The sequence below is a fragment of the Brevundimonas phoenicis genome, from assembly GCF_047237745.1.
Classification (GTDB): Bacteria; Pseudomonadota; Alphaproteobacteria; order Caulobacterales; family Caulobacteraceae; genus Brevundimonas.
Genome location: NZ_JBDFLN010000001.1, coordinates 2876382 through 2932274 on the forward strand (window position 1 = coordinate 2876382; position 55893 = coordinate 2932274).

56 protein-coding genes and 1 tRNA gene (2 of these 57 running past the window's edge) are annotated in these 55893 nt (G+C 66.2%); 33 read left to right on the forward strand and 24 right to left on the reverse strand.

What is annotated here, in order from left to right:
• The 6 genes from ABC419_RS14430 to ABC419_RS14455 form a co-directional block, all read right to left on the reverse strand.
• On the reverse strand, nucleotides 1-1016 hold the 5' portion of the coding sequence (locus ABC419_RS14430; RefSeq protein ID WP_412878003.1) for a M20/M25/M40 family metallo-hydrolase. The gene continues 391 nt to the left of window position 1, outside the view; only the first 1016 of its 1407 coding nucleotides appear in the window; it begins with the start codon at nucleotides 1014-1016; its stop codon lies off the left edge, out of view.
• A gap of 122 nt (nucleotides 1017-1138) precedes the next feature.
• Nucleotides 1139-1378, reverse strand: coding sequence for a DUF3297 family protein (locus tag ABC419_RS14435; protein ID WP_125901558.1), 240 nt, complete (start codon nucleotides 1376-1378; stop codon nucleotides 1139-1141).
• 66 nt (nucleotides 1379-1444) lie between these two features.
• Nucleotides 1445-2356: a MotE family protein gene (locus tag ABC419_RS14440; RefSeq protein ID WP_412877005.1), complete on the reverse strand. Its 912-nt coding sequence runs from the start codon at nucleotides 2354-2356 to the stop codon at nucleotides 1445-1447.
• A gap of 97 nt (nucleotides 2357-2453) precedes the next feature.
• On the reverse strand, nucleotides 2454-3062 hold the full coding sequence (locus tag ABC419_RS14445; protein ID WP_412877004.1) for a DUF6468 domain-containing protein: 609 nt from the start codon (nucleotides 3060-3062) through the stop codon (nucleotides 2454-2456).
• Nucleotide 3063: 1 nt separating this feature from the next.
• Complete coding sequence (fliM, locus tag ABC419_RS14450) at nucleotides 3064-4134, reverse strand: flagellar motor switch protein FliM (protein ID WP_200216252.1); 1071 nt, start codon at nucleotides 4132-4134, stop codon at nucleotides 3064-3066.
• 2 nt (nucleotides 4135-4136) lie between these two features.
• Nucleotides 4137-4796 (reverse strand): flagellar basal body-associated FliL family protein, encoded by a 660-nt coding sequence (locus ABC419_RS14455; protein WP_200216251.1) that lies wholly within the window; start codon nucleotides 4794-4796, stop codon nucleotides 4137-4139.
• Between the two features lie 179 nt (nucleotides 4797-4975).
• On the opposite strand from ABC419_RS14455, the gene flgF reads away from it, so the two are divergent.
• The 9 genes from flgF (at nucleotide 4976) to ABC419_RS14500 (ending at nucleotide 11957) form a co-directional block, all read left to right on the forward strand.
• Complete coding sequence (gene flgF, locus ABC419_RS14460; protein ID WP_125902242.1) at nucleotides 4976-5713, forward strand: flagellar basal-body rod protein FlgF; 738 nt, start codon at nucleotides 4976-4978, stop codon at nucleotides 5711-5713.
• 14 nt (nucleotides 5714-5727) lie between these two features.
• Nucleotides 5728-6516, forward strand: coding sequence for a flagellar basal-body rod protein FlgG (gene flgG, locus ABC419_RS14465; protein ID WP_046651706.1), 789 nt, complete (start codon nucleotides 5728-5730; stop codon nucleotides 6514-6516).
• Nucleotides 6517-6532: 16 nt separating this feature from the next.
• Nucleotides 6533-7327: a flagellar basal body P-ring formation chaperone FlgA gene (gene flgA, locus ABC419_RS14470; protein WP_412877003.1), complete on the forward strand. Its 795-nt coding sequence runs from the start codon at nucleotides 6533-6535 to the stop codon at nucleotides 7325-7327.
• An 11-nt stretch (nucleotides 7328-7338) separates the two neighbouring features.
• Nucleotides 7339-8064: a flagellar basal body L-ring protein FlgH gene (gene flgH, locus ABC419_RS14475; protein WP_368924580.1), complete on the forward strand. Its 726-nt coding sequence runs from the start codon at nucleotides 7339-7341 to the stop codon at nucleotides 8062-8064.
• Nucleotides 8065-8188: 124 nt separating this feature from the next.
• The gene (locus ABC419_RS14480) at nucleotides 8189-8665 is read left to right on the forward strand and encodes a hypothetical protein (RefSeq protein ID WP_125902245.1); all 477 of its coding nucleotides are present in this window, start codon (nucleotides 8189-8191) and stop codon (nucleotides 8663-8665) included.
• Nucleotides 8666-8701: 36 nt separating this feature from the next.
• Nucleotides 8702-9205: a hypothetical protein gene (locus ABC419_RS14485; protein ID WP_412877002.1), complete on the forward strand. Its 504-nt coding sequence runs from the start codon at nucleotides 8702-8704 to the stop codon at nucleotides 9203-9205.
• A gap of 8 nt (nucleotides 9206-9213) precedes the next feature.
• A complete protein-coding gene (locus ABC419_RS14490; RefSeq protein WP_412877001.1) occupies nucleotides 9214-9714 on the forward strand; it encodes a hypothetical protein in 501 nt (166 codons plus the stop codon).
• A gap of 63 nt (nucleotides 9715-9777) precedes the next feature.
• Nucleotides 9778-11571, forward strand: coding sequence for a DUF885 domain-containing protein (locus ABC419_RS14495; RefSeq protein ID WP_412877000.1), 1794 nt, complete (start codon nucleotides 9778-9780; stop codon nucleotides 11569-11571).
• A gap of 17 nt (nucleotides 11572-11588) precedes the next feature.
• Nucleotides 11589-11957 carry a hypothetical protein gene (locus ABC419_RS14500; RefSeq protein WP_412876999.1) on the forward strand — a complete coding sequence of 123 codons (369 nt, stop codon included), beginning with the start codon at nucleotides 11589-11591 and terminating at the stop codon, nucleotides 11955-11957.
• On the opposite strand, the gene ABC419_RS14505 is transcribed toward ABC419_RS14500, so the two are convergent.
• A complete protein-coding gene (locus tag ABC419_RS14505) occupies nucleotides 11954-12295 on the reverse strand; it encodes an MmcQ/YjbR family DNA-binding protein (protein ID WP_412876998.1) in 342 nt (113 codons plus the stop codon). The genes ABC419_RS14500 and ABC419_RS14505 overlap by 4 nt on opposite strands.
• Nucleotide 12296: 1 nt before the next feature.
• Entirely contained in the window at nucleotides 12297-12947 is a 651-nt protein-coding gene (gene msrA, locus ABC419_RS14510) for a peptide-methionine (S)-S-oxide reductase MsrA (protein ID WP_200165997.1), read from the reverse strand.
• A gap of 146 nt (nucleotides 12948-13093) precedes the next feature.
• Between msrA and ABC419_RS14515 the strand changes: the two genes are divergently transcribed.
• The 4 genes from ABC419_RS14515 to ABC419_RS14530 all read left to right on the forward strand — a co-directional run bounded on the left by ABC419_RS14515 (nucleotide 13094) and on the right by ABC419_RS14530 (nucleotide 15485).
• Nucleotides 13094-13183: transfer RNA gene (locus tag ABC419_RS14515), tRNA-Ser, on the forward strand.
• A gap of 349 nt (nucleotides 13184-13532) precedes the next feature.
• Nucleotides 13533-13982, forward strand: a complete 450-nt coding sequence (locus ABC419_RS14520; protein WP_412876997.1) for an NINE protein — start codon at nucleotides 13533-13535, stop codon at nucleotides 13980-13982.
• Nucleotides 13983-14228: 246 nt separating this feature from the next.
• On the forward strand, nucleotides 14229-14663 hold the full coding sequence (locus ABC419_RS14525) for a hypothetical protein (RefSeq protein WP_368924484.1): 435 nt from the start codon (nucleotides 14229-14231) through the stop codon (nucleotides 14661-14663).
• Nucleotides 14664-14978: 315 nt separating this feature from the next.
• A complete protein-coding gene (locus tag ABC419_RS14530; RefSeq protein WP_125901705.1) occupies nucleotides 14979-15485 on the forward strand; it encodes a helix-turn-helix transcriptional regulator in 507 nt (168 codons plus the stop codon).
• A 14-nt stretch (nucleotides 15486-15499) separates the two neighbouring features.
• Here ABC419_RS14530 and ABC419_RS14535 read toward each other — a convergent pair whose 3' ends face one another.
• Nucleotides 15500-16348 carry a hypothetical protein gene (locus ABC419_RS14535; RefSeq protein WP_412876996.1) on the reverse strand — a complete coding sequence of 283 codons (849 nt, stop codon included), beginning with the start codon at nucleotides 16346-16348 and terminating at the stop codon, nucleotides 15500-15502.
• Nucleotides 16349-16570: 222 nt separating this feature from the next.
• Here ABC419_RS14535 and ABC419_RS14540 point away from each other — a divergent pair, with 222 nt between their 5' ends.
• The 13 genes from ABC419_RS14540 (at nucleotide 16571) to chrA (ending at nucleotide 29481) form a co-directional block, all read left to right on the forward strand.
• Nucleotides 16571-17086 (forward strand): hypothetical protein, encoded by a 516-nt coding sequence (locus ABC419_RS14540; RefSeq protein ID WP_412876995.1) that lies wholly within the window; start codon nucleotides 16571-16573, stop codon nucleotides 17084-17086.
• Nucleotides 17087-17242: 156 nt separating this feature from the next.
• Nucleotides 17243-18004, forward strand: coding sequence for a spore coat protein U domain-containing protein (locus ABC419_RS14545; protein WP_200165859.1), 762 nt, complete (start codon nucleotides 17243-17245; stop codon nucleotides 18002-18004).
• 281 nt (nucleotides 18005-18285) lie between these two features.
• A complete protein-coding gene (locus tag ABC419_RS14550) occupies nucleotides 18286-19032 on the forward strand; it encodes a fimbrial biogenesis chaperone (RefSeq protein WP_200165857.1) in 747 nt (248 codons plus the stop codon).
• Between the two features lie 113 nt (nucleotides 19033-19145).
• The gene (locus ABC419_RS14555) at nucleotides 19146-21683 is read left to right on the forward strand and encodes a fimbria/pilus outer membrane usher protein (RefSeq protein WP_412876994.1); all 2538 of its coding nucleotides are present in this window, start codon (nucleotides 19146-19148) and stop codon (nucleotides 21681-21683) included.
• A gap of 2 nt (nucleotides 21684-21685) precedes the next feature.
• Nucleotides 21686-22636, forward strand: coding sequence for a hypothetical protein (locus tag ABC419_RS14560; protein ID WP_412876993.1), 951 nt, complete (start codon nucleotides 21686-21688; stop codon nucleotides 22634-22636).
• 42 nt (nucleotides 22637-22678) lie between these two features.
• The gene (locus ABC419_RS14565; RefSeq protein WP_289648532.1) at nucleotides 22679-23224 is read left to right on the forward strand and encodes a hypothetical protein; all 546 of its coding nucleotides are present in this window, start codon (nucleotides 22679-22681) and stop codon (nucleotides 23222-23224) included.
• Between the two features lie 438 nt (nucleotides 23225-23662).
• Nucleotides 23663-24991, forward strand: a complete 1329-nt coding sequence (locus tag ABC419_RS14570) for a tyrosine-type recombinase/integrase (RefSeq protein WP_303682714.1) — start codon at nucleotides 23663-23665, stop codon at nucleotides 24989-24991.
• A 120-nt stretch (nucleotides 24992-25111) separates the two neighbouring features.
• The gene (locus tag ABC419_RS14575; protein WP_303682713.1) at nucleotides 25112-25447 is read left to right on the forward strand and encodes an ArsR/SmtB family transcription factor; all 336 of its coding nucleotides are present in this window, start codon (nucleotides 25112-25114) and stop codon (nucleotides 25445-25447) included.
• Between the two features lie 7 nt (nucleotides 25448-25454).
• A complete protein-coding gene (gene arsC, locus ABC419_RS14580; protein WP_303682712.1) occupies nucleotides 25455-25877 on the forward strand; it encodes an arsenate reductase (glutaredoxin) in 423 nt (140 codons plus the stop codon).
• Nucleotides 25877-26962, forward strand: coding sequence for an ACR3 family arsenite efflux transporter (gene arsB / locus ABC419_RS14585; protein WP_412876992.1), 1086 nt, complete (start codon nucleotides 25877-25879; stop codon nucleotides 26960-26962). The genes arsC and arsB overlap by 1 nt, the downstream gene beginning before the upstream one ends.
• Nucleotides 26962-27402 (forward strand): arsenic resistance N-acetyltransferase ArsN2, encoded by a 441-nt coding sequence (arsN2, locus tag ABC419_RS14590; RefSeq protein ID WP_303682710.1) that lies wholly within the window; start codon nucleotides 26962-26964, stop codon nucleotides 27400-27402. Before arsB ends, arsN2 begins: the two co-directional genes overlap by 1 nt.
• Entirely contained in the window at nucleotides 27399-28145 is a 747-nt protein-coding gene (gene arsH / locus ABC419_RS14595; RefSeq protein WP_303682709.1) for an arsenical resistance protein ArsH, read from the forward strand. Before arsN2 ends, arsH begins: the two co-directional genes overlap by 4 nt.
• A gap of 184 nt (nucleotides 28146-28329) precedes the next feature.
• Entirely contained in the window at nucleotides 28330-29481 is a 1152-nt protein-coding gene (gene chrA, locus ABC419_RS14600) for a chromate efflux transporter (protein ID WP_303682708.1), read from the forward strand.
• A gap of 36 nt (nucleotides 29482-29517) precedes the next feature.
• Here the strand turns inward: chrA and ABC419_RS14605 are convergent, their stop codons facing one another.
• The gene (locus tag ABC419_RS14605; RefSeq protein ID WP_303682707.1) at nucleotides 29518-29736 is read right to left on the reverse strand and encodes a GDCCVxC domain-containing (seleno)protein; all 219 of its coding nucleotides are present in this window, start codon (nucleotides 29734-29736) and stop codon (nucleotides 29518-29520) included.
• Nucleotides 29733-30119, reverse strand: coding sequence for an MFS transporter permease (locus ABC419_RS14610; protein WP_303682706.1), 387 nt, complete (start codon nucleotides 30117-30119; stop codon nucleotides 29733-29735). Before ABC419_RS14610 ends, ABC419_RS14605 begins: the two co-directional genes overlap by 4 nt.
• A gap of 124 nt (nucleotides 30120-30243) precedes the next feature.
• Between ABC419_RS14610 and ABC419_RS14615 the strand changes: the two genes are divergently transcribed.
• Complete coding sequence (locus tag ABC419_RS14615) at nucleotides 30244-30594, forward strand: MerR family DNA-binding protein (RefSeq protein WP_303682724.1); 351 nt, start codon at nucleotides 30244-30246, stop codon at nucleotides 30592-30594.
• Here ABC419_RS14615 and ABC419_RS14620 read toward each other — a convergent pair.
• The 6 genes from ABC419_RS14620 to ABC419_RS14645 form a co-directional block, all read right to left on the reverse strand.
• Complete coding sequence (locus ABC419_RS14620) at nucleotides 30591-30992, reverse strand: MerR family transcriptional regulator (RefSeq protein WP_303682705.1); 402 nt, start codon at nucleotides 30990-30992, stop codon at nucleotides 30591-30593. The genes ABC419_RS14615 and ABC419_RS14620 overlap by 4 nt on opposite strands.
• Before the next feature lie 22 nt (nucleotides 30993-31014).
• Complete coding sequence (locus tag ABC419_RS14625; protein WP_312161283.1) at nucleotides 31015-33027, reverse strand: TonB-dependent receptor plug domain-containing protein; 2013 nt, start codon at nucleotides 33025-33027, stop codon at nucleotides 31015-31017.
• A gap of 43 nt (nucleotides 33028-33070) precedes the next feature.
• Nucleotides 33071-33682, reverse strand: a complete 612-nt coding sequence (locus ABC419_RS14630; protein WP_303682703.1) for a cation efflux transmembrane domain-containing protein — start codon at nucleotides 33680-33682, stop codon at nucleotides 33071-33073.
• A 162-nt stretch (nucleotides 33683-33844) separates the two neighbouring features.
• Complete coding sequence (locus ABC419_RS14635) at nucleotides 33845-35215, reverse strand: hypothetical protein (protein WP_303682702.1); 1371 nt, start codon at nucleotides 35213-35215, stop codon at nucleotides 33845-33847.
• Nucleotides 35208-36218 (reverse strand): nucleoid-associated protein, encoded by a 1011-nt coding sequence (locus tag ABC419_RS14640; RefSeq protein ID WP_303682701.1) that lies wholly within the window; start codon nucleotides 36216-36218, stop codon nucleotides 35208-35210. Before ABC419_RS14640 ends, ABC419_RS14635 begins: the two co-directional genes overlap by 8 nt.
• 174 nt (nucleotides 36219-36392) lie before the next feature.
• On the reverse strand, nucleotides 36393-36677 hold the full coding sequence (locus tag ABC419_RS14645) for a helix-turn-helix domain-containing protein (RefSeq protein WP_313635171.1): 285 nt from the start codon (nucleotides 36675-36677) through the stop codon (nucleotides 36393-36395).
• An 83-nt stretch (nucleotides 36678-36760) separates the two neighbouring features.
• Between ABC419_RS14645 and ABC419_RS14650 the strand changes: the two genes are divergently transcribed.
• From ABC419_RS14650 to ABC419_RS14670, 5 genes are all read left to right on the forward strand, one after another.
• Nucleotides 36761-37342, forward strand: a complete 582-nt coding sequence (locus tag ABC419_RS14650; protein WP_412876991.1) for a hypothetical protein — start codon at nucleotides 36761-36763, stop codon at nucleotides 37340-37342.
• A gap of 161 nt (nucleotides 37343-37503) precedes the next feature.
• Nucleotides 37504-37812, forward strand: coding sequence for a helix-turn-helix domain-containing protein (locus ABC419_RS14655; protein WP_303682699.1), 309 nt, complete (start codon nucleotides 37504-37506; stop codon nucleotides 37810-37812).
• A 627-nt stretch (nucleotides 37813-38439) separates the two neighbouring features.
• A complete protein-coding gene (locus ABC419_RS14660) occupies nucleotides 38440-40812 on the forward strand; it encodes a heavy metal translocating P-type ATPase (RefSeq protein WP_412876990.1) in 2373 nt (790 codons plus the stop codon).
• 229 nt (nucleotides 40813-41041) lie between these two features.
• Nucleotides 41042-41236: a hypothetical protein gene (locus tag ABC419_RS14665; RefSeq protein WP_296563227.1), complete on the forward strand. Its 195-nt coding sequence runs from the start codon at nucleotides 41042-41044 to the stop codon at nucleotides 41234-41236.
• 96 nt (nucleotides 41237-41332) lie between these two features.
• Nucleotides 41333-42278, forward strand: a protein-coding gene (locus tag ABC419_RS14670) for an IS630 family transposase (RefSeq protein ID WP_376745491.1) whose coding sequence is annotated in 2 segments (ribosomal slippage) — nucleotides 41333-41670 and nucleotides 41669-42278 — 948 coding nt in all. Because the reading frame shifts where the segments join, the coding sequence is not laid out codon by codon here.
• A gap of 516 nt (nucleotides 42279-42794) precedes the next feature.
• Here the strand turns inward: ABC419_RS14670 and glyS are convergent.
• On the reverse strand, nucleotides 42795-44897 hold the full coding sequence (glyS, locus tag ABC419_RS14675; protein ID WP_412876989.1) for a glycine--tRNA ligase subunit beta: 2103 nt from the start codon (nucleotides 44895-44897) through the stop codon (nucleotides 42795-42797).
• Nucleotides 44897-45796 (reverse strand): glycine--tRNA ligase subunit alpha, encoded by a 900-nt coding sequence (locus ABC419_RS14680; RefSeq protein WP_412876988.1) that lies wholly within the window; start codon nucleotides 45794-45796, stop codon nucleotides 44897-44899. The genes glyS and ABC419_RS14680 overlap by 1 nt, the downstream gene beginning before the upstream one ends.
• A gap of 111 nt (nucleotides 45797-45907) precedes the next feature.
• Between ABC419_RS14680 and ABC419_RS14685 the strand changes: the two genes are divergently transcribed.
• The gene (locus ABC419_RS14685; RefSeq protein ID WP_412876987.1) at nucleotides 45908-46654 is read left to right on the forward strand and encodes a polysaccharide deacetylase family protein; all 747 of its coding nucleotides are present in this window, start codon (nucleotides 45908-45910) and stop codon (nucleotides 46652-46654) included.
• Between the two features lie 240 nt (nucleotides 46655-46894).
• On the opposite strand, the gene ABC419_RS14690 is transcribed toward ABC419_RS14685, so the two are convergent.
• The 5 genes from ABC419_RS14690 to ABC419_RS14710 form a co-directional block, all read right to left on the reverse strand.
• A complete protein-coding gene (locus ABC419_RS14690; RefSeq protein WP_412876986.1) occupies nucleotides 46895-50095 on the reverse strand; it encodes an autotransporter domain-containing protein in 3201 nt (1066 codons plus the stop codon).
• Between the two features lie 441 nt (nucleotides 50096-50536).
• Complete coding sequence (locus ABC419_RS14695; RefSeq protein ID WP_412876985.1) at nucleotides 50537-51430, reverse strand: hypothetical protein; 894 nt, start codon at nucleotides 51428-51430, stop codon at nucleotides 50537-50539.
• Between the two features lie 35 nt (nucleotides 51431-51465).
• A complete protein-coding gene (locus tag ABC419_RS14700) occupies nucleotides 51466-52365 on the reverse strand; it encodes a 4-(cytidine 5'-diphospho)-2-C-methyl-D-erythritol kinase (RefSeq protein WP_412876984.1) in 900 nt (299 codons plus the stop codon).
• A gap of 7 nt (nucleotides 52366-52372) precedes the next feature.
• The gene (locus ABC419_RS14705) at nucleotides 52373-54247 is read right to left on the reverse strand and encodes a tetratricopeptide repeat protein (protein WP_412876983.1); all 1875 of its coding nucleotides are present in this window, start codon (nucleotides 54245-54247) and stop codon (nucleotides 52373-52375) included.
• Between the two features lie 229 nt (nucleotides 54248-54476).
• On the reverse strand, nucleotides 54477-55893 hold the 3' portion of the coding sequence (locus tag ABC419_RS14710) for an electron transfer flavoprotein-ubiquinone oxidoreductase (protein ID WP_412878002.1). It continues 239 nt past the right edge of the window; only the last 1417 of its 1656 coding nucleotides appear in the window; the start codon falls outside the window, past its right edge; it ends in the stop codon at nucleotides 54477-54479.

Sequence of the window (55893 nt, forward strand, 5' to 3'; positions counted from 1 at the left end):
GCGCCGATGTTGCGGACATAGGCGCCGCCGCCATTACCGTGGTCGGTCGGCTGGGCGACCTCTTCCGAGCCGTACAGCACCACGCGGATCGTGCGGGCCGGTCGGCCCTGCTCGGCGATCAGCTTGGCCGCGGCCAGGGTGATGGCGCCGCCCGCCGCGTCGTCGATGGCGCCGGTGCCCAGATCCCAGCTGTCCATGTGCGACCCCAGGACGATGATCTCGTTCGGGCGCGAGGCCCCGACGATGTCGCCCATCACGTTCTGGCTGTGGGTCTCATAGGTGTGGGCGGTGGACTTCAGGCGCAGGCGCACCGTCTCGCCCATGCCGACCAGCCGCGCGATCTGATCGGCGTCCGGCGCGCTGAGCGCAAAGGCGGGCAACGGCACCTTGCCTTCGACATAGCGGGTCGTGCCGGTGTGCGGCATCCGATGTTCGTCCGAGCCCGCCGAGCGCATGACGAAGGCGACCGCCCCGCGCTTGGCCGCCTCGGTCGGACCGACGCCGCGAATGCGCGACAGGGGACCGTAACCGGAGCCGTCCTGCATCCGCACCATCTGGCCGCCGTCGACCACGGCGATCTTGCCGCTCAGCGACCCGGCGGGCGCCGCCAACAGGGCGTCCAGACCGTCGAAGAAGACGACCTCGGCCTCGACGCCTTCGGCCGGGGTGGCGATGGAGTGGCCGAGCGCGGCGGCGACCAGCTTCTGCGGGCGTGCGCCCAGAATCTCGGCGCTTTCCTCGCCCCGCTCCCAGCCGATCAGGGGGAAGGTCTCGATGCGGACGTTTTGGAAGCCGTGGGCGCGCATGTAGTCGGCGGCCCAGGCCGAGGCGTCCTGCTCGGTGCGCGAGCCCGCCGGGCGTGGGCCGAAGCGGGTGGTGATCTGGGTGACGTAGTCGAGGGCGATATTGCCCTTCAGCGCCTGATCGCGCACCTGTTCGGCGGCGCGGATGGCGCCGGCGTCCTGCGCCAGAACCGGCGTAGCGACAAGGCCGAGCGCCACAGCGCTGGCGGCCATCAGACGGATAGTGAACGACAAGAGCGCCTCCCAGACTCAAACGACAGGCGCGGACCCTAGCGGGCGAAGACTGCGACCGAAAGTCTCAGCTTCGCCGCTGGGCGGAAATCAAAGGCTCTAAATCACTCGCCCTTGATGAAGGGCTCGACCGGGCCTTGCAGCTTGACGGTCAGGGCCTTGCCGCGACGGTCGACGCGGTTGCCGACAGCCAGACGCACCCAGCCTTCCGAGACGCAGTATTCCTCGACGTTGGTCTTTTCCTCGCCCTTGAAGCGGATGCCCACGCCGCGCGCCAGCAGTTCGGCGTTGTGGAAGGGGCTGTCGGGATCGACCGAAAGGCGGTCAGGCAGGACGTCGGACATGGAAAGGTCTCGCGAAAAATCGAAGCGGGCTGAATAGCCGCGCAAGGCCTTTGCGACAACCGTCGCCTATTGCACCGACTGACGCGCGGCGGCCGGGGCGTCGGCCGGGGTCGGGGCGTAGGGACGCGGGCCGGTCTCGGCGGGCGCCGGCGCCTTGGCCGCAGGCTGGGCGGCGGGTTGGGCCGCCGGTCGCGCAGCGGGGCGGTTGGCGGCAGGCGTCGGCGCGCGACGCGGCGCGGTCTGCTGAGCCGCACGGGTCGGCGCGGGCGCGGCTGCGGGCTGGGCCGTCGGTTGGGCGGCGGGCGCCGGCGCGGGCGCGGCTTCGGTCGGCGCCGAGGCGGCGGCGGCGCGGGCGGCGTACTGCTGGGCCTGGAAGCGCTTGGCCAGCTTTTCGGTCAGTTCGCGCGCCGCGGCGGGCTGCATCTGGGCCATGATGGCAGCCAGGGTGCGCGGACGCATGGCCGAGGCGACCGGCAGGCGCACGCTGTCGTCCAGGGTAGCGAAGACGGCCGCCGCCTCCTTGGGCCGCATGGCGGAGTAGACGGCGACCAGACGGTCGGCCTCGGCCTTTTCCTTCTCGTCCACCTGACCGACCAGGGCGCTGATTTCGCCCTTCAGGGCCTCCAGCGCCTGCAGCTTGGCGTCCAGCTTCTGCTCGGCGGCCACCATCAGCGGCAGGGTGGTGGCGAAGTCGGCGTCGCGCGCGTCCAGCGCGTCGCGACGCTTGGACAGCGACTGGATGATCCGCAGTTCAGCCGGAGAAATGCCCGCCTGCTGAGCCAGTTGTTCGGGCGTCAGGGCGCAGACAGCGGCGGGTTTAGCCTCAGGCTTGGCCGCCTCGCCCTCCCCCGCGACCGCTTCCTGAGCCCAGGCGGTGGCGCCTTGGAACAGCTCCGGCGCCACGCCCGCGGCGCGCACGGCCACGACGCCGCCGATGGCGACGGCGATCAAGGGCAGAAGGCGGGGCAGCTTGCTCATCGGTCAAACTCAGGAAAGGCGCCCTCAAGTCGTCCGGCGCCGCGCGTCGGACATAGGGCAAAAAAGATGCTTCGCGCCTCGGACATAGGGGCTGACATCAGGCAGCGAACAGGTCGTCGTCCAGACTACGACGGGCGCGGTTTAGGCTCTGTTGCGCAGCATGGTTAGCGGCCAGGGCCTGCATCACCGGCGAGGCGCGCTCTGCGGCGGGCGCGGGCTTCGGCGACGGCGCCTTCATGACGGCGCGAGCGCCCTCGATGCGCTCCATCAGCGAGGCCATGCGACGCGCGCGGGCCTCGTCGTCCAGCAAGGGCGCGACCGAAGAGGTGCGAGCGGGTTCGGGTTCGACCATCGGCTCCGCGCTGACCGGCGCACGAGCGGCGGCGCGGCGTTCGTCGTCGCGCGTCTCGATGCGGCTGTCGCTCGGGCGGGCGGGGGCGCGGGCGATCAGCACCTCCAGCTCCTGCTTCACCGCGCGGGCCTTGATGATGCGGTCGTGCAGCAGGTCCGTCTCCTGGCCCGAGGCGCGCAGGGTGGCCAGGGCCTGTTCGGCGCGTCCGGCGGCGCTGTTCAGCTCGGTCACGGCGGCGGCGAAGGCCAGTTGGCCCTCACGCAGGGTCTTGAGCTTGCGCTCCAGCTTGATGCCGTAGCCGATGGCCGCGACCAGCAGCAGCATGAGGATGGAGTCGAGGATGATGCCGGTCATGTCAGCTGTTCTCCCTGGCGAGGCGGGCGGCGGCGTCGGTGCTGATGGGGCCTTCGACGCGGACGGCGATGTGCTGGCCCTTGCGGCCCATGCGGCCGGTGGTCAGCGGGATGGAGCCCGCCCGCACCGACACTTCGGACTCAGGCGTGACGTTCAGCATCAGGGTGTCGCCGACCTTCAGATCCAGCACCTTGGACAGGGGCATCTGCTGCTCGTCCAGCACGCAGCGCACCTCGGTCTCGGTGGTCCAGAGCTCGGTGGCCAGGTGGCCTTCCCAGATGTTGTCGCGACCGAACTTCTCGCCCATGAACTGCTGCAGCAGCATCTTGCGGATGGGCTCCAGCGTCGAATAGGGCAGCAGCAGCTCGACTCGGCCGCCGCGATCTTCCATGTCGATGCGCAGCTTGACCAGGATGGCGGCGTTGGCCGGGCGCGCGATGGCGGCGAAGCGGGGATTGGTCTCCAGCCGGTCCAGGTTGAAGTGGACGGGGGTCAGGGGCTCGAACGCCTGGCGGGCGTCGTTCAGGATGACCTCGACCATGCGCTGCACCAGCACCCGTTCGATGGTGGTGTAGGGCCGCCCCTCGATGCGCAGGGCCGCCGTGCCGCGACGCCCGCCCAGCAGCACGTCGACGATGGAATAGATCAGGTTGGAATCGACCGTCAGCAGGCCGTAGTTGTCCAGCTCCTCGGCCCGGAACACGGCCAGAATGGCCGGAAGCGGGATGGAGTTCAGATAGTCGCCGAAGCGGATCGAGCTGATGGTGTCGAGGCTGACCTCGACGTTGTCGGAGGTGAAGTTGCGAAGGCTGGTCGTCATCAACCGCACCAGGCGGTCGAAGACGATCTCGAGCATCGGCAGGCGCTCGTAGGACACCAGGGCGGAGTTGATGATGGCGCGGATGCCGCTGCGTTCGGAGTCGTCCCCGCCGCCCATGTCGAAGCCCAGCAGGCTGTCGATCTCGTCCTGGTTCAGCACCCGTTCGGACAGGCCCGCGCCCAGGTCGGCGCCCAGGTCGGCGTCGCCGCCGAAAGGGTCTAGTTCCGTCTCGGGGGCCAGGGCGTCGGTCATCCCTACTGCACCAGCATTTCTTCGATCAGCACGGCGTCGACCTTGCCCGGCGCGGCGATCAGATTGACCCGGCGCAGGATCTCGGCGCGCAGCTGATACGACCCGGCCGACCCGGCCAGATCCTCGGGCCGCAGTTCGCGCAGGAAGCCCTGGAACATGTCCTGCATGCGCGGGGCCTCGGCCTGAAGGTGCGAAGCGACGGCGGCGTCCTTCGTCTCCAGCGTCAGGCGCAGCTTCAGATAGGTCGGGCGTCCGTCGGCCGACTGAATGTTCACGATCATGTCGGGCAGGGTGTAGAAGGTCACGCCGTCGGGACCGGCCGCGATCTTGCCCGCCCCCTCGGGCGCCGCCTCGCCTTCTCCGCCGCCGTGGCCGCCGCCCTCCTTCTTGCCCTTCTTCTCTTCCTTGGCCGGGGCCGCGTGGTCGCCCGCCGCCTCGGCGGGCTTGGGCTTCATCAGCAGGAAGGCCGTCGCCCCGCCGCCGCCCAGCACCACCAGGGCCGCCGGGATGATGATGAACAGCAGGGGGATCTTCTTCTTGGCGGGCGCGGCTTCGCCGTCCTCGCCCTCGGCGCCGGGCGCGCCGTCGCTCACGGCGGGCAGGTTCGCGTCGTCGCCGGCCGGCGCTTCGCTCTTCTTCTTGCCCAGCTTCAGTTTCAGCATGCGTAAGCCGCCCCGATCCTCACATGCCGGGTGTGGCCCTGTTTTGGTTAACGAGGCGTTTACGATCGGCAAATCCTGCCGGGCGCCGCAGGGGCTGAAACCGCTCAAACCCCCATTCCACGGGCGTTAACCCTGTTGGCACGGTCGTTGCGACGGGAAACGGCGAAAGGAGCCCGCTCGTGGAAAACGCCGCCTATATCGGACTGTCTCGCCAGATGACGCTTCGCCGCGAGCTGGACATCGTGGCCAATAACGTCGCCAACGCCGACACCACCGGCTTCAAGGTCGAACAGCTGATGGTCGGGACCGAAGTGGGTCAGCGCGCCCGCAACGACAATATCCGCCCCTCGGCCAGCTTCGTGCTGGACAAGGGCGTGGGTCGCGATTTCGGCCAGGGCACGCTGAAGCAGACCGGCCGCGAGCTGGACTTCGGTATCGAGGGCGAAGGCGCCTTCTTCACCGTGCAGACGCCGAACGGCCCCGCCTATACCCGCGACGGCGCCTTCGTGACCGACCCGGACGGGCGACTGACGACCAAGCAGGGCCTGCCGGTCATGGCCGACGGCGCCGAGATCGTTCTGGACCCGCAACGCGGCCCCGCCAGCGTCGGCCACGACGGCACGATCAGCCAGGAAGGCCAGCCGGTCGGCCGCCTGACCGTGGTGCGTTTCGACGCCCTGTCGGTGCTGCAGAAGTCCGGCGACGGCCTGTACCGCAACGCCTCGAACGCCCAGCCGATGGACGCGACCGACGCCCAGGTCCGCCAGGGGATGCTGGAAGGCTCGAACGTCAACACCCTCGTGGAAATCACCAACCTCATCGAGATCAGCCGCGCCTATGAGCGCGTGACCAAGATGATCGAAAACGCCAACGACCTGTCACGCCGCTCCGTCGAGCGGCTGGGCCGGGTTTCGTAAGGGAGAGCTGAGACATGCGCGCGCTTCGCACCGCCGCCACCGGCATGGCCGCCCAGCAGCTGAACGTGGAGGTCATCTCCAACAACATCGCCAACATGAATACGGTCGGCTTCAAGCGTCAGCGGGCCGAGTTCCAGGATCTGCTGTACCAGAACGTCGAGCGTATGGGGGCCCAGTCCTCGTCGCAGGGCACCGTGGTGCCCACCGGCATCCAGATCGGCTCGGGCGTCAAGGCGGGCAGCGTCTATCGCATCACCGAACAGGGCAGCCCCAACCGCACCGGCAACACCTACGACATCGCCATCCAGGGCAAGGGCTACTTCCAGATCACCCTGCCCTCGGGCGAGCTGGCCTATACCCGCGCGGGCAACTTCACCGTCAACGGCGAAGGCCAGCTGGTGACGGACGACGGCTATGCGGTCGAACCGGCCATCGCCATTCCGCAGGACGCCCTGGACGTCTCCATCTCCAAGTCGGGCCAGGTACAGGTCACCACCGCCGGCCAGACCGAGCCGCAGGTCGTGGGCCAGCTGGAACTGGCCACCTTCTTCAACGAAGCGGGTCTGGAAGCCATCGGCGACAACCTTCTGCTGGAGACGGCGGCCTCGGGTCCGGCCACGGTCGGGGCGCCCGGCGACGTCGGCTACGGCAATCTGCTGCAACACTACACCGAGGCGTCGAACGTCGACGCGGTCAGTGAGATCACCGCCCTGATCGTCGCCCAGCGCGCCTATGAGATGAACTCCAAGGTCATCACCACCGCCGATGAGATGCTGTCCGTCTCGGCCCAGGTGAAGAGCTGAAGGGAAGGCCTGAGCCATGAAGCGCGCCCTGATCCTCGCCGCCGCCGTCGCCGCATTCGCCGCCCCCGCATGGGCCGGGCCGGTCAATCTGCTGCCCGATCCGGTCGACGACGACGGCCGCATCACCCTGGGCGAGCTGTTCGACGACGCGGGCGCCGCCTCGAACGTCGTGGTCGGCCGCCGCGCCGGAGCCACCGCCGTTCTGGAGGCCTCCCAGGTGCAGATCGCCGCGCGCCGCGCCGGACTGGAGTGGAGCAATCCGACCGGCCTGCGCCGCATCGTGGTGCGCGAAGGCAGCGCCCTTTCTAGCGGCGTTTTGGCTGCAGAAGCCTCGGCCCGACCCGCGGCCGCCAGCGTCGGCGCGCCCGCCCGGGCGGGCTCCAGCGCCGAGGTTCTGACCTACGCCCGCAGCCTGGCCGCCGGCGACGTAATCCAGCCCGAGGACGTGGTCTGGGCCTCGGTCCAGTCGCACCTGGCCCCCGCAGGCGGCCCCCAGGACGCCGAGGCGGTAATCGGCCTTCAGGCCAAGCGCGCCCTGCGCGCCGGCTCGCCCGTCGGTCCGCGCGACCTGGCCTCGCCTCAGGTCATCGCCCGCAACGACATGGTCGAGGTCGCCTATATCAATGACGGCGTCGAGCTGACCGTCACCGGCAAGGCGACCCGCAACGCTTCGGCGGGCGAGGCCGTGCCGATCCTGAACGTCCAGTCCAACCGCACCATCGACGCCGTGGCCGTGGCCCCCGGCCGGGCCGTCGCCGGTCCCGCCGCCCAGATCGCCCGCCGCAACCCGCAACAGTTCGCCGCCCGTTGAGCGAGAGTTCCATCATGCGCCCCATCACCGTCGCCGCCCTGTCCTTGTTCGCCCTGAGCCTGGCCGCCTGCTCCACCGCCATCGAGGCGGTGAAGGGGCCGGAATTGGCGCCCATCGGCTATCCGGCCGCCCTGGTCCCGGTCGAGCAGGCCTATCTGCCCGAGCCGACCTCGGCCAGCGCCAACAGCCTGTGGCGCACCGGCGCGCGCAGCTTCTTCGGCGACCAGCGGGCGCGCCGCGTCGGCGACATCCTGACCGTCTCGATCGACATCAACGACCGCGCCCAGACCCAGAACACCACCCAGCGCAACCGCACCAACAGCGCCTCGGGCGGCGTCACCAACTTCTTCGGCCTGGAAAACAGTCTGGGCCGGGCCTTCCCCGGCGGCTTCGACCCGGCCAATATGATCGGCACGGAAGGGGCGGTGAACGCCAACGGTTCGGGCAGCGTCAACCGCTCGGAGCGGGTGAACCTGACGGTGGCCGCCGTCGTCACCGCCGTCATGCCCAACGGCAACCTGGTCATCCAGGGTCGGCAAGAAGTGCGCACCAACCGCGAGGTGCGCGAGCTGACCGTGGCCGGGATCGTCCGGCCCGAGGACATCTCCAGCGCCAACACCATCCGCCACAGCCAGATCGCCGAAGCGCGCATCAGCTACGGCGGGCGCGGCGACATCAGCCGGATGCAGGCGACGCCCGCCGCCCAGTCCCTGGTCGAGCGCTTCAGCCCCTTCTGACCCGCGTTCACCGAAACGTGTGTTTCCGGCCGCACCGCATCACTGAATCGCGCACGATCCAGCGGAGCCGTGAACCGTTAACAAGCGACCCGCGTTTGATCTGTCGAACGCGAGTGAACTTGTCATGCGTAAAACCGTCTTTCCCATCCTGGCCGTCGTGGGCCTGGCCGCGGTCGCGGCCCATGCGGCGACCCATGTTCCGTCCTCGTCCCGCACCGGCGCCGAGGCCGTCGCCGGCTGGCATATGCTGCACGAGGGGCCGATGGCCAAACTGGCCTATGGCCTGCCGGATTCCGACCAGCTGGCCCTGATGCTGACCTGCGCGCCGGGCGACGGCGCCGCGGTGGTCTACGGCGACGTCCAGCCGCGCAGCGCGGGCCTGATCCTGGCCTCGCACGAGCCGCAGCCCATCGACCCGCTGTCGAACGGCGAGGCCTTCGAGGCGCGCCTGCCGCTCGGCGACGCGGCCCTGACCGGCCTGGCGCGCGGCGGCCGCATGACGGTCCAGACCGAGGCCGGGGACCGCCAGCTGACCGCCACCCGCGCGGAGCGGCGAATGGTCCAGGGGTTTCTTAGCTATTGCGCTTCGGGACATGCCTGACCACAGTCCCCCGTCTTCCTCAGCGGGGGCTGAAACATGACCTCAATGCTCGGCCTGGTTCAGGCCACGTTGCTCTCCTTGGCCGTGCAGACGGCCCCTCAGACCGGGGCGCATCCGCCCGCAGAGCGGCCCCAGGCCGCATCGCCCGCCCGGTCCGCCCGCCCGTCCGAGGGCTGGACCTGGACCCTCTACAGCGGCGACGGTCCCCTGGTTCTGGCCAATGAGATTCCCGACACGCCGCGCCTGCGCACCACGCTGGAATGCGCGCCCGGCTCCAGCGTCGTTCGCCTGGCCTTCCATGACGCGCCCGGCGCCGACGGCTTCGCCGTCATCCGCTCCGGCAGCGCCTCGGCCGAGGTCGAGGCCCGCGCGCGACGCGGACGGCTGGAGGCGACGCTGCGCGCCGACCATCCCGTCTTCGCCGCCTTCCTGGCTTCAGGCCGCCTGACCCTCGCCCTCGGCGATCAGACGACCGCCATCGAGATCGATCGGGCGAATCTGTCCAAGCTGCGCCGCTTCGCCGAACTGTGCACCGGATAAGGACGAGGATGCGCCCTGCCCGCTGGCTGACCGCCGCCGCCTTCATCACCATGAGCACCCTGGGCGCCTGCGCTCCCAGTATCGCCCCGCTAAACACGACCGGCGCGCCCTTGCCCGTCGCCGGCTACGACTGGTTCCTGAACGAAGACCCGGACGAGCCGCGCCTGTCCTATGGGCTGGCCCAGTCCGACGACGTGCCGCTCAGCCTCATGTGCGCGCCCGGCTCGGGCAAGATCGGCCTGTCCCTGGCCGCCGATCAGGCGCCGAACCGTCGCGCCATCATCCTGGAGTCGGGCGGCGACACCGAAACCTTTCCCGCTCGCGTCGAGGCAGCCGACATGCACGACGGCGTCCACCTGGTCGCCACGGCGCCCGCCTCCCACCCCGTCTTCCTGCAGTTTCGTCGCGTCGGCTGGCTGGCGGTGTGGGACGGGGACCAACGCGCGATGATGGCCGCCCAGCCCGGTTCGGAAGGTCGCGCGGCGCGTTTCCTGGCGTTGTGCCGCTGAAGGCTTGACCGCAGCGGCGCGGTCCGCTCCCCTCCCCGCCAGTTCTTGGGAGGGCTTTAGTTCATGCGTCATCTTCTTCTCGCCGCCGGTATCGGCCTGTCGGGCCTTGCGGGCGTCGCCGCCCTGCCGGCCCAGGCCGCTGTCGTTCAAAGCCAGTCGTCGGCCGCCGCCGCGCTGGACGCCTTGCTGGTCGATTACGAAGCCTATCTGCGTCAGAACGACCCCATCGGCTCGGGCATGGACGGCGACCGCGCCGCCCTGTCGCGCCTGCCCGACGCCAGCCGTGCGGGCGAGCTGGCCCGTCGCGCCCCGCTGAACGCCCTGAAGGCGCGGCTGAACGCCATCAACCCGGCCGCGCTGGACGAAGCCCACCGCCTGAACCACGCCTTCGTCGGCTATCTGATGGGCCGCGAACTGGAGCGGATCGAACTGGACCCGTCGCGTCTGGCCTTTGATTCCGAAGGCGGTCCCGGCCAGCTTCTGGCCTATCTGGCGCCCGCTGCGCGCATCGCCACGGCCGCCGACGCAGAGGCCTGGCTGGCCCGGCTGGAGGCGGCGCCTGCCTATTACGACGCCGGGATCGCCAACACCCGGCGCGGGCTGGAGACCGGCCTGATCCAGGCCCGTTCGGTGGTCGACAGCGCCCTGGCCCAGGCCGAGCGCGACCTGAAACCGGGCGAGGCGGGCGACGTCCTGCTGCGTCCGTTCAACGCCCTGCCCGCCACCATCCCCGCCGCGCAGCAGGAGCAGTTCCGCGCCCGCGCCCGCACCCTGGTCGAGGGACCGATCACCGCCCGCCGCACCGCCTGGCGCGACCTGCTGCGCGACGAGTACGCGCCAAAGGCCCCGCAGGAGCCGGGCCTGGTTCACCGCCCCGGCGGCCGCGACCTGTACGCCTTCCTGGTCCGCAGCCACACCACCACCGACCTGACGCCCGATCAGGTGCATGAGATCGGTCAGCAGGAAGTCGCCCGCATCCGCGCCCGCATGGAGACGGAAATGCGCGCCGCCGGCTGGACCGGCGACTTCGCCGGCTTCCTGACCTTCCTGCGCACCGACCCGCAATTCTACGCCAAGACGCGCGAGGAGTTGCTGGAGAAGGCGTCCGAGATCGCCAAGCGCTCGGACGACCGCCTGCCGTCGCTGTTCGCCACCCTGCCGCGCCTGCCCTACGGCGTGCGCCCGGTGCCGATCGAGATGGAGGAAACCTACACCACCGGCCGCTACAACGCGGGATCGATGGCGACGGGCGTGGCCGGCGGCTACATCGTCAACACCGGCAAGCTGGACCAGCGGCCCCTGTATGAACTGCCCGCCCTGACGGTGCACGAGGCCGTGCCGGGCCACCACCTGCAGATCGCCCTGCAACAGGAAGCCGCCGACCAACCCTATTACCGCCGCGACGCCTCGGTCACGGCCTTCAGCGAAGGCTGGGGCCTCTATTCCGAGTTCCTGGGCGAAGAGATGGGCATCTACCGCACGCCCTATGAGCGGTTCGGCCGCCTCAGCTATGAAATGTGGCGCGCCTGTCGTCTGGTGGCCGACACCGGCCTGCACTGGCTGGGCTGGAGCGAGGAACAGGCCCGCGCCTGCTTCCGCGACAACTCGGCCCTGTCCGCGCACAACATCGAGACCGAACTGCAGCGCTACATCGGCGATCCCGGTCAGGCCACCGCCTATAAGATCGGCGAAATCCGCCTGCGCGAAATCCGCCAGAAGGCCGAGCGCGAGCTGGGCGACCGCTTCGACGTGCGGACCTTCCACGACGCCCTGCTGGTCGACGGCGCCCTGCCGCTGGCCCTGCTGGACGCGCGCATGGACCGCTGGATCGCCGAACAGAAAACCAAGACCCGGTAAGAAAGCCTCTCTCCGACATGAATTTCATCAAGCGCATCTTCGGCTCTGTGCAGCCGCGCTATCTGATCCGCGCCTATGTGCTCAGCGCCGCCTTCATGACGCTGATGGTCTGGATGATGCTGTCGGCGGGCGGCGCCCAGCCCCTGCATGACCGCGCCGCCACCCTGGCCGTGTTCGGCGTCGGCGCCCTGCTGTTTCCCTTCTCCAAGCTGGTCTGGGACGAGATCAAGCGGGTGATGATGGGCGAGACCGTCTTCTTCATGAACGCCGTGATCCTGATGTTCCTGAAGGTGCTGGTGAACTTCTTCCTGTGGGGCTTCTCGATCTTCATCGCGCCCGTGGGGATTCTCTACCTGTGGTTCCGATCGCGGAACGCCGCCGCCTAAAGCCCCAGTTCGGCCCGCCCCTTCTTCGTCAGCTTGGCGGCGATCAGGGCGTGGGCCGACTTCAGGTGATCGGCCAGTTCATCATCCGGCCAATCGCCCGGATCGGCCAGATGCACCCACTTCGCCCGCGCCAGATAGGGGGCCGGCGCCGCCCGCCCCGCCTCGGTCAGCACCTCGTAGGCGATGTCGGAGACCTTGAACGACAGTCCGCCCTCGGCCCCGATGATGGCGAACATCTTGCCCCCGACCTTGTAGGCGTCATGGCCCGGCCCGAACGGGTGATCCATCGTCGCCCCCGGCAAGGTCAGGCAGGTCTTGCCTACGCCCGCGCGATCCATCCTAAGCCCCGACGCCCAGGCCGATCGGGCAGACCACGCCTGTCCCGCCGATGCCGCAATAGCCCGCCGGATTCTTGGCCAGATAGCCCTGGTGATAGCCCTCGGCGAAGTAGTAGGGCCCGGCCGGTTCGATCTCGGTCGTAATCGCCCCGCGCCCCGCCGCGCTCAGCGCCGCCTGATAGGCCTCGCGCGAGGCCAGCGCCTCCGCCTGCTGCGCCTCGTTCAACGTATAGATGGCCGAGCGATACTGCGTGCCCTGGTCGTTGCCTTGGCGCATGCCCTGCGTCGGGTCATGGTTCTCCCAGAAGGCCTTCAGCAGGCCGCCGTATGAAATCCGGGCCGGATCAAACACCACCTGCACCACCTCCGTGTGGCCGGTGCGGCCCGAGCAGACCTCCTCATAGGTCGGATTGGGCGTGATCCCGCCCGCATAGCCCGCCGAGGTGACCCACACGCCCGGCAGTTGCCAGAACACCCGCTCCACGCCCCAGAAACAGCCCATGCCGAACACAGCCGTCTGCGCCCCCGCCGGATGCGGCCCCTTCAGCGCATGCCCCAGCACAAAGTGGGTCTCATCGGTCGGCAACGCCTCGGCCCGGCCCGGCAGAGCCGTCTCAAGCGTGGGCAGTTCAGCATTCTTCTTCAACAACATGGCGCGAACTCCGCGAAAACAGCGTCTTCGCCTATATGGAGGCTTCAAGGGCGCTTGCCCATGGGGACGTCATGCTCTAATCAGCCCCTCCCGTCGGTCCGCTCCCGACGGCTCCGCCCCGGACGCATCCGGGCTTCAGGTGGAATGGACAGGTGGCCGAGTGGTTGAAGGCGCACGCCTGGAACGCGTGTATAGGGGCAACTCTATCGAGGGTTCGAATCCCTCTCTGTCCGCCACACCATCGCAATTTCTCTCATTTTCAGTCCGTTACCATTCGATTTGGCTGACTTCCCAGTCTGGTTGACCAAAGCTTGTGCGTGTTGCATGTCGCCAATCATAGCGAAAGCGTCTTGCGTCAGCAGCCGCTGATCCCCCGCCTGCGCACCTCATTCTTTCGAACCTCGGTGAGAACGCCCCCGCCTTCTCGGCTGGAAACGCCTCATCATCGCGGACGCGCCGATCGACAAGAACAGCCGCGGCCGCCCTCCGGAGGGACATGCACGTGACCATGTTGCGGGCAAGCCTCCTCGTTGACATGCGCGCGCCCGCCTGAAAGAACGACGTCACTGCTGGGAAACAAAATCCATGACGAACAGCCCCTTGAGCGCCGACGCCCAGGCGATTATGACCTTCGAGGCCAACAAGAAATCGGCTGGCGTCGCGTATTTGTTGTGGTTCCTCGCCGGCGGCTTCGGCGGGCACCGCTTCTACATCGGCCGCACAGGCTCCGCCGTGACCCAATTGCTCCTGTCGTTTTTCGGCTGGACCACGATTTGGTTTCTAGGTTTTGGGCTGCTTTTCCTCATCCCGCTCGGGATCTGGTTGCTCATCGACCTCTTCACGTTGGGCGGGATGGTGGCTGAGCACAATAACACGCTCATGCAACGCCTGAACTCCAGCCCCGCACCGCGCGCCGCGTCCGTTGATGAACTGGCCAAGTACGCAGCGCTGCGTGACAGCGGCGCCATTTCCGGCGATGAGTATGAAGTTCAGAAGCGTCGCCTGCTGGACGTACCGGCCGCCGTGACGCCGTAGGACGTCACATTCGACCAAGCGCCGACGTTACACGGTTCACCGCCCGTTCACGATCAGACGAACGTCCCGCTGGACCGGCGCGCTTCCGGCACGGCTGGCCAGAGTGTCTTTTCTTGCCCGTCAAGATAATGAAACTTAACGCTGATTCACGATGGCGTTTAAGCGCCCGCTAAGGCTGTCTGATCGGCGAGCGTTAAGAGCCCCTCCCTTATGGTCCTGTTGCAATCAGGAGCCCATGAGGACGCCATGACCAAGTTGATGCGATCGCGCCGCCACGCGCTTCTCGCCGCCGTCGCCATCGCCGTGACGGCTTTCGCTTCGCCGCAGATCGCTTCGGCCGGCCCCAAGGCTGGCGGTTCCTATCAACTGCGCGCGGTCGTACCGGTCGCGTGCTGGGTGAGGCCCGACGCGACCGTCGTGGCGGAAACCGGTCGGACAGGTTCGGTGATCGAAGCCTGCAACAGCCCCGGAGGCTTCACCGTCTCAGCGGCCTACCGACCGCTCAAACAGACGGAGAAGGCGCGCATGACCTATGGCGAACGGTCATTAAACCTGACCAAGAGCGGCAACCTGGAGCTGCGTCGCTCCAACATGGCCGCCGTCCGCACCATCGCCTACCGTTTCGACGACGTACAACTGGAAGAGCCGCTGATCCTCGCCTTGACGATCCAGCCAATCTGATCCGAACGCTCAACCCCAGCCCCCCCTCCGCCGATACGTCGGCGGAGGGTTTTGTTTGCCTGTTTGCGGATTACCCTTGGGCGCTGCACGGGCTTGAAATTTACAATCCCCTCTTTCGATTTTACATAATGACGTCGTTCGCTGATCGATATAATGTCGAGGGAAGCGAGATGGGGTCTGCGGACGCCAGATTGTCCACGGAGGGAACGGGTGGGCCTGCAGGGAACGGCAGAGGCGCGTCGATTCTATGAAATTGAATCGGTCAATGAAGCCGCCTGCTCTGAAGCCTGGAGCAGAAGCTGCAGCCGCGCTGCGATGATCATTACGCCCAGCCTCCACCTTCTGTGGAGCAATGACGAAGGGCGGCGGCTTCTGGACATCGACCGAGATCTTGGAGAGGTCGGCGGGCGGCTGAGCTTCGCACAACGCACCGGCTTGTTCGCCTTCGCCGCCTTTCTCGAGAATTTGGGTGACGAGCCTAGAGCCTGGGTTCTGGCGCGACGTGACGGCGGCGGAGACTGCCTGATCATCCGGGCTGTGCGGATCGCGCTCGGCAAAGCCGACGCAGTCATCCTGGCTTTCAGCGACACCGCAGGATCACGCCGCCTATGGGCCGATTTCGGCCCCGCGCTCGACCTCACCTCGGCGGAGACGACCCTGCTGAAACGTCTGGTCGACGGCGCTACAGTGACGGAAGCCGCACACGACCTCGGCGTGACCCTGGAAACCGCCCGCACGCACGTCAAACGCGCCTACGCCAAACTGGGGGTCAGCAGCCGCGAAGAGATGTTCGCCAAGATATCGCCCTTCCGACTGTCCTGATCCGTCAATGATGATCAGGCTGGAGGACACGGCGGCGGGTCACGCACGATACGTACAACCTCATCCGAACGTTCATGGCCCACGCGCATCGTGGTCGTACGGCTGACTTCAGAAACCCATCCATCCGTCACGTAAAGGGTCGCGCGCGTATCCCGCTTCATGCTGTCTGTCGCACCGGCAGAGCCCGGCCCTTCCGCACTGAGCGATCGCGTGAGCAGAAGCCCGCATCCGTCAACGGATCGGGAAACCGATTGCACCCCTGATCTGGCGGTTTCGCCCGCGCTCTGAACCGGCTGCTCGAAACGCCCTTCGGTCAAGGGCTGGCGCGGCTGCATCTCCGCCAGGAGGGCCACATCGCTCAACAGTTGGGAAAGCCGAACCTCTGACGACAACGTGTCGAGCCCCGCCACCAAGACGTCCCGCTCACCCTTCGTCAGTCCGAGGGAACCAAGCCGAGCGGCGTAGGCGTCTCGTACGGCCGGCCAATCCTCGAACGCAATCGGCCGCCCAGCGCTATCCGCAGAGATAACCACGTCCACCCCGATCCAGGCTTTGAGAAGACGCTCCAGATCGGGAGCGCTGCTGTCAGTCAATGAGGCCTCCAACAGCCTGAACCGGAGCGTCACTCCCTCCGTTGAGGCCGCCATGGTCTCGAGCTCGAATTTCTGGCGGTTGACCTGACGCGCGTCGCCGCCCGCCCCGGATGAAGAGAGTTCGGTCTCGCTGACGAAGACGCGTCGATCACCGACAGCGTCCGCTCGATGTTGAACCTCAAGGACAGCCGCAGGAGCAGCATCAGGCGTAGCGGCGTCCTGCTCACCGACAAACGCCAGAGCGTAAAGGGCCGCCAAAAGGGTTTTCATGCCGGGCTCCGTCAACGAATTCGACAAGGGGGAAGGCCGCCCCAATTCGCTTACGCGGCGAATTTCATCGAATAATCATGAAATTAACTATTTTTTCTTCGAGCGCGTACCCCAAATGGGGGACGATTAACAAAAGCCTAACGTGCTCCTTAGCCCTCGAACGAGGGAGCGGCGACCGACGCCGGGGAGCAGATGCGAACAGCCTGTATGCTTGCAGTCGCCATGCTGGTCGTCGCGGGTACGACGGCGAAGGCGGACGACGCCGGGCGCAAGTCACTGGCGCTCGAAGCCGTCGGGCGGATTTCACCGCGTTGCGATATCGGCGCCCTGGGCGGGGTCGATTTCGGCGACTTGCGACGTAGCGGCCTGGCCGTCGAGACGCGCTTCGGCCTGAGTTGCAACGTCCCGTTCGACATCAATCTGCGCTCCGCCAATGGCGGACTGGCGCATGAAAGCCTGCCCCGCGGACAAGGGCCGTACAGCGGCCTGGCGGCCTATCGCCTCGCCATCAACGTGCCCCTCGAAACCGGACATCCGGGCCGCGGCGGGCGCGGCGGCGCGGCGGCGGGCGATTTCACCAGCCGGCAGTTGCAAGCGGGACAAGTGATCTCAAGCCGTGGCGGCGTCGCCTTCGACGGCGGCAGCCTGAACATCGAGATGATGGAGCCCGAAGGCGCCGGCCTGTTGGCGGGGCGCTACTGGGAAACCGTGGAGATCAGCCTCGTTCCGAGGCTGTAAGGACCGGCGATGGACGCAACGCATATCGAGCGTCGAGCGGATGCCTGGCGCCCCAGAGGGGCTGCTGAGCGGACGGTGCGGAAGCTCGGCGTGTGCGGCGCGGCCAAAGCGGGTGTGACTGGCGCAATCCTGCGCACTTCTTGGAGGAAGACTGAAATGAAAGCCTATCAACTGATCGCCGGCGTCGCTGTGCTGGCCCTCTCCGCGACCGCCGCTTCGGCCGGCAGCTTCAGCCAGAGCGCGGCTCACCTGCCGATCGTCGGCAGCATCAGCGGCTCGGGCCAGGGCTCGGCCATCGCCGGCCAGAGCGCCAACGCCCTGTCGACCTTCTTCGGCGGCGAGGAAGTCGCGTCGTGGATTTCGGCCTCGGGCAGCGTCGCCAACAACATCGGCACCGCCGGCAACGCCACCGCCAGCTTCACCCTGCGCGGCGAGGTCTCGCAAGACTGCTCCTTCTACTCGGGCAACATCAACACCGTCCTGAACTTCGGCCAGATCGGCATCAACACGCTGGACAACGGCGGCGTTGACGACGCCTTCGACATGGCCGGAGCCGCCAACGCCTCGATCGAGACCAACACTGCAGGCTGCAATACCCGCAACGAAGTCCGCATCACCAAGGCCAACGGCATTGCCGGCATGAAGTCCAACTTCGCCGGCGCCTTCGACGGCGCCCAGTTCCAGGCCAACCTGCCGTACAAGGTGGATGCGACCTGGACCGGCGTTCCCGCCGGCGCCGGTTCGGCGACCGCCTCGACGCAAACGCTGACTGTCGACACCACCGAAGCCGGCGACCTGAAGGTCCAAGGCGCCTGGAAGTCGCACTTCAACGTCAACATCAACGTGCCGGTCCCGAACAAGTCGCTGGTCTCGGGCACCTATCAGGACACCCTGACGATCGAACTGGCCGCCATCTAAAAAACGGCCCAGTGACGAGAAGAAGCCCGCCCGGCCCTGTCGGGCGGGCTTCAAGCATCAGTACGCACGTCATTCGCGTATCAGTGGCACGAATTCTGCATGACGTCGGTACACGAATGCGCAGGCCGTGGGGGAGAATAAATATGGGACTAGGGCTGAAATATCGGACCGCGATGCGCGCCGACCAACCAAAGAAAAGATCCCGTATCGGGTTAATTCTGGCCGCTACCCTGTTCCTGGGAATCACCGCCACCGCCGTCGAAGCGATGCGCGTATCGCCCATGGTCGCGGAAATCTCTTCGCGCGGCGCCGGCTCCTCCGCCCGGATCGAGGTGCAGAACCTCGCCGCCAAAGCGCTGCCCTATGAAACGCGCATCACGCGCATCTCCTTCGACGAGGACGGCAAGCTTGTCGAAACGCCCGCGGATGAGGACTTCCTGGTCTTCCCGCCGCAAGGCGTCGTGCCTGTACGCGGCCGCCAGGTGATCCGGGTCCAGTGGGTCGGAGACCCCGACATCGACGTATCGCGCGCCTATTACGTCGGCATTCGCCAGCTTCCCGTCGAATTGGAAGAGGGCGCCAGCGGCGACCTCGCCGCCCAGGTTCAGGTCGTCTATCATATGAAGTCGCTCGTCACCGTAGCCCCTCCGGGCGCAACGGCGGACGTGTCCGTGGTCAGCGCTCGCGCGATCGAAATAGACGCCGCCCCAGCCGCCCCAGTGATTGATGAAAGCCTCGGCGGGACCGGTGAGGCTACGCCTACGCAGACCGCCGACAAGGTTCCCGGCGTCGAGGTCCGCGTGCGCAACGCCGGCCGCCGCTACGCCCTGATGAGCGGCGCCACATGGTGGGTCGAGGGAAGCGGCCCGGACGGAACCCGCACGGAAATCCGACTGGACGCCTCCACCGTCAATGAGGCGGTGGGCGCCGGCTATCTTGAACCTCTGAAAGGCGACCGGACCTTCTATCTGCCCACCAGCGTCGCCTTCTCGCCTGACGCGCCGATCAAGGTGCGCTTCAGCCAATGAAGCCCCGCATGGTCCCCACGGCGATTCTGGCATCCGTGCTGGCGTCAAACGGCGCGGCCCCCGCCAGAGCGGCTCCGCTCCCAGAAGACGCGCCCATCATCACGGCCCCTCCCTTGCTCCAGGATTCGCCTCAGGAAAGCGTCGCAACCGGCGCCACGCTTCAGGCTCCGGATCAAGCAGACGTTCAGACAGCGTCCACGGGTCAGACCGACGCAGCGCCTGCGGCCGCCGTTCGGCCGAACATCAACCCCTACAACCGCGACATCACCCTGACCGCGCCTCTGACCTTCAATCGGCGGCCGCTGGGGGAGGTGCCGGTAACGCTAACGCGCGACGACCGTTTCATCGTCGATTCAGCGGGCTTTCTTGAACTGATCGCTCCCCTGCTAACCGATGAGGCCGCTGCGGCGCTCACGATGAAGCTGGCCGGTCAGCAGGGTTTCGAAGGCGACGAATTGGCAGATCAGGGCGTTTCGCTCGAATACGATCCGACGGCCCTGTCTCTGCTGGTAGTGCGCATCGCCCCCAACCTGCGCCGCCTGGAAGTCTTGTTCGAACGCGGCGGCCCCGAAGAAGCAGGCGCGTCTCCCCTTCCCTTCTCGGCCTTTCTGAACGCGGCGGCGTCCTGGAGCTATCGTCACGCAACCAGCGAAGCTCCCGCGCCGAATGTTTATCTAAACGGGGCCGGCCGCTGGCGGGGCCTGGTTCTGGAAGCCGAAGTTCAGGGACGCGAAACGCTGGGATCCGGCGACTATGAATGGCTGAGGCGCTACGCCCGTTTTGTCTATGATCAACCGCAGGAATACAGGCGCTGGACCGTCGGCGACCTCAACCCCGAGTTCCGCGGATTGCAGGGGTATGCCGATGTCGGCGGCGTCGGGGTGACGCGCCAAAGACGGCGTTTCGATCCTTATCGTCCGAACGTGTTCCGTCAGGATCGCCAACTGCTGCTGCAGAGCGAATCCACCGTCCGTATCCTGCGCAATGGCGCCCTAGTGCGCGAACTGCGCCTGGATCCTGGCCAGTACGACCTCTCCAACCTGCCGGTACAGACAGGCAGCAACGACCTGGAAGTCGTAGTGGTGGACGGATCCGGCGCATCACAGTCCTATCGCTACAGCGCCTATATCGACTCGATCGACCTCGACCCCGGCGAATATGAGTATGGTGGTTACTTCGGTGTCGTCGGGCGGCCCAGCTTCGGCCAGCCGGATTATTCGGATGGCGACCTAGCGTTCACCGGCTACTGGCGCAAAGCCTTCATCGACAGGCCCGCATTAGGCGTCGGGTTTCAGGCCAGCGAACGGGTCCAGATGGCCAACGCCCAGACCCAATTCATCCTGCGCAACGGGTCGCGCCTGAACCTTCAGGCCGGCGCCAGCAACAGCAACACGGCCGGCAGCGGCTACGCCCTGGTCGCAGCCTACGACTTCTACATCGACCGCCCCACGACCTCGGACTTCTTCACGCTCCAGTTCGAACATGTGTCGGAAGGCTTTGCGACGCTTTCGGACCCGGACGCGTCCAACCCAATCGCCTGGCAGGCCTATGGCCAGTATTCTCGCGTCTTCTCCGATCGTCTCTACGGCAGCGTGGGCTTGGCCTACAACAAATCGCGAGACAACGCCGGACTGGGGGATTCCTTCCGCTCGGACCTGACGGCCAACTACGCCATCAATCGCCAGTGGAGCGCCCAGGCGGGCGTGAACTACCTCAAATATGAGGACACGCCCGGCGGCCGCCGCGACCGCGACGGCTGGGGCTTTACCTTCGCCCTGACCTGGCGGCCGTCCAGCGACGTGCGCGCTGACGCGCGTTACGATTCCAACCTGAACAGCGCCAGCGCCTCCTTCTACAAGATCCCCGAAAATCTGGCGGGTTCGATCGGTTATTCCGCTATCGCCACCTATGACGACGGCCCCGCCAGTTTGACGGGCGGCGTCGACTATGTCGGCAACCGTTTCAACGCTTCGGTCTCGCACGCGGGATACGGCCAGGACTTCGGCTCCATCAGCGACCAGCAGGTCACGACGGCCAGCGTCTCGACGGCCATCGCCTTCGCGGGCGGCAAGGCCGCCATTGGCCGGCGCGTCGCCGACAGCTTCGCCATCCTGTACGGCCACCCCAGCCTGGAAGGCCGTCCGGTCATCGCCGGCGAAGTCCTGCGCGACGGCCGCTATTCAGCGGCCAGCGGCCCCCTTGGCCCCGTGCTCTATCCCTACCTGGGATCATACGTGAACGATTCCGTCTATTACGACGTCATCGACGTACCGGCCGGCTACGATATCGGCGAGGGTGTCCGGCGGGTGCGGCCGGCCTATCGCAGCGGCTACGCCTTCGAGATCGGTTCGGACGCCTTCGTCAGCGCCGTGGGCTCCGTCACCGGGCGCGGAGCCGCGGGCCCGACCCCCTTGTCGCTGATCGGCGGTCGCGTGATCGCCCTGGACGAACCGGACGCCCCTTCCCAGCCCTTCTTCACCAACAGCGTCGGTCGCTTCGCCGTCCAGGGGCTTAAGCCGGGCGGGCGCTATCGCGTCGAACTGTTCACCGACCCCAGGGGCGGCTTCGACTTTACCGTTCCGGGCGACAACGACGGCCTCTACAATCTGCGTGTCATCCACGTCGACATCGCTGCGCCTGAAGGAGATTGAGCATGAGCGTTCTTCAAAAACGTGCGTCGTCCGCCTTCGCCGGCATGGCGCTGATCGCGTCGCTCGCGGCGCCCGGAGCCGCCACGGCGCAGGCGTCGCGCCCGGCCCCCGGTTGCCAGGTTAGGATCGAGCCTCAGCAGGCGCGATGGGAGATCCGCGGCTACGACCCCTATGGCGACGATGCGGCCTTCGCCACCTTCGACATCGCCTGGTCAAACGACGGTGCAGCCGCCTGTGAGGGCGAGGTGGAAGTCAACACTGTGGGACAGCCGTTCGGTTTGCGGCCGACCACAGGACCGAGCGGCCGCTGGTCCACCCTGCCCTACAGCCTGACGGACGAGTATTCCGCGGCGAACCTGACGCCGGTAGCCGGCCGATCCCAAGCCCGTTCAAGCGGAGCGGCCTTGGCGCTTCAGCCGGGCGCGCGCGTCACGCGCCGCTATCGTCTTGAAGTCGATGTCGATCAACTCAGCCAGGACGGCCTGTTCGAACAGCCGGTGCAATTCGCCTTCCGCGCCAAGGACAATCGCATTTCAGCGGAGAAGCTGCTGGTGCTTGCGCTCAACGTCCAGCCGTCGGCCGTCATGGGCCTGCGCGGCGCATTCACCCGCACGGACGGCGGCGGCCGGATCGAACTGGGCGAACTGGCCGAAGGCGGGACCAATCTGCCGCTGCAGGTGTGGGTCAAGAGCACCGGCGGCTATCGCGTCGCGGTGTCGTCGCGCAACAAGGGCCGCTTGGTGCTGGCCGAGGACTCGTCCTGGTGGGTGCCCTACCGCCTGAGCCTGGGCAGCCGCTCCATTAACCTGGGCACGGGTGGTCAGGTAGAGAGCCGCAAGGGCACCGGCCTGGGCGAAGACGCATATGATCTACAACTGCAGGTGGGTGAGACGGCGCGGCGTCGGGCCGGTCTCTATTCCGACCTGATCGAACTGACCGTGGCGCCGATCTGAGCCGCAGGCGCTTTTCGCCAGGTTTTCGGTTAAGGGGCGGGCATGAGTCTTCCCCTTCTTCCCGACCGGACCTGTGGCGGCTGCGTCGAGTGCTGTCGCGTGATCCCGCTGGACCTGCCTGAACTGGCCAAGCCGACGGGAGAGCTGTGCGGCTATTGCGTCGATGGGGCCGGGTGCTCGGTGCACGAAATCCGGCCGCAGACCTGCCGCGTGTGGTTCTGCCTGTGGCGCGCGGTCGAACTATCGGACAACTGGCGCCCGGACCGCAGCGGCGTGATCGTGCGGCCCGACGGGGTCGAGGACGGGGTGATCACCCTCTATGTCCTGCGCCGCTCGGACTTCCTGGCGGGGATGGAGTTCTTCGTCACTGTGGCGGGCTGGATCGCCGAGGGTATCGAGGTGGCCTTGAGCGTCCCCGGCCCGGTTGGAACCTATCCCGCGCGCGCCCTCGTCACCGACTGGTTGCGCCCGGCGATCGAGGACGGCGATCCCGAAGACTTCCTGGCCCGCGTCCTGGCCTCGCTGGAGCGGCTGGCGCAGCACGACTTCCAGCCGGACGGGATCACCGCCCGCTATGCGGTGGCCTGATCCTTCTCCCCTTGTGGGAGAGGGTGCTCAAGCAGCCGAAGGCGGTAGCACTCTCAGAGCCTTCTCCCCTTGTGGGAGAAGGTGGACGGCGAAGCCGGACGGATGAGGGGTGCGAGGAAACAGGTTAGCGGCTTCCGATCAAACGCAGAGCCGACACCCCTCATCCGGCCCTGACGGGCCACCTTCTCCCACAAGGGGAGATACATCTACAGCTGAGACAGAAACACGCCTGTCCCAAAATGGTTAACGACATCAACGACGTGCATCATTTTGGGATAAAATACAGGCAGTTAGGCTGTGAACGATCCATGGGACCAATTGGGACCACGGATGCCCACTTAGGACCACTGATGGTGGTTCCAGCGGTGGTTCAGATTCCTCTCTGACTGGCCCAGCCGTTGCGGAACTTCCTCCGTTTCCCACTACGGAGGTAATCAGTTGACTACGTCTATCCCCACCCGACTGCGGTTAACCAACCGCGTTGTCGACGACCTTGTCGGCCTGCCGCCCGAACAACGGGCACGGCGCTACTGGGACACCAGCGTTCCAGAATTGTATCTTCAGTTTAGTCGTGCTGGCACGCCTAGCTTCGTTCTTCGTTACACCAAGCTTGATGGTTCAGATGGCGACTACGCCATTGGCAAAGCCGATCGGGTGACTATCGACAGCGCTAGGGCTGTTGCCAAGGCCGCGCTCAACGACCTCGAAGCACACGATGTCGACCCCGTGGAGGCCAGGCGGCGGCTGCGCTTGGATGCTCGGGTGCCTAAGCTGACAACTTTCGGCGACATTATGGAGGACTACATTGAAAGCAAAAGCACGTTAAGACCCGGCGCGGCGGAACACGATGACGTCTATTACCTCCGCCGCTATGTCTATCCTGAGTTGGGCGCCCGCAAGTTCGAGACGATCACGGTCCAGTGCGTGCTCGACCTGCTTACCTCTATCAAGAATCAGATCGCCGCACGGAATTGTCGCAAAGGCGCAAACGGTAAAACCACAGCGAATGTGTGCCACCGAGCAATCAAACGCGTCTACCGACGTGCGGTGAACAAAGAGATTGCCAGCCGGAATCCGGGTGACTTCCCGTGCCTGTTTCCCATCCGCCGAGCGAAGCGTCGTGGCCGCCTCGATGAAGGCCGGTTCAATCTCTTCTGCGGCGTTTTGGTGCAGCGTTGCCAACAGAAGTCCTGGCGGCGGATTCCACTCGCGATCCTGCTCTATATGCTGACGTTGCAGCGTCCGATCGACATAGCGCGCGCCAAGCGAGATCATTTCGATCTCAATCGGCGTATCTGGATCATCCCGAATGATTACACCAAGACCGGATATCCGTATCACATCCCGCTTTCGGAGCAGGCGCTTCGGTTGATCCGCATCGCTATGGCGATGAGTGACAGCCAGTACCTGTTTCCGGGCGCGCAACCCGGTCGGCATCTCAATGAGCAGTCCTTGTCTGCGGCCTGGGCGCGATATCGCAACGAGATCATCGCGAGCGGCGTGCTGGATGATCGCGACATCGAACTCTACGACTGTCGACGTTACGGACGAACGCAGGTTCGTAAGAAGCTGGGCTTTGCCAATGAGGTTGCTGAGGCCGTGATCAACCATGTCGGCGAAGACCACAGTCCCTCCCAGCTCTACGACGTGGGTGAAATGTTGCCCGACATGGCGCAGGCTCATGCCGCATGGAGCGCAGAGGTCGATTGCCTGACTCACGGACGCCTTTCGGCCTTGCTGGATCGCCTTGAAGATGAGGCGGATTGATCGCCTCGTCTCCGGCTCTGCGCGCTCGCTCGCTCGCGACGATGATCGCGGGCGGGCGAGCGTGTTTTGCACGCCAAGTGCATCTTGCGGTGCGCACCATATTTCCATAATATTGGAAATATGGAATCAGAAGTTGCCATCCTTGCCCTCGCAGCCCTGGCGCAGCCGACGCGGCTGGAGACCTTCCGCTTGCTGGTCCGGCACGAGCCCGAGGGTCTGCCCGCCGGCGAGGTCGCGGATGCCCTCGCCGTGCCGGCCAACACCATGTCGGCGCATCTCGGAGTTCTGTCCCGCGCCGGTCTGATCAGTTCGGAGCGGCGCAGCCGGTCGATCATTTACCGGGCTGACCTGGACCACCTCCAGGCGCTGGTCCTGTTCCTGCTGAAGGACTGCTGCCAGGGCCGCGCCGAGCTGTGCGAGCCGCTGCTGGCCGAACTCTCGCCCTGCCGCGCCTGAGGTCATCATGGACGTCGTCATCTATCACAACCCCGCCTGCGGGACGTCGCGCAACGCCCTGGCCCTGATCCGCCACGTCGGGATCGAGCCGCATGTCATCGAGTATCTGAAGACGCCGCCCAGCCGCGCCATGATCCTGGAACTGGCAGAGCGCATGGGTGCCCCGCTGCGCAGCCTGCTGCGCGAAAAGGGCACGCCCTTCGCTGAACTGGGCCTCAATGATCCCGCCCTGACGGACGATCAACTTCTGGACGCCGTCGAAGCCCATCCGGTTCTGCTAAATCGCCCCATCGTCGTGTCGCCGCTGGGCGTGAACCTGTGTCGGCCGTCTGAAGCGGTTCTCGATCTTCTGCCATCCGAAGGTCTGAAACCCTTCACCAAGGAGGACGGGGAAGTCGTTGTCGACGCCGAGGGTCGGAGGGTCCGCTGATGGTCAATGCCGTGATTACTGAACAGCCGCAGCGCCGCCTGTCCTTCCTGGACCGCTGGCTAACATTGTGGATTTTCGCGGCAATGGCGCTGGGCGTGCTGCTGGCCACGCTTGTGCCGGGCCTTCCCAGTTGGATCGACGGCCTGTCGGTTGGCACGACCAACATCCCCATCGCGATCGGCCTGATCCTGATGATGTATCCGCCGTTGGCGCGGGTGAAATACGAGGAACTGCCGCGCGTCTTCGCCGACAAGCGCGTGCTGCTCCTGTCCCTGTTCCAAAACTGGGCGCTGGGGCCGGTGCTAATGTTCGCCCTCGCGGTCATCTTCCTGCGTGATCAGCCGGAATACATGACCGGCGTCATCCTGATCGGCCTGGCCCGCTGCATCGCCATGGTGCTAGTCTGGAACCAGTTGGCGCGCGGCGACAACCAGTATGTGGCGGGCCTGGTCGCCTTCAACTCGATCTTCCAGATCGCCTTCTTCAGCCTCTACGCCTGGCTGTTCCTGACCGTGCTGCCGCCCCTGTTCGGGCTGGAGAGCAGCGTAGTCGACGTCAGCGTCTGGACCATCGCCGGCGCCGTCCTGGTCTATCTGGGCCTGCCCTTCCTCGGCGGCTTCCTGACCCGGCGGACCCTTGTCGCGAGGAAGGGGAACGACTGGTACGAGACGCGCTTCCTGCCGCGCATCGCTCCGATCACCCTGATCGCCCTGCTGTTCACCATCGTCGCCATGTTCAGCCTGAAGGGCGGCGAAGTGGTCGCCCTGCCGCTGGACGCCCTGCGCATCGCCGTCCCCCTGACGATCTACTTCTTCGTCATGTTCGTGGTCAGCTTCCTGATGGGGCGCCTGATCGAGGCGGACTATCCGCGCACCACGGCCCTGGCCTTCACCGCCGCCTCCAACAATTTCGAACTGGCCATCGCCGTCGCCATCGCCGCCTTCGGGCTGGCCTCGCCGGTCGCCTTCGCCGCCGTCATCGGCCCCTTGGTCGAGGTGCCGGTGCTGATCCTGCTGGTCTCGGTCGCCCTGTGGCTGGGCCGCCGCTACTTCCCCGCGACAGCCCCGAAGAAGGACGCATGCTGATGGCCTTCAACGTCCTGGCATTGCCCGAGCCCACCCCTGACCTGATCGCTGCGCTCAAAGCCGCCGACCTGCCGACGGACGACCTCCAACAACCCGGCCGTCATTTCTACCGCTTCGAGGACGATGCCGGACTGATCGGCTACGGCGGACTAGAGCAGATCGGCCACGACGCCCTGATCCGCTCCATGGTCGTCGTCGATGCCCGTCGCGGCGGTGGTCTGGGCGCGGAAGTCCTCTCATGGCTGGAAGCCAGCGCGGCCGAGCAGAAGGCGACCGCCCTCTACCTGCTCACGACCACGGCGACCGCCTTCTTCCAGCGACAGGGCTACGTCGTCCTGCCGCGTTCGGCTGCGCCGGCCGCCATCGCCGCCTCCCGGCAGTTCAGCACTCTGTGCCCGGCCTCGGCGGCTTTCATGTTCAAGGAGTTGCGTACTCAATGACCCGTCTTCGCGACCTGCCCGATCCCGACCACCTACCAGCGCTGGACCCGGCCTACCTGTCCAGCCAGCCTGCACTCGGTCTTGGCCCGAACGATCATCCGCCGCGTATCCTGCTGCTCTACGGCTCGCTGCGGGATCGGTCCTTTTCCCGACTGTGCGTCGAGGAAGCCGCGCGCCTGCTGCGCTTCATGGGCTGCGAGACGCGTATCTTCGATCCATCCGACCTGCCGCTGACCGATCAGGTCGACTACGACGACCATCCCGCCGTCCACGAACTGCGCGAGCACGCCCTGTGGTCGGAAGGCATGGTCTGGAGCAGCCCCGAGCGCCACGGCCAGATTTCCGGGATCATGAAACTCCAGATCGACCACCTGCCGCTCAACATGGGCGGCATGCGCCCGACCCAGGGCCGCACCCTGGCCGTCATGCAGGTCTCCGGCGGCTCGCAAAGCTTCAACGCCGTCAACACCCTGCGCCTCCTGGGCCGCTGGATGCGGATGATCACCATCCCCAACCAATCCAGCGTGGCCAAGGCCTTCATGGAGTTCGACGACGACGGCCGCATGAAGCCGTCCAGCTATTATGACCGCATCGTCGATGTGATGGAGGAACTGGTGCGCTTCACCGTCCTGACGCGCGCCCATGCTGGCCAGTTGGTGGATCGCTATTCCGAACGGAAATCCTCAGGCGTGCCGATCGATGCGGCCAATGATCTGTCCGCCATCGCGATCAGGTCGGCTTAGCGCTTCAGTTTAATCCGCATGTCGAACTGTCTGACGAGGCGAGTTTTGGAAGGCGATGATCTGCGAAAGAAGCCATGATGCCACCGCTGTGGTTACAGGCCCCCAGGAGATTGGCTATGTCCAGATGACGTCCGACGGCCCTGGTGAACTTCGCCCCCCGCATCTGAGTTATGGGGCCCTCTTCATGCAGTTTCTGCGCTTCGGCACCCTGGCGTTCGGCGGTCCCGTCGCCCAGATCGCCATGATCCGACACAGGCTGATCGACGAAGGTCGATGGATGTCGAGCGAGCGCTTCAATCGGCTGCTCGCCGTCCTTCAGATTCTACCTGGCCCGGAGGCGCATGAACTCTGCGTCCACCTGGGCATGAGGGCCCGAGGCCGGATCGGCGGCGTCCTCGCCGGGCTCGGCTTCATGCTGCCCGGCCTCGTGCTGATGCTGGGGCTGGCCTGGCTCTACTTCTCGATCGGCGTGAAGTCGGGCTGGATGACCAGCGCCTTCATCGGCGTTCAGATCGCTGTTTTGGCCGTGATCGTGCGAGCCGCCCACCGGATCGGCCGGCACGTCATGGTCGACCGCAGCCTCTGGTTCATCGGCACCGCCAGTTGCGCGGCCTCGCTGCTGGGCGTGAGTTTCTGGCTGATCCTGCCGGCCGCCGGCGCAGCCTACGCCCTTGCCCAAAGGGGCCGTCGTCTTGAAGCGGCCGTGCTCTTCCTCATAGCGCTCTCGGCCGGTCTGGCGGTGCGCTACTGGCTCAACGACCACGGAGCGCCCCCTGTCACGGCGGCGGCCCTCGCGCCGATGAGCGTGTCCGTCGCCGCTCTATTTTTCACCGGCCTCAAGGCGGGTCTTCTGACCTTCGGCGGCGCCTACACCGCCATCCCCGTCATGCGCGCTGACGCCGCAAGAGGCGGCTGGATCAGCGACGGCCAGTTCTTGGACGGCGTCGCCCTGGCCCAGGTGATCCCTGCGCCCCTCATCATCTTCGGCACCTTCGTCGGCTATGCCGGCGGCGGGTTTCCAGGCGCTATGGCGCTGACGGCCGGCATCTTCCTTCCGGCCTTCAGCTTCTCCCTCATCTTCTATGATCGGCTGGAGTTGGTCCTCGAGAACAGGTCGCTGCACGCCCTGCTGGACGGCGTCGCCGCCGCCGTCGTCGGCCTGATCGTCGCCACCGTCCTTCAACTGGGGGCCTCTCTGGTCGGCACTGTTCCGTATTGGCCGCTGGCCCTGGCGATCTTCGGCGCCGCCCTAGTCGCCGCCTACCGCTGGCGGGCGCAACTGGCGATACCTATCACCTTGGTCGCGGCCGGTCTGGCGGGAGCCCTCGCCTTCTGAGGGGATTGCCATTCAACCGGCCGCTGACCGATCTCCCTAACCGCAACAGCCCTTGCGATCCTCCTGGATCGGCGGACACGGCACGTCGGCGTAGGAGCAGAAGACGCAACAATCGCCGGGCAAGGGCTTCAGTTTCACGCCGCAACCGAGGCAGTCGTAGAACCAGATGCAGGCGTCGGTGGGCATGGTCTCGGTCGCGACATGACCGCAATGCGGACAGGTCAGCGTGGATTGGAGCAGGATCGACGCGCTCATTTAACGGCGGCCAATTGGGGCAGAAGCCAAGGCTCGACATAGGGCTCCCAGGCCAGGGAAAGCACGATCAGCAGCGTGGCGATGACAAGCAGCCAGAAGGCCAGCCGCGAAGGTCGGCCGCAGGCCGCATCGCGTCGGCACATCCGGGAGCGGCGCCAGTGCAGCAGCCAGCCGGCGGCAAGAACCAGGGCGGCGATCGGAGTCAGCCAATGACGCGCTCCAGCGAGCACAGTAACGCCCGCGAATGACACCCCGGCGACCGACAGCGCCAACGGCAGGACGCAGCAGGCCGCCCATGCCAGAAGGGAAGCGAACCCGCCGACCGCCGCTGAGGCGCTGACGGTGACTTCGGGAATATGGGGACGGTTTTGATCGGTCGTCATGGGCTATCCTGTCTGACTTCTGATACAGCCTACAACCCGTAGCCACTACGGGATCAAGAGCGTGTCCAGACAGGGTTTAACCATCGGCCGCCTGGCCCTCAGCACCGGGGTGAACCTGGAGACCGTGCGCTATTATGAACGCATCGGGTTGATGCCTGCGCCTGCCAGAACTCAGGGCGGCCATCGGTGCTACGAGCCCGAGCACGCCCAGCGGCTGAGATTTATCCGCCGATCTCGCGAACTCGGGTTCGGCATTGACGCTATCCGTCGCCTGATCGCGTTGAGCGAACCGACGCTCCAATCTTGCAGCGAGGTGCGGGACATGGCTCAGGATCACCTTGTCAGCATCGAAGCCAAGATCGCCGACCTGCAACGCCTTCAGGCCCTGTTGAAGCAGACGGTCGCTGACTGCGGCGACGGAGGACAAATTCGCTGTCCTGTCATTGAGGAACTGGGCTCAGCCCCCCCCGCTTAGACGGACCGAGGACCTAGCGCCTCGATAATCAGGCAGTCCGAGATCGTGCCCTGGCGGCACTGGGACAGCAGGGCGCCCAGCTCACGACGCAGGGCCTCCAGGTCGGCGATCTTGCGCTCGACCTCGACCAGGTGGGCGCGCGTCAGTTCATCGACCGTGGCGCAGGATTGGTCGCGCCGATCCGACAGGTTCAGCAGGTCGCGCACCTGTTCGATGGAGAAGCCCAGATCGCGGGCGCGTCGGATGAAGGAGAGGCGGTTCAACTCCGCCTCGCCGTAGGCGCGGTAGTTGCCCTCTGTGCGGGCGGGCGCGGCCAGCAGGCCGATCCGCTCATAGTAGCGGATCGTCTCGACCTTGGTGTCGGTCCGCCGCCCCAGTTCGCCGATGCTCAGCGCCATTACGGCCCCTCCGTTTCCCGCCTCAGTGTCCGCCGCCGAACCTTAGACGCACGCCGCCATTGACGGTGAAGCCGTCGGTCGGGCCCCAGGCGTCGACCGTCCAGCGGCCGTCAGCGGCACGTTGCGGCAGCAGCAGGGGATCATGCCGCGTCTGGCGCACGTTCAACAGGTTCTCGGCGTTCAGGAACAGGCTGACCCGTCCGAAGATGACCTCGCCCAGCAGGCCGACCTCGACATAGGACGGGCTTTCGCTGCGATAGGGGCTGTCCTCCAGCGTCTGCTTGCCGGTGTAGTAGATTTCCAGCCCCAAGCGGCCCCGGTCGTGCTCCTCCCACATGGCGACCAAGCCCGCCGTGTGACGCGGGGTCACGGGCGTGTCGCGGCGGGCGAAACCGTTGTCGTCCGGCTCGGTCGCATCGACGAAGACATAGCTGCCGGTCAGGGTGAACGGCGCTTGGCGATAGCGCAGCAGGGCCTCGGCCCCGCGCGTCCGGGTCACGCTCTCGACATTGATCAGGCGCACGCGGTCCATGCCATCGTTTACCGCCCGAATGGCGTCGTCCAGATCGGAGCCGAACAGGGTCAGGTTGGCCTCGATCCGCCCCCGCCGATAGCCGACGTCCAGGGAGGCGGTGCGGGCGACTTCTTCCTTCAGCCCGTCTAGCGGTTCCAGCCGCGACAGGCCGGTCGCCTCGGTAACATCGACGAAGGGCGTTGGCGCGAAGAAGCCTTGCCCCACCGAGGCGCGGACGGTCCAGGGACCGGGCCGGTACAGCATCGACAGGCGCGGGCTGAACTGGCCGCCGTATTCGCTGTGTTGATCGAAGCGCGCGCTGCCCGCCAGGGTCAGGTCGGGCGTCAACTCGTGCTCGACCTGCGCGAAGACGCCGGGGACCGTGTAGGTGTAGTCGAAGCCGGAAAAGGTCTCAGAGCGATAGGCGTCGACCTGAACCGCCGCGCCGGCCAGCCAGGTCGTGGCGCCGACCTCGGACCCCAGCGACGTTTCCAAGAAGCCGGTGTCGTGGCGGTCCTGCTCGAACACATCGCCGAACTGATGGTCGTGGGCCTGGGTCATGGCCGAGGCGCGGATGTGGGCCGTGCCCCAGGCGACAGGTAGGCGAGCCACCAGGCCCGCATCGAAGCGGTCGGTGTCCTGGGCCTGGACGAAGGGACGGCCGTCGGGCGCGGTGCGGCCCGGCTCGGTCCCGCCGCTGCGGGTCTCGGTCATGGCGCCGACGGTGACGAAGGCATCACCGCCATTGTCGCCTTCCCAGAACAGGCGCGGGCGCACGGACCAGCGCTCATAAGCGGCGATGTCGCTCCAACCGTCGCCATCCAGGTCCTGACGGCTCTGGCGATTATAGCCTCCGACAATCGACTGCCCCCACGCCCCTTTGAACGGCGCCGAGGCGTAAGCCGTCAGGTCCTGCCCGTCGCGGCTGGTGATGTTAGCCAGAACCTCGGCCTCGACCTCATCGCCCGGTCGACGCGACACCAGGTTGATGACCCCGCCCAGGGCCGACGGGCCATACAGCGCCGACGCCGCGCCCTTGATGACCTCAACCTGACCCAGGTCGGTCGGCGGAATCTGAAGCACGCCTAGGGATGACGCTTGACCGCCGTACAGGGGCAGACCGTCGGCCAGAAGCTGGGTGTAGCGGCCGCTCATGCCCTGCATACGGATATTGGCCGCGCCGAGCGCGGGCGACGTGACCTGAACCCGCACGCCGCCGGTCTCATTGACCAGCATGGCGATGTTGCCGGGCGTCATCAGCAGCTTTTCCTCGATCTCCTCGCGGCCGATGACCTCGACGCGGATCGGTTCGTCCTGAATGCGGCGGCCCGAGCGGGTCGCCTGGACGATGATGTCTTCGACCTCGGTCGCCTCGTCATGCCCGTGCTCCTGCTCGTCATCATGGTGTTCAGCGTCCTGCGCGAAGGCTGAGGGAGCCGACAGACTGACAGCCAGGGTGGCGGCGACTGCCGCCAAAACCGCGCGGCGGCCATTGCGAAGCGAAATGAAAGAAGAGGACACCAAGGCTCCAGTAATCTCGGAAAAACAGGAAGGCGCTGTCGGGTCAGGCGACCGGCTTGTGACGCGATTCGACTTTGAACGGGGCTGGCGCAGGGGCCGCCTTGACGGTCTTCAACTCAGCACGGGCGTGGCGGGCCACCTGCCAACCGCCCTGTAGCGCCAGTCCAGCCATGACCGCGGCGACCAGCAGGTCGGGCCAGCGCGACCCCGTGCCGAACACGCCCAGCGCCGCCAGCATGACCGCCAGATTGCCGATGGCGTCGTTGCGCGAGCAAATCCAGACAGACCGCATATTGGCGTCGCCCTTTCGGAACCCGAACAGCATGACGGCGGTCACCACGTTGGCGATCAGTGCCGCCAATCCAATCACACCCATTACCTGCGCCTCAGGCGTCTCGCCGCGCCAGACACCGACCAATGTGATGACGGCCACCCAGCCGCCGAAGACCAGCATGGTCGCGCCCTTCAGCAGCGCCGCGCGCGCCCGCCAGACCAGAGCCAGAGCCACGACGCCCAGGCTGATGCCGTAGTTGGCGGCGTCGCCCAGGAAATCGAGCGAATCTGCCTGAAGCGACGCCGACCCCGACAACAGCCCGGCGACGCCCTCGACCGCGAACATGCCGGCATTGATCGCCAGCGCCAGCCACAGCGCCAAACGCCATCGACCTGCCGGGGGCCGCTCATCCGCACAAAGATCGTCGCCGCAGCAGTTCGCCATAAAGGTATGTTGCACCCTGTAGTAGCTAGAGGGTCAAGCGGGACTGCCGTCCAAACGCGACCTTCGGTCGACGTATCCTGCGATGGACCTGGCCGATGTTTAGCGCGGGTTGGCGGGCGTGGACTGAGAAGCGCGCTGCGGGGCGGGTGGTGCCGCTGCCGCTGCCGGTGCCGGTGTCGGTGTCGGTGTCGGTGTCGGTGTCGGTGTCGGTGTCGGGCTCACCATAGGCGCGAAGGCCTGCGCTTCAGACAGTTTGGACGCTGAATGTGATGCCGTCGTTGGCGATGTGAGAGAAGCTGGGCAGCGGCCAGGCGTCTCTGTCACCCTGAAATAGGCTGCGGTGGCGAAGATAGCCCCTGCGATCGCAATGCCAGCGACGAACACCAGTACTGCGTAGTGCCACCGAATGCGGCGCTTGAGCCCCGCGAAAACACCGGAGAAGCGCTCGCTGATCGCAGCGTAGTCAGTGTTCAGCCGCTCTCCCTGGGAATCGATATCCTCACCGATAGCAGCCAGCGTTAGCCACTGGTTGACGATCGCTACCGCTAGCAGGACGACGAAAATCCAGACGCCCCCGAGCAGCGCGCGGTTGGTCCAGGCCTCCAGATCGCAGCCCGTCGATGCCTTAAGCTGGGAAGCCACGACCACCGTGGCGATTGGAATGCCGAGCAGTTGCCCCTGGATGTCGATCAACGTCTTGTGGATTTTGGAGACGTACTCGACCTTTGCCGCTTCGATCTCGCCCCGAATTCGAGCGTAGGAGAAGCTTGAAGCAAAGAGGCTGTAGCCGTTCTTCACCGCATCGTTGAGCGCTTCGGCGTTGTCGAGAAGGTAGGTAAAACGGTCGGCCAGCGGCTGCGGCTCTGCCGTCGTGATGAGCGTTTCAGCGAGGATCGCCCGCTTCTGATCCCTGTGAACGTCGTCAGTAAAGTGGGCCAGCAAGGCGTCGATCGCCGGCACCGATACCCGCGCCAGCGCCGACGCATCGTAGTGGACAGGTATGACCACCTTTCGGTCCCTGAAGAAGACCAGTTCCTGCTTCAGCGGGTCGACGTAGGCCGCGCACTCTGACACCAGAGCCACAAAGGCCAGAACCTTTCGATACGCTGCAATCCTCGACGGCACAGGAACCGTCGTATGATCGACCGCGCCGTCGATGATGTAGTATCGAGCGGGTTCATGAAGGCGCGCTTCACGCGCCCGGAGAAGGTCGTCAAGGGTCCGCACAAGCAACCCTGTGCCTATGCGAGGCGCTCCAGCACGCACCGGAACCACGTCGCCAACACCAGGCAGTTCATCGACCAGCACCGCTAGGTTAGCGTCGTCGGCCGCAACAGCATCCTGCTCGAGCAGTTGAAGGTTGGCGAGAATTTCTGCCGTTGCGATCGTCAGATCGCCCTCCACTCCATCCGCATCAAACGCGATGTTGCGGTAGACGTCGACGAGCTGATCGAACCGCAGGTTAGGCATCGACGTTGAACTCCCCCCGAAGCTGGGCGGCGAGTTCGTCCGGAAGACCTACGAGGGTCAGGCTGTTCTCGGCGGCGTCATACCGCACCTTGTTGCTTGTCAGAGCCTCGCGATCAAATTCGACTGACCACAGAGCGGTCTTGCCGCGAAATCGGACCAAGCCATTCAGTGCCCGTCCGTCGGGGACGAACCGGTCATTCAACTGACGATCCGGATCGACCAGGACGTCGAGTAGGACGCGCGGCGAATTCGGCATCAACTCATTCGCCAGGGCCTCAAACTCAAGTTCGGATCGACTCCTCGCCGAGCGGCTGCAGATCGTCTTGGCACGGTTCAGGAAGTCATCCTTCGCCTCACCGACAAGGCCCTGATCTATGGCGAATGCCTTCAGCGTGCGCACAAGGTCTGTGGTGTCCTGGCGATCTTGAACTGTGGTGTCGCAGCCAAGGAAGGCTTTAAAATACTCCGAAACGGCTCCCTTCCCCTTGAGGAAGCCGATGTACCGTTCGTCCTTGGCAGCCCATCCTTCGAGATTGACCCGGCCGGCGAAACGGAACCCGTCTACGTCGAGGTGATGCACGTCGGCGACGTCGTAGGTGTTGGTAAGGGCCGCGCCGAGCTTGTCATTGACGATAACGACCAGCAGATAATTTCGGCCATCTCGCGTGAAATGGGCGAAGAAGACATGCCCTCCCTGGGCGGCGTTCCTCAACCCAGCCTGGTGCTTCAACGTCTCCATCAGGCTGCCGGTCAGTTCGGCGAAGTCTTTGTAGCCGCCGTCGGCATAAGCACGAACATGCGCCTCCGTCGGCGCCGCGTCGGCGGCCGTCGAGAACTTGCCGTGCGATTTAGACGCGCGTCGGCTGTAGAGTTCGTACAGATCGTCGATCACGCGCTGCGCCGTCGTTGTCACAGTGAGCGCGCCATTGCCCATCTGCACACGAAAGCCGTCTTCACCCTTGACGAGATCATGGATGGCGGCGTGAATTATCGTGTTGGCCATCGATTGGTCCCCTCGCATCGAGGCCGCTCAGGGCCTCCCCCCGGCGAGCAACCTACAACACCCCATCCTGAATGCTACGGTTGACTCGTTGAACGAGTCCTTCGCAGCACATGGGTGCGCACGGGGATCAAGGCCCTACGGCCTCATCTTCACCAGCCGACGGGCCGAGCCAGCCTATTTCGAGGGACGCCGCCGCTTGAGCGGCTCCTGATCCGGCGACTGAAGCTGAACCCCGGCGCCGTGCGTGCCAGCGGGTATGAACATCACGCCGGCGGCCTCCAAGGTGGAGGTCAGAAGCTTTGCGTTGGCGGCTGTGACTGGAGCGGCGGCGTTGGTGCTCTCGGCTTTACGCACCGTGTTTAGCGCCAAGCCCGTCCGCTCAGCGAGATCAGAAACGGACATGTTCAGAAGGCCTCGGGCAGCGCGCAGTTGGGCGCCGGTAACGACCACGTCGCGCACGTCCGCATTATGATTCGGCTGCATGATTGACCAATAGCACCATAGTTGATAATTAGCACCAACCGTACGCGAGGGAGGTGACCATGAACGACGTTAAACGCGATCCGCCAGTTTGTCCGCTCCACGGCAAGCCGACGATGCGCGCGACCTGCCAAAAATGTAACGCCGCCTACATGCGGGGCTACCTGAGCACCATGCGCAAGACCCGTCCGGCAAAGGCGATCCTTGAGCGGGCGAAGCAGCGCGCCAGACGGCAGGGGATTCCTTACTCCCTCCGCCGCCAGGACATTGTCTTGCCGACAAGATGTCCGGTTCTGGGTCTTCCTCTGATCGTGGGCGAGGCGCGGTCTGACGCCTCGCCGTCTCTGGATCGCATTGACCCCGCAAAAGGCTACCAGCCTGGCAATGTCAGGGTTATCTGCGACCAGGCCAATCGGTTGAAGGGCAATCGCAGCCTGGGGGAGGTTCTGCGCTTGAGTCAGGCAGGGCCTCGCTGCCGGCGATCGGCGTATGCAGCCGTGGCCGCTTACATGGAACGTGAGGCCCTGCTGGTTGAAGTCAAACAGAAGGCGGCAAGGGAAATCTCCCCTAACAATCCGTGGGTGGTGGTTGCCGAGTTTCTGGAGCGGAAGTTCCGAGAGTTTCCAATCAAGTCGAACAAGTAGTCGTTTGGAATAAAGTTACCTTAATACAGAATTAACTGAACTTTTATTCCAATAACCGCGACATCACAACTTGACTAACGCATTTAGTTAAGTTTTCATGAAGGAACTGCTAACCGCGCACCGACCCATAGGAGACGTGCAACGAACCCAAGGAGAGAGCCATGAAGACCGACGAACGTGACGCACCCAGCCTGACGCCGCTAGAGAATCGCTGGCTGACAGCTGAAGAGGCCGCCGCCTACATGGGCGTGAAGGTGGAGACGCTGTCGAAATGGCGCCTCCGGGGGCACGGCCCTCGCTACTCGGCCGCGCTGCGCCGAGACCCGCGTTACCAACTGTCGGACCTCATGGAGCATATGACCGCGCGCATGGCGTCCAATACCCGCGAAGCACGGGCGATTCGGCATCAACCCTATGACGCTTACCCTGTGACAATGCGACGCCAAGCGCGGCCAGCGGCGCGCCGCTGATTCCACGTCGGCCAAGCGAAAACTCCTAGAGCGCCGCTATGTGGTGCCGGCCCCTTGGGGCGGTAACGAAGACCGCGACTCAGTTTTGTAGAGGTCGGCGGGACGGACCCCGAGCACCTCGGCCAGCTCCCCCAGAACGGCCACGGTCGGATTACCCGCGCCGCGCTCAAGGGAGGTTCGCTTCGACGGCTACCCGCACCGCTTCCACCTGGACCTGGCCCCGTCCGGGACGTACGCCGCGACTCCAGTCGATATCCCGACCGTGCCTCCTCAAGTCACCCAGGGCATGATGCGCACCGCCCAAACCTGGCACTGAACCGATGGCCTGCCGCCGACCACTTCCGAAGAATGCCGATAATCGATTGAGCCGCTTAGGCTACCCCAATCCCCGGCTGGTCTCGATTGGACCAGACCCGCTGAAATTGATAGGATTGGTCGTTCGCATCGACACGCGGCGTTCCAAAAATGTGGAGGTGGTTCCAGCGGTGGTTCGGGAAAAGGGCGTCACCTATGCCTCGGCTTTGAAGATTTGCAGACGCGTTGCTTCATGGTTCACTAGGATCAACAACTGTCGGCCCGACATCGGGTCGGGCGCCGGATCGATCTGCGATTGAAAAGGGGCGGCTCATGGCCGAGTCGAAACACAACGCATCTGCTGGACCTCATGGGTCCGCAAGTCATGCACAGCACGGGCCGGACGGAATCTCCGACACGGCCGTCGATCCGGTTTGCGGCATGACCGTCGATCCGCAGAAGACGGCCCACCACGCCACCCATGCCAGCCATGATCACCATTTTTGCAGCGCAGGCTGCCGAGAAAAATTCGTCGCCGATCCTGAACATTACCTGAGTCCGTCTGTTGATCGGATTGTGGAAGCCCCGGCGGGGTCGATCTGGACCTGCCCGATGCATCCGGAAATCCGACAGGATCACCCTGGGGCCTGCCCCATCTGCGGCATGGCGCTCGAACCGGAGATGGTGACCGCAGGCGCTGGCCCCAGCGCCGAACTGACCGACATGTCGCGCCGGTTCTGGGTTGCACTGGTGCTGACCCTTCCCGTGTTTGTCCTTGAAATGGGCGCGCATCTCTTCCCCGCGCTGCATCATCTCGTGCCCATGAAGCTGTCGATCTGGATTCAGTTCGTCCTGGCGACGCCGGTCGTGCTCTGGGCAGGCTGGCCTTTCTTCGAACGCGCATGGGCGTCGCTGAAGACCCGCAATCTCAACATGTTCACCCTGATCGCCATGGGGACAGGAGTGGCCTGGGGCTACAGCGTCATTGCGACCTTGATGCCGGACATCTTCCCGGCCGCCTTCCGGGCCTCGGACGGGTCGGTTGCGGTCTATTTCGAAGCTGCCGCCGTGATCACCACCCTGGTGCTGCTCGGGCAGGTTCTCGAACTGAGGGCGCGCGAGCGGACCTCCGGCGCGATCAAGGCCCTGCTCAACCTGGCACCGAAAACCGCGCGGCGTATCGCCGATGACGGCAGCGAAGAGGAAGTCGCGCTCGAACTGGTTGTGGTCGGGGACCGGCTGCGCGTGCGGCCGGGTGAAAAGGTGCCGGTCGATGGTGTCGTCGAGGAAGGCCGCTCGGCGCTCGATGAATCGATGGTGACAGGCGAATCCATGCCGGTCACCAAGACGGTCGCCGACACGGTGATCGGCGGGACGATGAACCAGAGCGGCGCGCTGGTAATCCGCACAGACAAGATCGGCCGTGACACCATGCTGGCCCGCATTGTCCAGATGGTCGCCGAAGCGCAACGGTCGCGAGCGCCGATCCAGCGTATGGCTGACCAGGTCGCCGGATGGTTCGTGCCGGCGGTGTTGGTGGTCGCGGTGATCGCCTTCGTCGCCTGGGGCATATGGGGACCGGAGCCCCGCCTGGCGCACGGACTGGTCGCGGCGGTGGCGGTGCTGATCATCGCCTGCCCCTGCGCGCTGGGGCTGGCGACACCGATGTCGATCATGGTCGGCGTAGGAAGAGGCGCCGGCCTCGGCGTCCTCATCAAGAACGCTGAAGCCCTGGAGCATATGGAGAAGGTCGACACCCTGGTCGTCGACAAGACCGGGACGCTGACCGAGGGCAAGCCTGCCGTCACCCGGATTATCGTCTCAGAGGGTTTTGAGGAGGAAGAACTGCTGCGCATCGCCGCCGGGGTCGAACGGGCGTCCGAACATCCCCTCGCGTTGGCGATCGTCAACGCGGCGATGGACCGCAACATCGAAATCCCCTCCGTCAGCGACTTCGATTCGCCGACGGGCAAGGGCGCGGTGGGAACGATTGAGGGCAGACGCATCACGCTGGGCAATGCCCGCTTTCTGGGAGAGGCCGGGATCGACACCTCTTCCCTTGCGACGCAGGCCGACCAACTTCGCACGGATGGGGCGACCGCGATTTTCATGGGCATCGACAGCATGGTCGCAGGGGTGTTTGCCATTGCTGATCCGGTCAAATCGACCACGGCCGAAGCGCTCACCGCCTTGCGCGCCGATGGCATCACCGTGGTGATGCTGACGGGCGATAACCGCACGACGGCCGAAGCGGTCGCGCGTCAACTCGGCATCGACGCCGTCGAGGCTGATGTGCTCCCCGATCAGAAGGCCGCTGTCGTCGCGCGGCTGAAACAGGAAGGCCGTATCGTCGCCATGGCTGGCGACGGGGTCAATGATGCGCCTGCGCTGGCGACAGCCGACGTCGGCATTGCGATGGGGCCGGGCACCGACGTCGCCATGGAAAGCGCGGGCGTGACGCTTCTGAAAGGCGATCTGAACGGGATCGTCCGGGCTCGCGAACTGAGTAAGGCGACGATGTCGAATATCCGACAGAACCTGTTCTTCGCCTTCATCTACAACGCCGCCGGAGTGCCGATCGCGGCGGGGGTTCTGTATCCCTTTTTCGGCATCCTGCTCTCGCCAATGATCGCGGCGGCGGCGATGGCGCTGTCTTCCGTCAGCGTCGTGACCAACGCACTGCGCCTCAACCGCGTGCGGCTGTGAGTAGGAGCACAACCAGGTCCGATGGCGGGACGGAACTGAACTGTTGCGCAGGGGCGTGCTGGTGGCGTTCAGCCAGACTCTGCGTGGAGGACGCGGCCTGCATGAGATGATCGAGACCGTGGCCTGGCTTTGATCAGCGCCTTCGACAAAGCGCGGAGACAGGATCAATCATCCTGTTCCTGCTGATCGCCGTGGTTGCCTTCTACGCCACCGTGCGGCGCGGGGAGGAATGGCTGGGCACGCGGTGTTCGACGAGCCCTATGCTGCCTATGTGGCGCGCATGCCGCGTTTGTGGTCCGACTTCAGCAAATGGCGCGATCAGGAGACGCTGGAAGTGCGGTCTTCCTTCTTGCTGACCAACCTCCGCGACGGCCTGGCCTTCCTGCTGGTCATTCCGCTGTTCGTGGCGCTGGAGCACGCCTAGAGCAATCGGTCGCTGAGTTGAATCGAATGTGATCGGGCGGGGATTCCCTTGGCGTGCGAACCATGAGTCCATCGGCCTCTGATCTGGGAGGCTATGATGGGCAAGGCGCATTCGGACGATTTGCGGGAGCGGGTGGTCGCGGCGGTGGCGGCGGGGATGTCTCGACACCAGGCGGCGGCCCGGTTCCAGGTGGGGGTGTCTTCGGCGATCCGCTGGGTGACGCTGAAGGCGCAGACGGGGGGCATTGGACAGCGACCTCGGGGCGGCAAGCCACGGTCGCCGCTGGCGCCGCACACGGACTGGCTGCTGGCGTTGATCGCGGTGGAGAACGACCTGACGCTGGCCCAGATCGGTCAACGGCTGCTGGACGACCGGGAGGTTCGGACCAACGAGGCCTCGATCCGGCGGTTCTTCCAGCGCAATCGGATCACCGTCAAAAAAAACACTGCACGCCAGCGAGCAGACGCGGCCCGACGTGGCCGAGGCGCGCGCCCTGTGTAAGGCCAACCAGCCCCATCTTGATCCGGCCCGGCTGGTGTTCATCGACGAGACGGGAGCTAACACCAAGATGGTCCGGGCCTATGCCCGCGCCCCCAGAGGCCAGCGCGCCCTGGCCCGCCAGCCGTTCGGTCATTGGAAGACAACCACCTTCACCGCCGCCCTGCGTCATGACGGTCTGACCGCGCCCTTCGTGCTCGACGGCCCCATGAACCGCGAGGCTTTCCTCGTCTATATCGACAAGGTGCTCGGGCCGACGCTGAGGCCGGGCGACATCGTCGTCATGGACAACCTGCCCGCCCACAAGGGTGACGAGGTCAGGCGGCGGATCGAGGCCCGGCAGGCCCGGCTGATGCTGCTGCCGCCCTACTCGCCCGACCTCAACCCCATCGAGCTGGCCTTCTCCAAGTTCAAGACCCTGTTGCGAAGCGCCGGCGAACGAACCGTCGATGCCCTCTGGGACCGCATCGCTGAGGTCATCAAAGCCTTCACGCCAACCGAATGCGCCAACTACTTCCGCCACGACGGATACGAACCAACTTGAGCGCCGAATGGTCTAGCGGTGTAAAGGCCGTCTCGGCCATCAGCCCCTGTGAATGCAGTCGCCAGTGGTTTCTCCGCCTCCGCCCGGGCGGGCGTCACCAAAAACTCTAATGATGGTGCCGATGGTGCTGTCACCCTCGGCCAGTCCGGCTCACACCAGCGGGAGCGCCGGTGGCACTGTCAGCCAGTTTGGCTGACACCGATAAAGTGCTCCTTGCGTGGGGAGTGTCTCGCTTAAGCCATCTGGCCGTCCCAACCCGGAATGGCCCTATCCGTTGGACGGGTGCGCTTGAATTTGGTAGTTTCGCTAGGCCGTTTCAGATTGATGCGGCTCACAAATGCGGAGGTGGTTCCAGCGGTGGTTCGGTAAATGGGCGAGGTTTGAGTTGTCGGGTGAGCGCGGTGTTCGTGCGTTGATTTTTCAGCGTAATCACCCAGTTTTCCTAGTCAATCGGCTTCTCTCACAAGGGGAGAAGGACGATTTTTGTGCGCGAACGCCTTCGGCTGCTTGAGCGCGTCAGCCCGCAATCTGACCGAAGTCGGCGACGCGGTTCATGACGCCGCGCACCTGAACCAGCAGCTTCAGGCGGTTTTCGCGCTCGTCGGCCACGTCGGAGTTGACCATGACGGCGGTGAAGAAGGCGTCCACCGGACCGCGCAGGGCGGCCAGCGCCGTCATGGCGGCGGCGAAGTCCTCGGCCTCCAGCGCGGCGTCCACGGCCGAGGCGGCGGCGGCGGCGGCGAAGGCCAGGGCGGTCTCTTCCGCCGGCTGGTTCGGCAGGCCGGTGGCGACGGCGCCCTCCGGCAGCGGCCCCTTCTTCTCCTCGGCCTTGAGCAGCTGGGCGGCGCGCTTGTAGCCCGCCAGCAGGTTCGCCCCGTCGTCCGTCGCCAGGAAGGCGGCCAGCGCCTCCACCCGACGCACGATCCGCACCAGATCGTCGTCGCCCAGCGCAAAGACGGCGGCCACGAGGTCATGACGCTGGCCCTTGTCGCGCAGCAGGACGGTTAGGCGATCAGCGAAGAAGGCGAGGAGGTCGTTGGCGACCGCCTCTGCGTGGCCACCCAGCGTCTTGTCTTGATTGAAGGCGGGCGCGTGACGCGACCAGTTGTGATTGATCTCGTTTCGCTGCGTTACGCCGACCAACAAACTACGCAGGGCAACCGGACGCTTCGCTTCCAGCACCAACCGGATCACGCCCAGCGCCGCGCGGCGCAGCGCATAGGGATCCTTCGAGCCCGTGGGCTTTTCGTCGATGGCGAAGAAGCCGACCAGGGTGTCCAGCTTTTCCGCCATGGCGACGGCGACCGTGACCGGGGCGGTCGGGACGGTGTCGCCCGGTCCCTGCGGCTTGTAGTGGTCGCGGATGGCGTCGGCCACGGCGTCGGGCTGACCGGCCAGACGGGCGTAGTAGCCGCCCATGATCCCCTGCAGTTCCGGGAACTCGCCCACCATGCCCGAGGCCAGGTCGACCTTGGACAGGCGCGCGGCCTGTTCGGCCTGAGCCGGGTCGGCGCCGACCAGCGGGGCGATCTCGCGCGCCAGCGCCGCGATGCGGTCCACGCGCTCGGCCAGCGTGCCCAGCTTGGCGTGGAAGGTGACGTCCTTCAGCTTGGCGTTCCAGGCGTCGAAGCCGACCTTCTGGTCCTCGGTCCAGAAGAACTCCGCGTCGCTGAGACGGGCCGACAGCACCTTGGCGTTGCCTGCGGCCAGGGCCGCGCCGCCGTCGGTCGCCTCGACGTTGGCGACGACGACGAAGTGGGGGGCCAGGCCTTCCTTGCCCGGTTCGCGCACGGCGAAATACTTCTGGTGCACCTTCATCGACAGTTGGACCACTTCCGGCGGCAGGGCCAGGAACTGCGGGTCCATGTCGCCCAGGATCGGGGTCGGCCATTCGGCCAGGCCCGACACCTCGTCCAGCAGGCCGTCGTCATCGACCAGGGCCAGCCCCCTGGCCGCGCACACGGCCTTGGCGCCTTCGAGGATGCGCAGCTTGCGGTCGGCGGCGTCCAGCAGGACGAAGTTGCGCTCCAGCTTGGCGCGATAGTCGGCGAAGTCCTTGACCGCGAACGGCTGGCCCGCGCCCATGAAGCGGTGGCCCTCGGTCACGTCGCCGCTCTGGATGCCGTCGACCTCGAACGGGATCACCGCCCCGTCGTACAGGGCCAGAATGCGCTTGATCGGCCGCACCCAGCGCAGGGTTCCCGTGCCCCAGCGCATCGACTTGGGCCAGGGGAAATGGCGGATGATGTCGTCGACGCTCTCAGCCACGACCTCGGTGGTCGCGCGGCCCTTGCTGCTGATCTCGGCGAACCAGACGCCGTCGCGCTCGACCAGCTGGTCCTGCGTCAGGCCGGTCTTGCGCAGGAAGCCTTCCAGCGCCTGTGCGGGCGCCGAGGTCTTCGGGCCCTTCAGCTCTTCATTGCGGTCGGGCGTGGCGGCGGGCAGGCCGTCGATCACCAGCGTCAGGCGGCGCGGCCCGGCGTAGGTCGTCAGTGCGTCCCACGTCAGGCCCGCGGCCTTCAGACGGTCGGACGCCATGCGCTCCAGGTCGCGCGCGGCGCCGGGCTGCATACGGGCAGGGATTTCTTCGCAGAAGATTTCGAGAAGAAGCTGGGACATCAGGCGGTCGCCCGTTCGTGTTCGACTTGAGCGAGGGCGCAGGCTTTGCACAGGTCGCGGATGCGGCCGATGTAGCTCTGGCGTTCGGCGACGGCGATGGCGCCGCGGGCGTCCATCAGGTTGAACAGGTGCGAGGCCTTAAGCACCTGGTCATAGGCCGCCAGCACCAGCGGCTGCCCCTGCGGCCCCTTCATGGTCAGGAAGTGGGCGGCCTCGCGCTCCATGTCCTCGAAACGGCGCTTCAGCGCGGCGACGTCATAGCCGTGGAAGTTGGCTTCCGACTGCTGGCGCTCGTTCTCGAGGAAGACTTCGCCATAGGTCAGGCCCTCCTTGTTGAACTTCAGGTCATAGACGTTGTCGACGCCCTGAACATACATGGCCAGACGCTCCAGCCCGTAGGTCAGCTCGCCCGAGACCACGTCGACCTCGATGCCGCCGACGCCCTGGAAATAGGTGAACTGCGTTACCTCCATGCCGTCGCACCAGACCTCCCAGCCCAGCCCCCAGGCGCCGACGGTGGGGTTTTCCCAGTCGTCCTCGACGAAGCGGATGTCGTGCAGGCTGGGGTCGATGCCGATGGCGCGCAGGGAGTTGAGATACAGCTCCTGCAGGTTGTCGGGGTTCGGCTTCAGGATGACCTGATACTGGTAGTAGTGCTGCAGCCGGTTGGGGTTCTCGCCGTATCGGCCGTCGCCGGGGCGGCGCGACGGCTGGACATAGGCGGCCTTCCACGGCTTGGGACCGAGGGCGCGCAAGACGGTCGCAGGGTGCAGGGTGCCGGCGCCGACTTCGATGTCATAGGGCTGCAGGATGGCGCAGCCCTGCTCGCTCCAATAGTGGTGCAGGGTCAGGATCAAGTCCTGAAACGAGAGAGGTTCAGCAGCGGCCACGGTCGACATTTCGGTCCGATTTCGGGAGGCGCGGACCATAGGGCCGCCACGCTTCGCCAGCAAGGCGAGGCGGTGCAATCCTTCACCCTTCTGCAAGCGCATCTGCGCTAGAAGGCGCCCATGATGCAGCAACGGATCGATCAGATGCGCCGCCGGGCGGCGCGCTATATGGGCGTCAGACCGGTGACGGTCGCGCCTGCGCGCGGGATTCTCAGCCTCAGCTTCGACGACTTCCCGGCCAGCGCCTGGACCGAGGCAGGGCCGATCCTGGCCGAGCACGGGATCAAGGCGACCTATTACGTCGCGGGCGGCCTGTGCGGCGGCGAGAACATCGGCAAGGCCCAGTTCGAGGTCGAACACCTGCAGGCCGCGCACGAGGCCGGGCACGAAGTCGGCTGCCACACCTTCGACCACGTCAGCGCCCTGCGCCTGAGCCCCGCCCAGTTGACGGACCAACTGGCGAGAAACGCCGAGTGGGTCGCCGAGCGGCTGGACGGCCACGTCATGACCACCTTCGCCTGGCCCTTCGGCGACGTGGCCCTGGGCGCCAAGACGGTGATCGACGAGCGGTTCCTGCTGGGGCGCGGCGTGCGCGACGGGGTCAACGCCGGGAGCGCCGACCGGGCCAATCTGCAGGCCATCGGTCTGGAGTCGCGCCGCCTGCCCCACTACGACCTAGAGGCTCTGGTCGCCCGCGCGGCCGAGGCGCCCGGCTGGCTGATCGCCTATGGCCATGACGTCGAGAGCGATCCCACCCCCTACGGCTGCACGCCCGAAGACCTGGACCGCCTGATCCGCCTGGCCAAGGCGGCGGGGCTGGAGATCCTGCCGGTCGGCGAGGCGTGGGAGCGATTGGGCGGCGTCTGAATCTTCCTTACCGCTCATCCCGGCGGACGCCGGGATTCAGTAAGAGCCTCCCGCGCGGCCGTCTGAGGTGAGCGAGCCAGCTATCCGCCTTGGAGTTGGTAGCCAAAGCACTGGATTCCGGCGTCCGCCGGGATGAGCGGTTTCAGCATGCGCCGCCCAAAGAAAAACGCCGCCGCCCGCTGAGGGCGACGGCGTCTGTCCGTCAGGATCGCCGGGGCCGAAGCCCCGACGCCCGCCTTATCAGAACCGGAAGCTGACGCGGCCGGTCAGGCGGTGGTCCTTGTAGTCGTCGTTGAAGACACCCGAGTAGCCGACCTCGATGTTGGTCGACTTGGACGCCTCGATGTTGAAGCCCAGGCCCGCCTGCAGCGCGCCCGAGTTCAGGTCGGCGCCTTCGACGCGGAACACCGGACCGTCCGAGAAGGCCGCGTTGAACACGGGGCCGTCGCCGCTCAGGTCTTCGGTCCAGGCCAGGTGGCCGATCGCCGACAGCGCCGGACGGCCGTTGCCGCCCGCCAGATGCGTCTCAGAGCGCAGACCCGCCGTCAGCAGGTCCGAGGTCTGGGAGACGTCGCCCGACAGGGCCGCGTCGCCGCCGCGCTCGACCACGTCCGCATCATATTCGACGCGGGTGTAGTTCAGATACGGCTCCAGCACGGTCGAGGCCATGACCGACTTGCGCCACGACACTTCGCCGTAGGCCTGCCAGGCTTCGCCGTCATAGCGGCCGGTCAGTTGCTCGTTGAAGCGGTTCAGCGAGGCCGAACGGTCGGTGCGGGTGCGCGAATCCATCCAGGCGCCGCCCAGACGGAAGTCGAAGCCGCCCAGCGTCGCGGCGCCGTAGACGCCGATGTGCTGGGTCTTGACCTCGCCCGTCGAACGCAGACGGTTGGCGCGGATTTCCGACTGGCTCTCACCGACGGCGACGCCGATGTGGGCGCGGCCGTTCAGCGTCTTCTCGACACCGGCCAGATAGCCGGTGGCCTCGCTGCGGAAGCCGGCCAGTTCGCCGTTGTCCTGACGTCCGCTGCCGAAGACGCCCGAGGCCCAGACGGCGACGCCGCGGCCGTCGGTCGCCTCGGTCGTGCCGTTACGGCCGCGCGTCAGCATGGCGTCGCGGATGAAGCGCGAGTCGCCCGAAGCGACGCCCGCCAGGGTGGCGTGAACCTCGCCCGTCAGGCTGTTCAGAGCCGCGCGGACGTTGTCGGCGCTGCCGTCCAGGATGGCGTCTTCCAGAGCCGTGTTGCGGCCAGCCGGCGGATTGGTCATGGCCGAGGCGGTCATGACGTCCAGGGCGCCGCCCAGCGCCTTCTGGTTCGGGGTGGTCCCGACCGAGGCGATGGTGACGTCGTTGCGCGCCAGCGTCAGATGCACGGTGCTGGCGCTGTAAGTCAGCATCGGCGTCAGGAAGGCCAGATCGCTCTTGGCGCCCGTGAAGGTTCCGGTGACGCCGCCCGCCGACTGCAGGATGTTCATGCGGGTACGCAGGTTCCAGTTGCCCTGGTCGGCCTTCACGATGACCTCGCCGCCTTCCAGCGTGGTCTTGCCTTCCACCGCGAGACGAGAGTGCGCCGCGCCGTTCACGTTCGAGCGGATCCACAGATAGGAACCGGCCTTGAATACGGCGTCGTCGGCGACCGTCAGCGTACCGAACAGATTGCCCGAGCCGCCCGGCGCCAGAACGCCGCCCTTCTCGACGGTCAGACCGGCCAGACGACCAACGCCGCCCAGCATGCCCAGCTCAGCCACGGTCGAGGCCGAGTTGATCAGGCTGCCGTTGACGGTCAGCAGACCGCCCTCGACGCGGGTGACGCCGCTGTAGTCGTTGGCACCCGTCAGGATCAGCTCGCCGCCGCCCTTCTTGACGATGCCGCCGATGTCGTCGGGGTAGGAGGCCAGAACCTCGGCCGAATAACGATCACGGGCGTCGCCGATGTCGTTGCTCCACACGTCCACCGTGCCGACGCGGACATCGACGTCGCGGACGTCGCGCAGGGCCGTCGGGCCTTGCAGCGCGACCTGCATCTGAGGCGCGCCCCAGCCCGACTTCAGGTCCACCCCAGGCGTGTCCAGGTCCAGCGAGCTGGACACCAGGATGTCGCCGATCAGGGCCGTGTCGTATTCGGGGAAGTGCTCCATCAGCAGGGCCGCGAAGCCCGAGATGTTCGGCGCCGCCATCGAGGTGCCCGTATAGGCCTCATAGCCCGGCCCCGTGTATGTGATCAGCGTCTCCAGGCGCTGCATCAGCAGGGCGTTAGCCTGGGTCAGCACGTCGGACGAGAAGTCCGGCGTCAGAAGGGCCATGTTGTTGGTCGAGGTCAGCAGACCCGCGAGCTGAGCGGTGAAGCCGTTCGGATCGCCCAGACGACCGCCGGAGATCAGGGTGATGGCGACGGCCTCTTCGGCCACGCGACGACGCGCGGCGGCCTCGTCGAACGGGCGCCCGGCGGCGGCGGCGGCGCGCTTGTTCGTCAGATAGGTGTTCAGCTCGCCCAGGAAGCGGTTCACCGAAGCGGTCTGCAGCGCCGCAACGCTCGTCGCCGTATAAAGCGGGCGATAGTCCGCCGGACGGTAGATTGCAGCGATGGCGTTCAGGCTGAAGTCATAACCCGGCACCGACGAAACGATCTGATGGCCCGGTCCTGCAACGCACCAGGTCGCGGTCTGGCCGCAGAAGCTGGTCGAGGCGCTGGGCGTCAGGTCGCTTGTGTAGTTGGCGACGGACAGCCAGTTGGAGCGCAGACGCGGATCGAACATGGGCGCGGCGGCGTCGATGCCGGCGTGAACCCCGTAGCCGTTACCCGCCGAGAAGACGACTAGGACGTCGTTGTCGAGCACCGGCTTGTAGAAGTCGCCGTAGTTGCTGCGGGGGCCGAAGGCCTGGCGCACCACCGCCTCGGACGCATTGTAGGGCAGGGTGTTGCTCGAACCCCAGCTGTTGTTGATGATCCGCACCTCGCCCGTGGCGGCCAGATCAACGATGTTGGTCTGGGCCGTGCTGACGATATCGCCGTTGATGAAGACGTCGCGGTACCAAAGGAAGTCGCCGGCGGCGAAATTGGTCGTGGCCGAATAGATGTTGGCGCCGAAGGCGTTGCCGAACATGGCCTCGCCTTCGATGCGGGCGCCGCCGATGGTGCCGGCGACGTGGGTGCCGTGGCCTTCCCAGCGACGACGCGGGTTGATGCGGCCGTCGTTGCCGTAGTCGTCAGAGACGACTGTGTTCAAGCCCTTGATCTTGCCTGCGCCGCCGAACAGCGGGTGGTCCATGTAGACGCCCGCGTCATTGACGCCGACCGTCAAGCCCTTGCCCGTCAGACCCAGGGCGTAGGCGTGCTCAAGCCCCAGATAGGCCTTGGAGTAGTCGACCGAGAACTGGGCGTCTTCGCGCCAGGACGTCAGCGCCGCGTCGTAGTCCGCAGTGCGCGACCCGTCCGCCATGTAGAACCCGCCCGGCGGCGGCGTAACACTCGTCTGAGCGGAAACATCACTCGCCCACACAAGGGCGGAACCGGCGACCGCAACAAGAAGTCCGGCCTTGAACGCGTTGATCATAATCCCCCACAACGACAATGGTTATTGAGGAAGGCTGCGTACGCCCGACGGTCCCCTGACCGCCGATTCACGTCGCTCCTCCCGGCCCCATTTGAGACGGAAACTTCCGCCTACTGTCAATCGTGGAACGCAGATTCTTCTTCACAAAAAGGAGTTTTCGAAACGGCCACGCTTCAACGCGCCAAAATTGGAATTTCTAGCCCCGCCGGCGCCCTTCGCGACAAAACGCCGGTCCAACTCGCGAAATCACGCCCGTCGCCTCGACATCGCAACACAGGGACGCGCTAAAATGTCGCAGATGTTCCGAGTGAAGCCATCATGGCGACGTCAGATCCGTCCCTGCGTCTCGGCCCAACGGATCAACGACCTGCGCGGCCAGCACAGCAGCCAGGAGCAGGCGCTGTACTCGCCCGACTCGATCATCGCCTTGCGGGTGGGCGAGGAGGTCGAGGCGCGCTCGTCGTGGATCTCGCCCCCGCCCTGATGGATCATGAAGGCGCCGTTCTTCGTCGGCGTGGCGCGCAGGTAGGTCAGGCGCGGGCTGATGGTCTCCAGCGGCGGATCGAAGAACCAACTGGAGCCGATGACGCCCGCCAGTTCCGGCCGCGTCTTCAACAGGGCGGCGGCGGCGGCCCAGTTCCGCTCCCAGCCCGCTTCGTTGAAATCCGACAAGTCGCGCGCCTCGGTGTGCGTCTCAAGCCAGGGCCGCCAGCCGCCCGCCTGGACCCAGGCGATCAGGGGGCCGGGGCCGCGCCCGCCCAACATGTGCCGCACGACCAGCCCCGGCCCAACGGGCGAGGACAGGTCCAGCATCTGAGTGTTGCTGCCCGGCACGCTGAGCGCCAGGGACACCCGCACGTCCTTGGCCCAGAAGTCGGGATCATACGGGTCCGCCCCGCTGTCCAGATAGGCGGCGAGCCGGTCCACATAGGTCGGATAGCCCGCCAGCACGGCCTGCGGCAGGCGCTCGGCGGCGATGCGGCCGGGCAGCTCCAGCCCCCAGGCGGCGATCAGGCCGCGCCTCTGGTCGTCGTTCGCGCCCTCGCCCAGCAGACCGTCGACGGTGCGGGCGGCCAGTTCGAAATCCCAGTGCGGGGCGACCTCGGCGGCGGCGCGGGCGGCGGCGTCCTTGATCTCGTCCACGCGGGCGCGATCGGCGGGCGAAAGGCGCGACAGGGCGCGTTCAAAGGCGGCGGTCTGTTCGGGCGAGAGCTGGGTCATGGCCGCCAGCTTGGCCGCAGGGGCTGTAAATCCGGTTAAATAACCGCACGCGGTTCGATATCCGGCGCGCCCAGCACCACCGGCCGCGACCACCAGCCTGGCCTATCAAGCGCGAAGGCCGCCTCGATCGCCGCCGCACGATCATCGAACAGGCCGAAGACCGTCGCGCCCGATCCCGACATCCGCGTCAGCCGACAGCCCGGCGCGGCGCGCATGGCGCTCAGCGCCTCTTCGATGCCCGGCGTGACCGCCAGGGCGGGCGCCTCCAGATCGTTCCGCTGGGCCGACAGCCAGTCGATGACGGAGGGGACGGACCAGTCGGCGGGCCCCGACGGCCGATCCGCATCCCCGGCGGGTGCGGCGTCATAGGCGCGATAGATCGCCCCCGTCGGCGACAGCAGGCCGGGGTTCAGCAGCACGCCGTGCAGCGTGGGCAGGCGCGGCTCGTCTTCGAGCGCCTCGCCGACGCCCGACGCCCAGGCCGGGCGCGCGCGCAGGCACATGGGGCCGTCCGCCCCGGCGGCCAGGGCCAGACGCTCCAGCGCGCTTTCCGTCAGATCGAGGCCCAGCAGGCGCGCCGTCAGTCGCAGGACCGCCCCTGCGTCTGCCGAACCTCCGCCCAGACCGGCGGCGATGGGCAGACGCTTGTCCAAGGTCACGGCCACCGGCGGATCGCCGATCCCGGCCGCCTCGCCCAGGGCGCGCAGGGCCTTGAGGATCAGATTGTCGCCCTCCCCGTCCAGACCGGCGGCGAACGGTCCCTCGACCCTCAGCGACAGGGCCTCGGCGCGGCGCACCGTCACCCGGTCGCCGACATCGGCGAAGACGGCCAGGCTGACCAGCGGATGATAGCCGTCGGCCCGCACCGGCCCGACATGCAGCAACAGATTGATCTTGGCCGGCGCCAGGCCGCTCAGAACATCGGAAACAGACATGGCGGCGTCAGTCGTCCGAACCCAGGCCGTGATCCCCGGTCGGATTCTGATTCAACCGGTCGCGCAGCTTGGCCTCGACCTCGCCGCGGCGCTTGTCGTCGACCTCCAGCGTCAGGACGCGGTTCCACTGGAAGCCCGCCTCGCGCTGACGACCCACGGCCCAGTAGGCGTCGCCCAGGTGGTCGTTGATCTCGGCGTTGGCGGGCTCCTTGTCGACCGCGCCCTCCAGATTGACCACCGCCGCCTCATACTGCCCCTGGCGGAACTGAGCCCAGCCGAGCGAGTCCTGAATGTTGCCGTCCTTGGGATCCGCGGCGTGAGCCCTGGCGATCATGGCCGCCCCCTCGGCGACGCGCGTCCCGGTATCGACCCACAGATAACCGAGGTAGTTCAGCAAGGTCGGATTGTCGGGCTGCATCTGCAGGGCGGCCCACAGTTCGGCTTCGGCCTGCGCGTCCTGATCCAGAGCCTCATAGGCGGCGCCGCGCAGGAAGTGGGTCTCATAGCCCTGATCCGCCGTATTCAGCAGCGGACCGTTCAGGAGCTCCAAAGCCTCCTCCCGCCGCTCCATCTGCAGCAGCTGGCTGGCCAGCATATAGGCCACCGTGGCTTCGTCAGGTCGCACCGAAGCCGCCCGGCGGAGTTCGACCAAGGCTTCGTCGTCAAGGCCGGTCTTGGACAGGCTGATCGCCATCTGCACGCGCGCGGCGGCGTAGATCGCAGGCGAGGCCTCGCTGACGTGAGCCAGGGCGGCGCGGCCGGCGGGCTCGATCCCGCCCTGGATCAAGGTCTGGCCGATGAGCAACTGGGTATTGTCGCTGGGAGCCAGATTCTGAGCCAGGCGCAGATAGACGGCGCCGAATTCATAGGCGCGCTGGGCGATCATCTGATCCGCAGCGGTGCGCAGGGCCTGAGCCGCCCCCTCGCGGAAGTTCAGCAAGGCCGGCGGACGCGCCTTGGACAGCACCCGTTCGCGCCCTTCCATGACACGGCGGTCGGCGGTACGAGCCGTGACGGCCGCGTCATACTGGACCAAGGCGTCGTCGCGACGGCCTCGCCGCTCCAGGAACTCGCCATAGGATTGGCGGAACAAAGCCCCGGCCAGGGCGTGGCTGGTCAGGTCGCGCCACTCGGCGTCGGCTTCATCATAACGACGACGCTGCTCCAGCAGGCGGGCCCGGTTACCGCGCGCCACCAAGGCGCTGACAGGATCGAATTCGGCCGGCGGCATGGCAAGCGCGCGGTCCCAGTCCCCAGCGGCGGCGGCGATCCAGGCCTGAACATAGAAACCAGCGCGGTCATGCGGCTCGCCCACCGGGGCGACCTTCAACTCAGCATTGGCGCGGCGGGCGTCCCCGCCGGCATAGGTCTGTACCGCCTGCACCAAACGCCCCGCCTGGACGATGACGGGCGACACCTCGGGATCGGTGGGGGCGATGCGGCCCGCCTCGTCCAGATCGCCGGCCAGAAGCGCGGCGGTAAAGGCCTGTTCGCGCACGCGCGGCTGTTCCGGCGTCAGGGCGTAGACGCGGCTGAGATAGTCGGCGCCGACTGCGCTCTCGCCGCTGGTCAGGGCGTTGCGGCCCGCCAGATAGAGGCCGAAGGCGCTGTTCTTCTCGGCGTCCAGAGGGATCGGCGCCCATTCGGCGGGAATGGGCGTGACCTTGGGTTCCTCGGGCGTTTCCGGCTCATCGGCGATGATGATGTGCGGAACCGGGTCGCCGTTCGGCTCGGCATCCTGTGCTTGTGCGTCCTGCGCGTCTTCGGCCGGGGTTTCCGGCGCGGGCTCGGGAGCCTCCTGCGCCAAGGACGGCGCGGCCAGCGACAGCGCAAGGGCGGAAGCCGCCAGGAACAGAACAGGACGAGAAGAGACGAAACGCATGGCCGGACCCTTCACGCTTTCCCTTTCGCCCGCAAGATCATGTGCGGGAAAAGCCGCACAACACTTCTCCCTCCCCTTCATGGGGAGGGTGGTCGGAGCGAAGCGACGACCGGGTGGGGAGGGCTAGTTGATACAGGACGCGGCGCTTGATTTGCCTCAGCGTCCCCACCCGGCTTCGGCCTGACGGCCTCAGCCACCCTCCCCATGAAGGGGAGGGAGAATCGCTGGCTTACATGTTCGGATAGTTCGGGCCGCCACCGCCTTCGGGCGTGGTCCAGACGATGTTCTGCGACGGATCCTTGATGTCGCAGGTTTTGCAGTGGACGCAGTTCTGGGCGTTGATGACGAAACGCGGATCGGCGCGGTTCGCCTCGTCCGCATAGACGACCTCGTACACCCCGGCCGGGCAATACAGCCGCGCGGGCTCGCCGTACTTCGGCAGGTTGACGCTGATCGGCACGGACGGGTCCAGCAGCTTCAGGTGCGCGGGCTGGTCCTCGGCGTGGTTAGTGTTGGAGATGAAGACGCTCGACAGCTTGTCGAACGACAGCTTCCCGTCCGGCTTGGGGTAGAAGATCGGCTTGTGCTGCGAGGCGGGCTCGGTCGAGGCCGCGTCGGTCTTGCCGTGGCGCATGGTGCCGAAGAAGGAGAAGCCGCCCGTCAGGTGGTTGACCCAAAGGTCGAACATGCCGACCGCCCCGCCCATCATAGTGCCCAGCTTGGACAGCAGCGGCTTGGCGTTGCGGACGATCTTCAGCTCCTTATAGACCCACGAGCGCAGGTATGCGGCCTGATAGGCGCTCAGCACGTCGCCTTCGCGACCTTCCATGACAGCGTCATAGGCGGCGTCGGCGGCCAGCATGCCGGTCTTCATGGCGTTGTGGCTGCCCTTGATGCGCGGCACGTTCACAAAGCCCGCCGAACAGCCGATCAGGGCGCCGCCGGGGAAGGCCAGCTTGGGCACCGACTGGAAGCCGCCCTCGGTGATGGCGCGGGCGCCGTAGGAGACGCGGGTGCCGCCCTCGAGATGCTCGGCGATGGCCGGGTGGTGCTTGAACTGCTGGAACTCGTCGAACGGCGACAGGAAGGGGTTCCTGTAGTTCAGGTGGACGACGAAGCCGACAGACACATAGCGATCGCCGAAGTGATACAGGAACGACCCGCCGCCCGTCTTGTCGTCCAGCGGCCAGCCGGTGGTGTGCTGGACCAGGCCGGGCTGGTGCTTCTCGGCCGGGATCTGCCAAAGTTCCTTCAGGCCGATGCCGAACTTCTGCGGATCGGCGGCGTCGCACAGGTTGTGGCGGGCCATGATGGTCTTGGCGAGCGAGCCGCGCACGCCCTCGGCGATGAAGACGTATTTGCCGTGCAGTTCAAGGCCCGGCTGGAACTCGCCGGTCGGCTTGCCCTCGCGGTCGATGCCGAAGACGCCGGCGACGACGCCCTTCACCCGGCCGGTTTCTTCTTCCCAGACGACATGGCTGGCGGCCATGCCGGGATAGACTTCGACGCCCAGGGCTTCCGCCTGTTCGGCCATCCAGCGCGCGACATTGCCCAGCGAGGCGATGTAGCAGCCGTCATTGTGCATGAAGGACGGCATGGCGAACATCGGCAGGGACGCCTGCCCTTGCGGACCCAGGACCAGGAAC

Bases quoted from the DNA above. Each gene is read 5' to 3' on its own strand.
- ABC419_RS14435 (WP_125901558.1), bottom strand. From the start codon at position 1,378: ATGTCCGACGTCCTGCCTGACCGCCTTTCGGTCGATCCCGACAGCCCC.
- ABC419_RS14440 (WP_412877005.1), bottom strand. From the start codon at position 2,356: ATGAGCAAGCTGCCCCGCCTTCTGCCCTTGATCGCCGTCGCCATCGGC.
- ABC419_RS14445 (WP_412877004.1), bottom strand. From the start codon at position 3,062: ATGACCGGCATCATCCTCGACTCCATCCTCATGCTGCTGCTGGTCGCG.
- fliM (WP_200216252.1), bottom strand. From the start codon at position 4,134: ATGACCGACGCCCTGGCCCCCGAGACGGAACTAGACCCTTTCGGCGGC.
- ABC419_RS14455 (WP_200216251.1), bottom strand. From the start codon at position 4,796: ATGCTGAAACTGAAGCTGGGCAAGAAGAAGAGCGAAGCGCCGGCCGGC.
- flgG (WP_046651706.1), top strand. From the start codon at position 5,728: ATGCGCGCGCTTCGCACCGCCGCCACCGGCATGGCCGCCCAGCAGCTG.
- flgA (WP_412877003.1), top strand. From the start codon at position 6,533: ATGAAGCGCGCCCTGATCCTCGCCGCCGCCGTCGCCGCATTCGCCGCC.
- ABC419_RS14480 (WP_125902245.1), top strand. From the start codon at position 8,189: ATGCGTAAAACCGTCTTTCCCATCCTGGCCGTCGTGGGCCTGGCCGCG.
- ABC419_RS14485 (WP_412877002.1), top strand. From the start codon at position 8,702: ATGACCTCAATGCTCGGCCTGGTTCAGGCCACGTTGCTCTCCTTGGCC.
- ABC419_RS14490 (WP_412877001.1), top strand. From the start codon at position 9,214: ATGCGCCCTGCCCGCTGGCTGACCGCCGCCGCCTTCATCACCATGAGC.
- ABC419_RS14495 (WP_412877000.1), top strand. From the start codon at position 9,778: ATGCGTCATCTTCTTCTCGCCGCCGGTATCGGCCTGTCGGGCCTTGCG.
- ABC419_RS14500 (WP_412876999.1), top strand. From the start codon at position 11,589: ATGAATTTCATCAAGCGCATCTTCGGCTCTGTGCAGCCGCGCTATCTG.
- ABC419_RS14505 (WP_412876998.1), bottom strand. From the start codon at position 12,295: ATGGATCGCGCGGGCGTAGGCAAGACCTGCCTGACCTTGCCGGGGGCG.
- msrA (WP_200165997.1), bottom strand. From the start codon at position 12,947: ATGTTGTTGAAGAAGAATGCTGAACTGCCCACGCTTGAGACGGCTCTG.
- ABC419_RS14520 (WP_412876997.1), top strand. From the start codon at position 13,533: ATGACGAACAGCCCCTTGAGCGCCGACGCCCAGGCGATTATGACCTTC.
- ABC419_RS14525 (WP_368924484.1), top strand. From the start codon at position 14,229: ATGACCAAGTTGATGCGATCGCGCCGCCACGCGCTTCTCGCCGCCGTC.
- ABC419_RS14530 (WP_125901705.1), top strand. From the start codon at position 14,979: ATGATCATTACGCCCAGCCTCCACCTTCTGTGGAGCAATGACGAAGGG.
- ABC419_RS14535 (WP_412876996.1), bottom strand. From the start codon at position 16,348: ATGAAAACCCTTTTGGCGGCCCTTTACGCTCTGGCGTTTGTCGGTGAG.
- ABC419_RS14540 (WP_412876995.1), top strand. From the start codon at position 16,571: ATGCTGGTCGTCGCGGGTACGACGGCGAAGGCGGACGACGCCGGGCGC.
- ABC419_RS14545 (WP_200165859.1), top strand. From the start codon at position 17,243: ATGAAAGCCTATCAACTGATCGCCGGCGTCGCTGTGCTGGCCCTCTCC.
- ABC419_RS14550 (WP_200165857.1), top strand. From the start codon at position 18,286: ATGGTCGCGGAAATCTCTTCGCGCGGCGCCGGCTCCTCCGCCCGGATC.
- ABC419_RS14560 (WP_412876993.1), top strand. From the start codon at position 21,686: ATGAGCGTTCTTCAAAAACGTGCGTCGTCCGCCTTCGCCGGCATGGCG.
- ABC419_RS14565 (WP_289648532.1), top strand. From the start codon at position 22,679: ATGAGTCTTCCCCTTCTTCCCGACCGGACCTGTGGCGGCTGCGTCGAG.
- ABC419_RS14575 (WP_303682713.1), top strand. From the start codon at position 25,112: ATGGAATCAGAAGTTGCCATCCTTGCCCTCGCAGCCCTGGCGCAGCCG.
- arsC (WP_303682712.1), top strand. From the start codon at position 25,455: ATGGACGTCGTCATCTATCACAACCCCGCCTGCGGGACGTCGCGCAAC.
- arsB (WP_412876992.1), top strand. From the start codon at position 25,877: ATGGTCAATGCCGTGATTACTGAACAGCCGCAGCGCCGCCTGTCCTTC.
- arsN2 (WP_303682710.1), top strand. From the start codon at position 26,962: ATGGCCTTCAACGTCCTGGCATTGCCCGAGCCCACCCCTGACCTGATC.
- arsH (WP_303682709.1), top strand. From the start codon at position 27,399: ATGACCCGTCTTCGCGACCTGCCCGATCCCGACCACCTACCAGCGCTG.
- chrA (WP_303682708.1), top strand. From the start codon at position 28,330: ATGCAGTTTCTGCGCTTCGGCACCCTGGCGTTCGGCGGTCCCGTCGCC.
- ABC419_RS14605 (WP_303682707.1), bottom strand. From the start codon at position 29,736: ATGAGCGCGTCGATCCTGCTCCAATCCACGCTGACCTGTCCGCATTGC.
- ABC419_RS14610 (WP_303682706.1), bottom strand. From the start codon at position 30,119: ATGACGACCGATCAAAACCGTCCCCATATTCCCGAAGTCACCGTCAGC.
- ABC419_RS14620 (WP_303682705.1), bottom strand. From the start codon at position 30,992: ATGGCGCTGAGCATCGGCGAACTGGGGCGGCGGACCGACACCAAGGTC.
- ABC419_RS14635 (WP_303682702.1), bottom strand. From the start codon at position 35,215: ATGCCTAACCTGCGGTTCGATCAGCTCGTCGACGTCTACCGCAACATC.
- ABC419_RS14640 (WP_303682701.1), bottom strand. From the start codon at position 36,218: ATGGCCAACACGATAATTCACGCCGCCATCCATGATCTCGTCAAGGGT.
- ABC419_RS14650 (WP_412876991.1), top strand. From the start codon at position 36,761: ATGAACGACGTTAAACGCGATCCGCCAGTTTGTCCGCTCCACGGCAAG.
- ABC419_RS14655 (WP_303682699.1), top strand. From the start codon at position 37,504: ATGAAGACCGACGAACGTGACGCACCCAGCCTGACGCCGCTAGAGAAT.
- ABC419_RS14660 (WP_412876990.1), top strand. From the start codon at position 38,440: ATGGCCGAGTCGAAACACAACGCATCTGCTGGACCTCATGGGTCCGCA.
- ABC419_RS14665 (WP_296563227.1), top strand. From the start codon at position 41,042: ATGGCTGGGCACGCGGTGTTCGACGAGCCCTATGCTGCCTATGTGGCG.
- glyS (WP_412876989.1), bottom strand. From the start codon at position 44,897: ATGTCCCAGCTTCTTCTCGAAATCTTCTGCGAAGAAATCCCTGCCCGT.
- ABC419_RS14680 (WP_412876988.1), bottom strand. From the start codon at position 45,796: ATGTCGACCGTGGCCGCTGCTGAACCTCTCTCGTTTCAGGACTTGATC.
- ABC419_RS14685 (WP_412876987.1), top strand. From the start codon at position 45,908: ATGATGCAGCAACGGATCGATCAGATGCGCCGCCGGGCGGCGCGCTAT.
- ABC419_RS14690 (WP_412876986.1), bottom strand. From the start codon at position 50,095: ATGGCGGACGGGTCGCGCACTGCGGACTACGACGCGGCGCTGACGTCC.
- ABC419_RS14695 (WP_412876985.1), bottom strand. From the start codon at position 51,430: ATGACCCAGCTCTCGCCCGAACAGACCGCCGCCTTTGAACGCGCCCTG.
- ABC419_RS14700 (WP_412876984.1), bottom strand. From the start codon at position 52,365: ATGTCTGTTTCCGATGTTCTGAGCGGCCTGGCGCCGGCCAAGATCAAT.
- ABC419_RS14705 (WP_412876983.1), bottom strand. From the start codon at position 54,247: ATGCGTTTCGTCTCTTCTCGTCCTGTTCTGTTCCTGGCGGCTTCCGCC.